This is a genomic window from Leclercia sp. W17 (assembly GCF_003336325.1).
GTDB lineage: Bacteria > Pseudomonadota > Gammaproteobacteria > Enterobacterales > Enterobacteriaceae > Enterobacter.
Genome location: NZ_CP031101.1, coordinates 4,703,270 through 4,760,717 on the forward strand (window position 1 = coordinate 4,703,270; position 57,448 = coordinate 4,760,717).

The following is a 57,448-nucleotide window of genomic DNA, read 5'->3' on the forward strand; positions in this document are numbered from 1 at the left end:
CGATTATCGAGCTGTCGATTGCCCAGAACATCAGCCTGCCGCAGCTCAGCAAGCTCAACGCCAGCGGCGTGCTGAACGACGCGCGCGAGTGGCAGCTGGCGGATGAATATGCGAAGCGGCTGCAGGTGAAAGCCTTTAGCTGGAAGCAGGCGGTGGAAACCCTCTCCGGCGGCAACCAGCAGAAAGTGGTGATCGGCAAATGGCTGGCGACCCACCCGGACGTGATCATTCTGGATGAACCGACCAAAGGGATCGATATCGGCTCCAAAGCGGCGGTGCATCAGTTTATGTCCGAGCTGGTCGGTCAGGGGCTGGCGGTGATCATGGTTTCCTCCGAACTGCCGGAAGTGATGGGCATGGCCGACAGGATCATCGTCATGCATGAAGGGTTAATGGTGGCGGAATATCAGGCGGGGGGCGCGACGGCCGAAACCATCGTCAGCGCCGCCAGCGGTGCCAGACAGGAGGCTGCATAATGGTGCAACAACTGCTTAAACACCGCGAGGCGCTGCTGGCGGCGGTGATCGTGCTGATGGTGATCGCCATCGGCACCCGCGTCCCGTCGTTTATCGCGCCGGGCAACCTGGTGGAGATGTTTAACGACACCTCGATTCTGATCATCCTCGCCCTCGGCCAGATGATGGTGCTGCTCACCAAAGGCATCGACCTGTCGATGGCGGCCAACCTGGCGCTGACCGGGATGATTGTCGCCCTGATTAACTTTAATTATCCCGAGGTGCCGGTCTGGGTGCTGCTGATCCTGGCGACGGCCCTGGGCCTGCTGATGGGCGTTATCAACGGTTTGCTGGTGTGGAAGATGGGCATCCCGGCGATTGTGGTGACGCTCGGCACCATGAGCATCTACCGCGGGATTATCTTCTTGCTCTCCGGCGGCGGCTGGGTCAACTCCAACCAGATGGGTGCCGATTTCCTCGGCCTGCCGCGTGCGTCGGTGCTGGGTTTGCCGGTGCTGAGCTGGTGCGCCATCGCCGCCCTGCTGCTGGTGGGCTATTTCCTGCGCTACAGCCGCACCGGGCGGGCGCTCTACACTGCAGGCGGTAACGCCACGGCAGCGTACTACACCGGCATCAACGCCGGCAAAATGCAGTTTGTCAGCTTCTTCCTCTCCGGGGCGCTGGCTGGCTTCTGCGGCTATCTGTGGATCTCGCGCTTCGCGGTGGCCTATGTCGATGTGGCGAACGGCTTTGAGCTTCAGGTGGTGGCGGCCTGCGTGATCGGCGGCATCAGCACCATGGGCGGCACTGGCCGGGTGTTAGGTTGCCTGTGCGGGGCGCTGTTCCTCGGGGTTATCAACAATGCCCTGCCGGTGATCGGCGTGTCGCCGTTCTGGCAGATGGCGATTTCCGGGACGGTGATTGTGATTGCGGTGCTGCTCAATGAACGCGGCAACAAACGCAAAGGACGGCTGATCCTGCGCGATGCGGCGCTGGCACGTCAGAAACAGGCGGTAAGATCATGAGTAAAGTGATGACCTCTGAAGAGATGAAAAATACCCCGGCCCCGGCGGGCATTTTCCAGCGCCTGCTGTGCTGGGAGGGCTTTCTGCTGGCGGTCACCCTGGCGGTGTTCGTGGGCAATGCCCTGGCCTCCCCGTACTTCCTGAATATCTGGAACCTGTCGGATGCGACGTTCAACTTCACTGAAAAAGCGATCATCGTGCTGCCGATGGCGATGCTGATTATCGCCCGGGAGATTGACCTGTCGGTGGCCTCCACTATCGCCCTGAGCTCGACGGTGATGGGCTTCTGCGCGGCGGCGGGGCTGGATACACCGTGGCTGGTCTGCGTGGGGTTAGGGGTTGGCCTGCTGTGCGGGCTGTTCAATGGCCTGCTGGTGACCCGCTTTAACCTGTCGTCGATTGTGATCACCATCGGCACTATGAGCCTTTACCGCGGCATCACCTACATTCTGCTGGGTGACCAGGCGCTTAATACCTGGCCGGAGAGCTTCGCCTGGTTCGGCCAGGGGTATGTCTGGGGTGCACTGTCGTTTGAGTTCGCGCTGTTTATGGTGCTGGCGGTGGTGTTTGCCTTCGTGCTGCACAAAACCAACTTCGGGCGTCGCACCTACGCCATCGGCAATAACCCCACCGGGGCATGGTATTCCGGCATCAACGTCAAGCGTCACAACCTGATCCTCTTCGCCCTGGTGGGGCTGATGGCCGGGCTGGCCTCGGTGCTGCTCACCTCGCGTCTGGGCAGTACCCGCCCGACCATCGCGATGGGCTGGGAGCTGGCGGTGGTGACCATGGCGGTGCTTGGCGGAGTCAATATTCTTGGCGGGTCCGGCAGCATGGTGGGCGTGATTATCGCCGCCTTCCTGATGGGGCTGGTCACCTTCGGCCTGAGCCTGCTCAACGTGCCAGGCATCGTGATGTCGGTGATTATCGGCGCGATGCTGATTGTGGTGATCTCCCTGCCGATCATCACCCGCCGCGTGATGCAGCGAAGACGGATCTAGTGCCGGGTGGCGCTGCGTGCAAGCGCAGCGCCGCCGGGCATAAAAATCACCGTAATTAAGGAGAATTATCATGAGCTTTATGTTGGCGCTGCCGAAAATCAGCCTGCACGGCGCAGGCGCAATCGGCGATATGGTTAAGCTGGTGGCGAACAAACAGTGGGGCACCGCGCTGATTGTCACCGACGGTCAGCTGGTGAAAATGGGCCTGCTCGACAGCCTGTTTTCCGCCCTCGACGCAGAGCAGATGTCGTATCATCTGTTTGACGCGGTCTTCCCGAACCCGACGGAAGAACTGGTGCAGCAGGGCTTTGCCGCTTTCCAGGATGCGCAGTGCGATTACATCATTGCCTTCGGCGGCGGCAGCCCGATCGACACCGCCAAAGCGATTAAAATTCTTACCGCCAATCCTGGCCCGTCTACCGCTTATTCCGGCGTCGGCAAAGTGCTCAACCCCGGCGTGCCGCTGGTGGCCATCAACACCACCGCAGGTACGGCGGCAGAGATGACCAGCAATGCGGTGATCATCGACTCGGCGCGTCAGGTCAAAGAGGTGATTATCGATCCGAACATCATCCCGGATATCGCCGTGGATGATGCCAGCGTAATGCTCGACATTCCGGCCTCCGTTACCGCCGCCACCGGGATGGATGCCCTGACCCACGCCATCGAAGCCTATGTCTCTGTCGGCGCTCACCCCCTCACCGATGCTAACGCGCTGGAAGCCATTCGCCTGATTACCCACTGGCTACCGGAGGCGGTCGACAACGGACATAACCTGGAGGCGCGCGAGCAGATGGCCTACGGCCAGTATCTGGCAGGTATGGCCTTTAACAGCGCCGGGCTGGGGCTGGTACATGCCCTGGCCCACCAGCCGGGGGCCACGCACAACCTGCCGCACGGCGTGTGCAACGCCATCCTGCTGCCGATCATCGAAAACTTTAACCGCCCGAACGCCGTGGAACGCTTTGCCCGCGTGGCCCAGGCGATGGGTGTGGACACCCGCGAGATGAGCGACGAAGCGGCCAGCATGGCGGCGATCAACGCCATCCGCGCCCTGAGCAGTCGCGTCGGTATTCCGTCCGGCTTCAGCAAGCTGGGCGTCACCAAAGCCGACATCGAAGGCTGGCTCGACAAAGCCCTCGCCGACCCGTGCGCACCCTGCAACCCGCGCAGCGCCAGCCGCGACGAGGTGCGCGAACTCTATCTGGAGGCATTATGATCCGCAAAGCCTTTGTGATGCAGGTAAACCCTGACGCACACGAGGAGTATGAACGTCGCCACAACCCGATCTGGCCCGAGCTGGAAGCGGTGCTGAAAGACCACGGCGCCCACCACTACGCCATTTATCTCGATAAAGAACGTCACCTGCTGTTTGCCACGGTGGAGATCGAATCGGAAGAGCGATGGAATGCGGTGGCGAACACCGATGTCTGCCAGCGCTGGTGGAAATATATGGGCGAGGTGATGCCCGCTAACCCGGACAACAGCCCGGTGAGCACCGGGCTGAAAGAGGTGTTTTACCTGGCCTGATGTGTTAACGCTGCCGCGTTCGCGGCAGCGATCTCCCGCTTACTGCTCAACGTAAACGCCGACAATACCGTCACCGCCAGCACAAAACAGCCCAGCATCAGGTAGGTATCCTGGAAGCCGATCCGGTCATACATATTCCCGGCGAAGGCGGAGAGAAAAATCGCCGCCAGCTGTTTGGCGAAGTTGAAGCCAATCAGGTAGATGGTTGCGGACAGCCGGGTATCGAACACCCCCGTGATGTACTTGAACGCCCCCACCAGCAGGAACGGCACTTCCAGCGCGTGGAGCATCTTCAGGGCCACCACTTCGACGGCGGTGGTGGCAAATGACGAACCGATAATACGCGTCGCCATAATCACCCCGGCAATCAGCAGCGTATTTTTCGCGCCAATGCGGTTTATGATCCACGGCGAGCAGAACATGATGATGGCGTTGCAAATCTCTCCGGCAGTGGTCGCAAAACCGAACGCACGCGTGCCCTCCTCCGGCGTGGCGAAGAAGGTTTTAAAGAAGGTGGCGAACTGCTGATCGAAGACGTCATAGACGCAGGCCACGCCAATCACGTACAAAATAAACATCCACATTTTGCGCTGGCGGAACAGGTTGATGACGGTTTTGACGGTGATCTGCGGCTGGTTTGCGCCAAGGGCGTTCATCACCTGCGCGGTCTGGTTAGGTTTTGGTTTTGCCACTACCAGCAGCAGCATCAGGACCAGCGCCGCGGCGGAGCCCATCCAGAAGACATACGACGGATCGATGCCAAACAGGATGCCGCCCGTCGAGGCGCACAGCCCCCAGCCGAGGCAGCCAAACATGCGCGCCTTGCCATACTCAAAGAAGCTGTTGCGGCTTACGCGCTCAATATAGGCCTCTATCGCGCCCGACCCTGCCGAGAAGACAAAGCCGATATAGACCCCACCGCTCAGCGCCCCGAGCCAGATGTTGGTCTTCAGCAGCGGGGCGAAGACGTAAAGGAAAAAGGGCGCGAAGAGAAACAGCAGGACCGCGATGATCCACAGCAGGTGTTTTTTCAGCCCCAGCTTGTCCGACACCACTCCCAGCACCGGCTGGAATGAGATGGCAAACAGCGAGATGCAGGAGAAGACGATCCCGGTATGGGTTTTATTCAGACCGATGATATCCGACAGCCAGATCGGCAGGAACGGAAAGCAGGTGGCCATGATGAAAAAGTAGAGAAAGAAGAACGACCCGAAGATCCAGAAGTTCGGATTGTCTTTATGGGTACAGGCAGTCGTGTTCATTATTTTTATCCTCAACTCAGGGCCGGTTGCCCGGCCCGTTACCCTTATACGCGTTCAACGCCAATCAGAATGGCGGTTTCCGGATCCAGAACCGGCAGGGCCAGCCCCGCCTGCATCAACCATTCGCCGCTCACCGTTTGCGGCGTCTCCATCCAGGCTGGCAGCTTGCGCATGGTGTGCCCACCCTCTCCGGTCAGGCGGATATTGGGGTGATCGAGCAGCGTGATGCGGTACCGGGCGTTGGCCGCCAGCCCCGGCATACGCAGCGGCATCATCAGGGTGTAGTCCGGCATCGCCATCTGGCTGACAATAAACAGCCCCTGACGCTGATCCGCGCTCACAATTCCCTGCGCCAGGGTGGTGCTGTCCGGCATATCCACCCGCCACTGGGTGCCGTGGTGGATCACCTCGCGCCACTGCTTATGCAGGGCCGCATAGTGCCGGTAGCCTTCGCGCTCCTGCTCATCCACGGCGAGGGGATCCAGCTCCAGCCCCATATGGCCGAACAGCGCCGTCAGGCCCCGGAAGGCGATGCTGTGCTGGCGGAAGGTGGCATGGCATTTATGATGACCGATATGCGCGCCCATCACCTCCGGCGGGAAGAAGTAGCTCATGCCACGCTGGATAGTATTACGTTCCAGCGCATCGTTGTTATCCGAGGCCCAGAAGCGATGGCAGCGGGTCAGCACTTCATAGTCAATACGCCCGCCGCCGGAGGAGCAGGATTCAAACTCCACGTGCGGGAAGCGCTCGCCCAGGGTATCCAGCAGGCGGTAGAACTGGCGGGTCTGGGCATCGGCCGCGGCCTTACCGTTATGGCCCGGCTGCACCAGCTCGCGGTTCATATCCCACTTCACATAGTCAACCTGATGCTCACCCAGCAGCCAGCTCATGCGCTCCAGCAGGTAGTCGAAAGCGGCAGGAATGTTGAGGTTCAACACCCACTGATGGCGGCCGGTGGCCTGTTCATACCCCGGCAGGGCCAGCACCCAGTCCGGGTGGGCGCGACAGAGATCGGAGTTCGGGTTAATCATCTCCGGCTCAACCCAGATGCCAAACTCCATGCCGAGACGTTTGACGTGGTTGATCACCGGCGTTAAGCCGTTGGGGTATTTTTGCTCGTCGAGATACCAGTCCCCCAGCGCGGCATGGTCGTCGTTGCGGCCTTTGAACCAGCCGTCGTCAATGATAAAGCGCTCCACCCCCAGCGAGGCCGCTTCATCCGCCATCCGCATGATGTATTCCGGATCGTGGTTAAAGTAGATCCCCTCCCAGGTGTTGAGATGCACCGGGCGCGGTTTGTTCTCCGGGAAGCGGATGATGTTGGCGCGCAGATAGCGGTGGAACTGCTGGCTCATGCCGTTCAGCCCGTGCGCGGAGTAGCTGGCGTAAAGGCGTGGGGTCCACAGGGTTTCCCCCTCCTCCACCGCCATTTCACCCGGCAGGTAGAGCGCTTCGGCCTGCAGATAACGGCGGCCATCGGTTTTGGCCTCCGCGCGCAGGCGATGATTGCCGCTCCAGCCCAGATGCACGCCCCAGACGTCACCCTGCATTTCGCTAAAGCCCGGCGTGCCGCCGATCAGCGCCGGGAAATGCTCATGGGAGCTGCGGCCCCGGCGGTTCTCAATCACAAAGCTGTCGTGCTCCAGCAGCAGGCGATGCGGCTGAAACTCGCGGATCCAGCGGCCATGAAAGGCCATCACTTCGCGGGCCCGTTCCGCCAGCGGCAGGGTGACGGCCAGGCGATCCACCTGCCACGGCTGGCTTTTAAGGTTGGTCAGGCCGTGGCGAACCGCCAGCACGCCGCTGTCATCAAGCGCAATCTCGCTGGTCAGACGCAGGCTGGCCTGTTCATCTTCGGCGGTTACGGTAAGGGTTTGCCCCTGCTGTGCGACTGCCACGGTCCGAAACTGCGGCGAGCCATCCAGCCCCTGACGGTGGCCCTCAATGCCCGGCGCGCCAAACAGGCCGTGGGCGAGCTCCGCCATCAGCGTCACCGGCGAGTCAACGTCCAGTCTGCCGTTAGCAATCGGGCGGGAAAGCGTAGCCGCATCCTGCGGTGAAAAGTGGCGAAGGTGTGGCCCCCAGTAAAGAATTTCGGCGAACGGCTGGGTTTTGATCACCACATCAACCGTTTCGCTCGCGAGTCGTAAAATAGCCTCTTGCATCGGACATCTCCTGTCATCGGGATATCCTGAGTGTTGATCCGAAACGTTTCGGATACAAACCAAAACGTTTCGGATTTGTGATCGGGTTTAGAAATTAGGGAGAATTATGCCGTCTGGCCCGGAGAGAATTCCGGTTGCCATAGCACCTGAAGCTGGCTGATTTCGCTGCCATTAATCAGTTGCAGCACCATATCGGCGATCTGCTTACCCACGCCCTGACGGGTGGACTGGATCACCGCCGCCACGTCGATATCAACAATGCTGTCCTGCGGCAGGCCGTCATACACCACCAGCGACACGGCATTCTCGCCGGTTAAGCGTCCCATCTGGGCCAGCGCCATCGCCGCACCGTCACCGTGGGTGTTGCAGTCGGTGACGATCGCCGTCGGGGGCGCATCCAGCGCCAGCAGTTGTTGGGTAGTGGTAAAGCCCGCGCGGCGTGAAGGCGGCATGGTGCGCAGCCATTCGCTGGAGAGTCCGGCCTCTTTCAGGGCGTCGAGATAGCCCTGACGGCGCTGAGTAATAAAAGCCTGATTGTGGCTTTCGCCCAGATACGCGATGCGTTGATGTCCGCGCGCAATCAGGTGCTGGGTGGCGGTATGTGTGCCCGCATAGTTATCAAAGTCGAACCAGGCATAGGGCTTTGGCAGGTGGCTGCGCCCGAGCGCCAGGAAAGGGAACCCGGCGGTCTGGAGCTGCTCCAGACGCGGATCGTTATCCAGGGTATGGGCCACAATCAGCGCATCCACGCGACGGCTCTGCACCATACGCATATAGCTGTGTTTATCAGCCAGATCGTCATCAGCAATGAGCAATAAGTCGATTTCATGTCGCGCTAATTGGTGGCTAATTTCGCCGACCATGTCCATAAAGACGCTGTTATTGAGCGGAACAGGATGCACCGGAAAGACCAGCCCCACGGCGTCGATTTTGCCCATCTTCAGACGACGGGCGAAGGTATTCGGCCGATAGCCGCGGCGCTGCGCTTCAGCCTCCACGCGGGCCCGCGTCTCGCTGGAAACGTCATAATAGCCGTTGAGGGCGCGGCTTACCGTCGTTACCGACAGTCCCAGTTCTTTAGCAATGGCTTTAAGCGACATGATTATCCGTGTCTTTGGGTTAGTTTTGTTCCGCCACCATGAGCGCATAGGTATCGGGCTCAAGGGCTTTGAAGAGATGCGGCTGGTCGGCAGGATAGCAAATATAGTCCCCTGGCCCCAGCTCCTCGGGCGATTCGGTCAGACCAATCAGCGCCCGCCCCTTCATCACAATAATATGCTCAACCGAACCCGGCGGGTGCGGGTGGGAGATACGGTCCGCGCCGGGCTGGGCCATCAAAATATAGATATCACGTCGGGCGCCCGGCGGGCATGCCGCCAGTAAAATGGCCTCATAGTTTGCCTGTTCCGCAATCACTTTTGTGCCTTCACCGAGGCGGATCACCTGGGTGGCAGGCTGCTGCGGTTCAAGCAGGCGGGCAAACGGAATATCCAGCGCCACGCAGAGCGACCATAACGTTTCGAGGCTGGGGTTGCCGTTGCCGGACTCCAGCTGGGAGAGCGTGGATTTGGCGATCCCGGCACGGCGGGCGATCTCCGCCAGTGAAAGCCCGGTCCGCGTGCGTTCTCGCACCAGACTTTTGGCGATCACGCTAATTGGCTGCGTCATAAAACGATCTCATACACTGTTAAAACGAACGAATCGTTCATCTTGATAAACGATCTTATTGCGTTCATTATAATGGATACTCGTTCGATATGGCTAAATTTGTATGAAGCACACTTTTTCTTGCCTGCAAGGCGACACGGTTAAAGCCATCATCCTGGTCTGTCTGGCGGTGGGCGTCGTGGGGATGTCCTACGGCTCGCTGGCGATGGCGTACGGTTTTCCGCTGTGGGTGCCGTTTGTTCTCTCCATTTCAGTGCTGGCGGGCGCCTCGGAATTTATGTTTATCGGCATTGTCGCCAGCGGCGGTAACCCCCTTGCCGCAGCGGCGGCCGGGCTGCTGGTCAATGCCCGCCACGTGCCGTTTGGCGTAACGGTGCGTGAGCTGGTGGGCAAGCGCGGCGCCAGCTTGCTGGGCTGTCACATTATGAATGACGAAAGCGTGGTCTTTGGCCTGTCGCAAAAAACGCCGGAACAGCGTAAAGCCGCCTACTGGCTCTGCGGCCTGGGGGTGGCTATCATCTGGCCGCTGGGCACCCTGCTGGGAGCGATGGTCGGCAAACTGCTGCCGGAGCCGGAGACCATCGGGCTGGATGCGGTTTTCCCGGCCATTTTGCTGGCCTTAGTCGTGCCCGCCTTTAAGAACCGCACCACGCTGATTCGAGCCTGTAGCGGGGCGGCGTTGTCCCTGGCCGCGGTGCCGTTTGCGCCGGTGGGCCTGCCGGTGCTGCTCTCCCTGCTTGGTCTCGCGGCGAGGAAGAAATAATGGAAAATATGACCGTTTTTATTCTCGGCATCGCCCTGCTTTCCGCAGGCACCTACCTGATGCGTCTCGGCGGAGCGAAACTGGGCAGCCGGTTAGCGCTGTCTGAACGTTCTCAGGCGCTGCTCTCGGATGCGGCAACGGTGTTGCTCTTTTCGGTGGCGCTGGCGACCACCTTCTATGAAGGAGAACATTTCGCCGGGATGGCGCGGGTGCTGGGTGTGGCCTTTGCGGTGTTCCTCGCCTGGCGCAAGGTACCGTTGATTTTCGTGATTGTCGCGGCGGCGGTGGTTACGGCACTATTACGTCTGGCGGGCATAAACTAAAAAAGCGCCCCGGGGGCGCTCTTTCGACAGATGCTGTGTGCTTATTTGTTCAGTTCAGCGGTCATGTGTACACGGTTACCGGAGAAAGCCTGGGTAATGGTGTAAGAGGAGGCGCCCGCCTGCTCAGCCTGAGCGGCAATTTTCGCTTCTGCGCCATCAATGGTGCTGGCAGATGCCGTTACAGACTGGGCAGCGAAAGAACCGAAAGAAGTAGCCAGAGCGATTACTGCGACAAAAGTTTTGATGCTTTTCATGATAGTGACCCTTTCAATAAGTTGTTGGTGTAAGGCGTCGTGCCTTGATGTGATAAATAATAGGCCTCATCACCGACAACTGATAGCGGAAGGATTTGCTTACTTCATTCAAAATTACTGATCAACAATCAACCGCTGCGGATGGGTATAGACCGTGGCTCTTCCCGGCTTGCAGAACCCCACCAGCGTCAGGTTGCAACGCTCGGCCACCTCAACCGCCAGGGTGGTGGCGGCGGATACCGCAAAGAGGATCTCCACCCCGCACATCGCCGCTTTTTGCACCATCTCGTAGCTGGCCCGGCTGGAGACCAGCGCGGCCCCCTGCTGCCATGCAGCGCTTTCTCCCGCCCGGCGGCCCAGCAGTTTATCCAGCGCCACATGGCGTCCGACATCTTCATGCCCGCCAGCAATCTCACCCGACGGCAGGACCCAGGCGGCGGCGTGCGTACATCCACTCAGACTGCCCACCGGCTGTACCGAGTTGAGATTTTGCAGCGCGATATCGAGGTTCGCCAGGGTGAAGGTCTGGCTGAAGGGCAGCGGCGTGATGGGCTTACCGATGTCGTTCAGCTGCTCCACGCCGCATACGCCGCAGCCGGTGCGCCCGGCCAGCGCACGGCGGCGCTCCTTAAGAGCCATAAAGCGTCGGCTGGAGAGTTCAATCTGCACTTCGAGACCATTGCAAACAGATATCACCTCCATGCCGTAGATCTCACGCGGGTGCTCAATGATGCCTTCAGACAGCGAAAAGCCGATGGCAAACAGCGCCAGATCTTTGGGGGAGGCCATCATCACCACATGGGAGATACCATTATAAACCAGCGCGACGGGCACCTCTTCCGCCAGAAAATCGGGAGTCGGGAGGCTAATCTGTGGGGGTCTGTGTACCCGGCGTTCTGCCACACCGGCAGGCAGTGACGTAAAGCAGGTATCACCATTTTGTTTCAACACGACGAATTTCCTGAGCAACCACGTGGGGAGGCCTGCTATTGCATCATACTTTTCCGGCCTGGCGCATAGTATGGATCAATTTTTACCGCCCTGTCCGCGCAACTTTACCTGAGGGACAAACCCGACGCATAAACAGGTTTGTAACAGCTCGGGGGCATCATGTGATCAATATCACATTTTATAATCATCACCGTGATAATACGTTCACTTTGTTTTAACGCCGTTGGAACAAGCGTACCGACATTGTGGTATTCTGATATACCCCTCGTGGAAATGAGGGTTTAACGCAAATTTTCAACTTTGCGGTCAAAAAATCAGCCGTGAAGTAAAACAATAATGACCCCAAATAATTCGCGCGGGCGCGAAGAATGAAGGGTAGCAATGTCGAAACAAGGAGTGACCATGCAGGTCAGCAGAAGGCAGTTCTTTAAGATCTGCGCTGGCGGTATGGCAGGCACCACGGCAGCAGCACTGGGCTTTGCGCCCGGCGTCGCGCTGGCGGAAACGCGGCAGTATAAACTGCTGCGCACCCGCGAAACCCGTAATACCTGTACGTACTGCTCCGTCGGCTGTGGGCTGTTGATGTATAGCCTCGGCGACGGCGCGAAAAACGCCAAAGCATCTATTTTCCATATCGAAGGTGACCCGGATCATCCGGTAAACCGCGGCGCGCTTTGCCCGAAAGGAGCAGGTCTGGTGGATTTCATCCACTCAGAAAGCCGCCTGAAATTCCCGGAATATCGCGCGCCAGGTTCAGATAAATGGCAGCAAATAAGCTGGGAAGAGGCATTTGACCGCATCGCCACACTGATTAAAAAAGATCGCGATGCTAACTTTATTGCCCAGAATGCAGATGGCGTAACGGTAAACCGCTGGCTCTCCACCGGCATGCTGTGCGCCTCGGCCTCCAGCAACGAAACCGGCTATTTAACCCAGAAATTTACGCGCGCACTCGGTATGCTCGCGGTCGACAACCAGGCGCGTGTCTGACACGGACCAACGGTAGCAAGTCTTGCTCCAACATTTGGTCGCGGTGCGATGACCAACCACTGGGTCGACATCAAGAACGCCAACCTTATTGTGGTGATGGGCGGTAACGCCGCTGAAGCGCACCCTGTCGGGTTCCGCTGGGCGATGGAAGCCAAAATCCACAACGGTGCGAAACTGATTGTGATCGATCCCCGCTTTACGCGTACTGCGTCAGTGGCGGATTTCTACACCCCTATTCGTTCAGGTACTGACATCACTTTCCTGTCAGGCGTACTGCTGTACCTGATGACTAACGAAAAATATAACCGCGAATACACCGAAGCCTATACCAACGCCAGCCTGATCGTGCGTGAGGATTACCACTTCGAAGATGGTCTGTTCAGCGGTTATGACGCCGAAAAACGCAAGTACGACAAAACCAGCTGGAACTACGAGCTGGACGAGAACGGCTTTGCGAAACGCGACGCCACCCTGCAACACCCGCGCTGCGTGTGGAACCTGCTGAAAGAGCACGTTTCCCGCTATACGCCGGAGGTGGTGGAAAACATCTGCGGGACGCCGAAAGCGGACTTCCTGAAGGTGTGCGAGATGATCGCTGAAACCAGCGTTCATGATAAAACCGCGTCGTTCCTCTATGCCCTCGGCTGGACGCAACACTCCATCGGCGCGCAGAACATCCGTACCATGGCGATGGTTCAGCTGCTGCTCGGCAACATGGGGATGGCAGGCGGCGGCGTGAACGCCCTGCGCGGCCACTCCAACATTCAGGGTCTGACCGACCTCGGCCTGCTGTCACAAAGCCTGACAGGTTATATGAACCTGCCAAGCGAGAAACAGACCGACCTGCAAACCTACCTGACGGCCAGCACGCCAAAACCGCTGCTCGAAGGCCAGGTGAACTACTGGGGCAACTATCCGAAGTTCTTCGTCTCGATGATGAAAGCCTTCTTCGGCGACAAAGCGACGGCGGAAAACAGCTGGGGCTTTGACTGGCTGCCGAAGTGGGACAAAGGCTACGACGTTCTGCAGTACTTCGAGATGATGCACCAGGGCCAGGTTAACGGCTATATCTGCCAGGGCTTTAACCCGGTTGCCTCGTTCCCGAACAAGAATAAGGTTGTGGCATCCCTGTCAAAACTGAAGTTCCTGGTCACCATTGACCCGCTCAATACCGAGACCTCGACCTTCTGGCAGAACCACGGCGAATCGAACGACGTCGATCCGTCGACGATTCAGACCGAAGTGTTCCGTCTACCATCCACCTGCTTCGCGGAAGAGAACGGCTCTATCGTTAACTCCGGTCGCTGGCTGCAGTGGCACTGGAAGGGTGCAGACGCCCCGGGCATCGCCATGAACGACGGCGAGATCCTGGCCGGTATCTTCTTACGCCTGCGTAAGATGTACGCGGCTGAAGGCGGCGCGAACCCGGAACCGGTGCTGAACATGACCTGGAACTACTCGACGCCGGAGAACCCATCCCCGGAAGAGGTGGCGATGGAGAGCAACGGTAAGGCGCTGGCAGACGTTATCGACCCGGCCACCGGGGCGGTGCTGGCGAAGAAAGGCGATCAGCTGAGTACCTTTGCCCATCTGCGCGACGACGGCACCACCTCCAGCGGCTGCTGGATCTTTGCCGGTAGCTGGACGCCGAAAGGCAACCAGATGGCTAACCGCGATAACGCCGACCCGTCGGGCCTCGGCAATACGCTGGGCTGGGCATGGTCGTGGCCGCTGAACCGCCGCATTCTCTATAACCGTGCCTCTGCTGACCCGCAGGGCAACCCGTGGGATCCGAAGCGTCAGCTGCTGAAGTGGGACGGCGCGAAGTGGGGCGGCGTGGATATTCCGGACTACAGCACCGCGCCTCCGGGCAGCGATGTCGGGCCGTTTATCATGCAGCCTGAAGGGATGGGACGCCTGTTTGCTATCGATAAGATGGCGGAAGGGCCGTTCCCGGAACACTACGAGCCGTTTGAGACGCCGCTGGGCACCAACCCGCTGCACCCGAACGTGGTCTCTAACCCGGCCGCCCGTATCTTTAAGAGCGATTTCGAGGCGCTGGGCAAAAAAGACAAGTTCCCGTATGTGGGCACCACTTACCGTCTGACCGAGCACTTCCACTACTGGACCAAGCACGCGCTGCTGAACGCCATCGCGCAGCCGGAGCAGTTTGTGGAGATCGGCGAGAAGCTGGCGAACAAGCTCGGCATCGCCCATGGCGACACCGTGAAGGTCTCCTCTAACCGCGGCTACATCAAGGCCAAGGCGGTGGTGACCAAGCGTATTCGCACGCTGAACGTTCACGGTCAGCAGGTGGATACCATCGGTATTCCGATTCACTGGGGTTATGAGGGCGTGGCGAAGAAAGGGTTTATTGCCAACACCCTGACGCCGTTCGTCGGCGATGCGAACACGCAGACGCCGGAGTTTAAGGCCTTCCTCGTGAACGTGGAAAAGGTGTAACGGAGACGACTTATGGCTTATCAATCGCAAGACATCATTCGTCGTTCCGCGACTAACGGGTTCACCCCCGCGCCCCAGGCGCGGGACCACCAGCAGGAAGTGGCGAAGCTTATCGACGTAACCACCTGTATCGGCTGTAAAGCCTGTCAGGTGGCCTGTTCAGAGTGGAACGACATCCGTGACGAAGTGGGTCACAACGTCGGGGTTTATGATAACCCCGCCGACCTGACCGCCAAGTCCTGGACGGTAATGCGCTTCTCGGAAGTGGAGCAGAACGACAAACTGGAATGGCTGATCCGCAAAGATGGCTGTATGCACTGTGCGGATCCGGGCTGCCTGAAGGCGTGTCCGTCGGAAGGGGCGATCATTCAGTATGCTAACGGCATCGTCGACTTCCAGTCTGAGCAGTGCATCGGCTGCGGCTACTGCATCGCGGGCTGCCCGTTCGACGTGCCGCGCATGAACCCGGAAGACAACCGCGTCTACAAATGCACGCTGTGCGTCGACCGCGTTAACGTCGGCCAGGAGCCGGCATGCGTGAAGACCTGCCCGACCGGCGCGATCCACTTTGGCTCCAAAGAGGATATGAAAACCCTGGCGGGCGAGCGTGTGGCCGAACTGAAAACCCGAGGTTACGACAACGCAGGTCTGTACGATCCGGCCGGTGTTGGCGGTACGCACGTGATGTACGTGCTGCACCACGCCGACAAGCCGAATCTGTACCACGGCCTGCCGGAGAACCCGGAGATCAGCGCGACCGTGAAGTTCTGGAAAGGTATCTGGAAGCCGCTGGCCGCGGTGGGCTTTGCTGCCACCTTCGCCGCGAGTATCTTCCACTACGTGGGTGTCGGTCCGAACCGTGCGGAAGAGGAAGAGGACAACCTGCATGAAGAGAAAGACGAGGTGCGCAAATGAAAAGACGTGACACCATCGTGCGCTACACGGCGCCGGAACGTATCAACCACTGGGTCACCGCCTTCTGCTTCATGCTGGCGGCGATAAGCGGACTGGGGTTCTTCTTCCCCTCCTTCAACTGGCTGATGCAGATCCTGGGTACGCCGCAGCTGGCGCGCATCCTGCACCCGTTCGTGGGTGTGGTGATGTTTGCCTCGTTCATCATCATGTTTTTCCGTTACTGGCACCATAACCTAATCAATCGGGATGATATCTTTTGGGCGAAGAATATTCGTAAGATCGTCGTCAACGAGGAAGTAGGTGATACCGGGCGTTATAACTTCGGCCAGAAATGCGTATTCTGGGCGGCGATTATCTTCCTGGTCCTGTTGCTGGTCAGCGGCGTGATCATCTGGCGTCCGTACTTTGCGCCTGCTTTCTCAATCCCGGTGATCCGATTTGCGTTAATGCTGCATTCATTTGCCGCAGTAGCGTTAATTGTGGTTATCATGGTGCATATCTACGCCGCCCTCTGGGTGAAAGGCACCATTACCGCGATGGTGGAAGGCTGGGTTACCAAAACGTGGGCGAAGAAACATCACCCGCGCTGGTACCGCGAAGTCCGCCAGAAACAGGAAAAGTCATCTGAATGAGTATTCGCATAATCCCGCAAGATGAGCTGGGTTCGAGCGAGAAACGCACGGCGGAAGTGATTCCGCCGTTACTGTTCCCCAGACTAAAAAACCTCTACAACCGCCGCGCGGAACGCCTGCGTGAGCTGGCAGAGAACAACCCGCTTGGCGACTATCTGCGCTTTGCGGCGCTGATCGCCCACGCCCAGGAAGTGGTGCTGTACGACCATCCGCTGCAGATGGACCTGACCGCGCGCATCAAAGAGGCGAGCGAGCAGGGCAAACCACCGCTGGATATCCACGTTCTGCCGCGCGATAAGCACTGGCATAAGCTGCTGCACTCCCTGATTGCCGAGCTGAAGCCTGAGATGAGCGGCCCGGCGCTGGCGGTGATCGAGAATCTTGAGAAAGCCTCCGAGCAGGAGCTGGAGCAGATGGCGAGCGCGCTGTTTGCCTCTGATTTTGCCTCGGTCAGCAGCGATAAAGCCCCGTTCATCTGGGCTGCCCTGTCGCTCTACTGGGCGCAAATGGCGAGCCTCATCCCGGGTAAAGCCCGCGCTGAATATGGTGAAGCCCGCCAGTTCTGTCCGGTGTGCGGTTCAATGCCGGTCTCCAGCATGGTGCAAATCGGTACCACTCAGGGGCTGCGCTACCTGCACTGCAACCTGTGTGAAACCGAGTGGCACGTGGTGCGCGTGAAATGCAGCAACTGTGAACAGACCCGCGATCTGCACTACTGGTCGCTGGAAAATGAACAGTCCGCGGTGAAAGCCGAGAGCTGCGGCGACTGCGGCACCTACCTGAAGATTTTGTATCAGGAAAAAGACCCGAAAGTGGAGGCCGTCGCCGACGATCTTGCCACGCTGATACTGGACGCCAAAATGGAGCAGGAGGGCTTTGCCCGCAGCTCTATTAACCCGTTCCTGTTCCCGGGTGAAGGGGAGTAATCTCCTGTGAGAGTGCCGGGCGGCGCAAGCTTGCCCGGCCTACAGTTGATAGGGCGAAACCACCCCTGCTATACCTGCAAAGTCTTTGGTATTGCGTGAAATTAACGGGCAGTTTCTGTTCTGAGCTGTGGCCAGAATAATGGCATCAGGAAGTTTCATCCCATGCTTCTCGCGGAGCAATACACTTCTTTCAGCAATCTCACGCGTAATATCGATAATCTCGAAAGCGCCCATAACTGCCGCCGTTTTCGCCTCATGACCGTGCCTGCGAGCCCCTACCATGACTTCCATCCAGGTGATGAGGCTAATAGTCCGGTGCGACGCAGCACTTTCAATTGCATTTGCAGCTTCAATCCGGTTATTAAAGAGATCGATGAGAATATTGGTATCAAACACCGCCATGTGTTCCACTTTTACCACTCCTCACGTAGCTTACGTTCGTAGTCAAGCCCGTCTTCTTGCTGGTTACCCCATAGACCCAGCGCATCACGAATGACCGAGACACTCTGTTGATCGAGATACTGCTCTATTGCTTCCCGTAATAATTCAGCGCGCGGCTGGTTCCGCAGCTGCTTCAGATTATCGAGCCGCTGAATAACGTCATCCGACAAATCGATCAGTATTCTGCCCATATCAATATTCACCGATAAACTCATATATCACTCCAGTATATCATCTATGGTTAATTTTCAGGCAAAATACACCTTATTAATTTATGGTTAAAGTAAATTGCGATAACGGAAAACGCATTTGCGAGCCGCTTTCCAGATTCTTATCCTCATCACAATCCTCTGTTTTCATCTGCATAAAACCAGGCTATAACGCTGTGTATCCATACAGGAAAAGGGAGGCATCTATGGCAATGGAAAAAGGTATTAATAGACTGGTTCAGGAATTTATCGCCGCAGGGCGACCTTCTTCTCGTCGCCAGAATATTGATGACCGGAGAGCGGGTTACGTTGCCAGTACGGTGCTTGCCGGAGAGAAAGAAACCTGTGTACAGGTAGCAACGCTTGAACTCGACGGAATTATTTTTCGCATATTCTCACCGCTCAATGCACCCGCAACGCTGGTCTGGCGTGATCCACGGCTTCTTTCAACTGGGTGGGATTAGCCAGGCTGCCCGGGATGTTACTCAGGATATAGCCTGGCGAGCGAGTACCGCAGCAGGGTCTCTGCATGGTGAGCAGACAAAGAAAACGAATTAAGAAAACCGATACTAACAATAAAGCAATTATGGTTTGCAGCCTCAAAATCTGAACAGCAAAATTAATCGCCAAAACAATGTGATAAAGAATAAATAATCATCACATTCACTTCGTACTATCACTATTAAATATCTCACTTCTTTGATTAATGGATTATATCAATGAATAAATTTTCTCTGGCGGTTTTACTGACAGCCTCTCTGACCAGCAGTCTGGCCGTTGCAAATAATCACACATTTTCTGTTGGCTTTGCGCACAGCGAGGCAACCGATTTTGACAATCTGAACGGCGTAAACGTCCAGTATCGGTATGAATTCAATTCACCTGTCAGCCTTCTGGGATCTTTCTCCTGGATGAAAGCGAACACAAAGCAGGATTATTTAGTGGCCCGCGATGTAGTTCATAATGATATAGACGTAAATTACTATTCTTTGCTGGCTGGACCGGCGTACCGCATCAATGACTATATTTCACTTTATGCCATTGGCGGCGCGGCATGGGTGAAGGCATCCGGGAATACCCGCTGGGTGAATTATGGTAATAATGAAGTCAATCACGACGGTATTTCCGAGAAATCTGCGTCTTTCGCCTGGGGAGTGGGAATGGTGATGAATCCTTCCGACACCCTTTCGGTTAATATTGGTTATGAAGGCACAAAAGCCAGTATGGATCGCGACTATTCGATTAATGGCTTTAACGTGGGCATAGGCTATCGTTTTTAAGCCATCAAACTGATGATGTGAAAATGAGAGTTACCCCTTTTACTACGGGTAACTCTCGAACCCGGACACTACTCCTCCTCGTTCCCCCCCTCCTCGTACGCGCCATACGGCTTCGCAGGAAGAACGATATAGGTCCCTTCAAACACCGCGCCCGGCGTTTCATCGCCGAACAGTTCGACCTGCATCTGCACACGTGCCTTGCGGCCTCGCGCCAGGCGGTCGAGATCGCCACCCAGGGCCCCCAGGTCGGCGACTGCGCTCGGCTTGCCGCTGATTGGCGCGCTGTAGCGGATATGGGCGTCGGCCAGAATAATGGTGCCGCCCAGATGGCGCTCGCGCAGCATGAGCCAGATAAGCCCCCAGCCGGTGAGCGTCGCCAGCGAGAAGAGGCTGCCGGCAAACAGAGTGTGGTGCGGGTTCTGGTTGCCGATCTCCGGCATGGTGGTGATAAATTTTTGCCCGGTGTACTGCTGAATGCGCACCCCCATCTTTTCGCTCAGGGGGATGTGCTGATACCAGGCCTGCTGTAGCTGACCACACCAGTCGGCGCGGTGCAGAATATCATCCAGCGAGGCGATGGGTTTGATCATCAAAAAATGACGAATCGGGGTGGTTTGCGGGGTGGTGATTTCGCCCTGGTTTATAAAACCCAGCTTGGCAAAAAACTCTACCGCGTCTTCGCGCGCGCTACAGGTGACGCGCTTAACACCCTCCTGGCGGGCTACGGACTCCAGAGTCATCGCCATTAATGTGCCCAGACCTTTATCCTGCACGGAAGGATGCACCGCCATAAAGCGGATAGAGGCTTCATTATCGGCATTGATATAGAGTCGCCCCACCGCGACAAGATTGCCCTCTTCATCCATCACCATCTGGTGATGCGCCATCGCGTCCCAGGCGTCGCGTTCCGACCCTTTCGGCTGATGTAATGGCTTACGTAACATCTCCCAGCGGAACTGGTAGTAAAGCGCTAACTCTTCTTCTGTCTGCGGTACTCGAAGGTGATACATAGCTGTACTCTCTCTGGTTACCCGCGGCCATACCGTCAGCTCACTCATATCTGGAGCCAGAAAGTGACAGGGCCATCATTTACCAGCGAAACCTGCATATCCGCAGCGAATCGTCCGGTCTGTGTATGCATCTCTTGCTGGCGGCAACGCTCAACAAAGTATTCATAGAGCGCTTCTGCCCGATCCGGCGCCGCCCCTTTAGAAAAGCTGGGGCGCATGCCGCGCTCGGTATCAGCTGCCAGCGTAAATTGTGACACCACCAGCACGCTGCCACCCGCCTGCTGGACGTTAAGGTTCATCTTGCCATCCGCATCGCTGAAGATGCGGTAACCCAACACGCGCTCGCATAAGCGGTTGGCTTTTTGCTCGTCGTCATCCCTTTCGACACCTAACAGGACTAAAAGTCCCGGACCAATTTCACCCGTCACTTCCCCCTCCACGGTGACGCTGGCACGGGTTACGCGCTGAATCAATGCAATCATGGTTGGTCTGCTTCTCGTTGTTTTTCGGCTTCTGCTGCTTTTTTTAGCTCGCGGTATACCCCGAGAGTGACAGTAATTTCTGCGCCAAGCAAGACGATACACCACGTCCAGTAAACCCAGAGGAACAAAATCGGGATCACCGCCAGCACGCCATAAATCAGTTGATAGGAGGGGAACATGGTGATGTAAAGCGCGAATCCTTTCTTGCCCAGTTCAAACAGCAGAGCGGCAACCAGCGCGCCCACCATCGCATCCCGGTTAGGCACGCGCGTCGTCGGCACAATACTGTATAGCAGCCAGAAAGCGAGCCAGGAGAGGAACAGCGGAAAGATCCGCAGCACATCGTCAATCACGCTGTTGAGATCGCTGGCCCAACGCAAAGAGAGCAGATAGGAACTGATCGCCAGACTGGCTCCAGCCAGTAATGGCCCCAGGGTCAGGATCATCCAGTAGACCGCAAACGAGTAAACTTTAGGCCGTGCGCGGGTACTGCGCCAGATAGTATTCAGGGCACTATCAATGGCATACATCAGCAACAGCGCGGTGACAATAAGGCCCACCGCCCCGACCGCCGTCATCTTGCTGGAGTTAGCAACAAACTGCTCAATATAGTTCTGGATGACATCCCCGGTTGCCGGCATAAAGTTGGCAAAGACAAAATGCCGCAGCTGCAGGCTGACATCCGAAAACATCGGAAAGGCGGCGAAAAGCGCAAAGATGACCGCCACCAGCGGCACCAGAGATAGCAACGACACGTAGGCAAGGTTGCCTGCCAGCGTGGTCATGTTGTCCTCATCGATGCGGTGCCAGAGGAGTTTTAGCCACGCACGTAGCGGCCTGGTATGGTGGCTGGCTTTTTGATGAACGTTTTTTAGCATAACTGCTTCGCAAAGTAGTCGGGTATCGTCTGCTTTCCGGTCACCAGAATTGACGTGATACCTGCCTGGTTAGCTCCCTCTATATTATCGACGTTATCGTCAAAAAAGACGGCATCGGCGGCAGAGAATCCTTCCGCCTGCAGAACGGCCTGATAGATGCGCGCCTCCGGCTTACGCATTCCCATCTCCTGAGAGAGATAGATCTTGTCCGCAGCCGCTTTCACTTCGGGATACTCTTCCGGCCAGAAGGTGGTGTGCAGTCGATTGGTGTTGGAAAGCACCACCACCCGATGCCCCTGCTCGCGCAGTTTGTGCATGATGGCAATCACTTCAGGGCGGATACCGACAAAGACCGCCTGCCATCCATGGGAAAATTGCTCGTAACTGAGGGGGAGGGCCATCTCATGGCAGAGCTTTTCGGCAAAAACTTCATCCGAAATCTCGCCGCGCTCATGCTGATGAAAAGCCTCGCCCATCGTAAAACTTTGTTTAAGCGTCGCCAGCGGCACGCGACTGAAATTACTCCAGGCGCCCAGCACGCGATTGAAGTCGATATCGACAATTACGTTTCCTAAATCAAAGATATAGAGCATTTATCTCTCCTTGTTTGCCGTGAAAAGTAACTGTAGCGGGAATGGAGATGTTTGGCTATGCGCCAGCTTCAGCTTAAAGAAAGGAACGGCCCAACGATCACCGTCGGACCGGGAGAGGGTTAACCCGCCTGCTGTTCGTCGTTTGAATTGACTTCAATAACTTCAACTTTGCTCGATTTAAGGTGCGTTTGCAGCGCGGAGCCGGGTAGCTCGTCGGTAAAGAGCGCCGTCGTCTGCGCGACGTTACCAATTTCAACCGCAGCAGAGGCGTGATATTTCGTATGATCGGCCGCCAATAAGATGTGCCGGGCGTGGGCCATCATGGTTTTCACCACGCTGGCTTCATTGACATCGAACTCCATCATCGCGCCGTCTTGCTCAATCGCGCCGACGCTGGTCACCAGATAATCTGCGCGAAAGCCAGAGACGAACGCCGTGGCGGCAGGCCCGATAATGCCTCCATTGTGTGGGCGCAGCGTGCCGCCGGGGACCATCACCTCAAAGCGCGGGTTCTTATAAAGAATGTGCGCCACCCGCAGGCTGTTGGTGATGATGCGCAGATGATTATGGTTGAGCAGCGCCCGGGCAACGTGCTCTACCGTCGTGCCAATGGTAATAAAAATGGTCGAGCCATCGGGAATGTAGTCGGCAATGGCTTCGGCTATCGCCCGCTTCTCTTCGGTCATGGAGACTTCGCGCTGCTCGAAGGCGGTGTTAACCACGCTGGATGCCCTGCCCGCGCCGCCATGATGACGCGTGATCAGCCCCTGCTGACTCAGCTTGCGAATATCCCGGCGCACCGTTTGCGTGGAGACATCCAGCAGTTGCGCCAGTTCATCAATGTTCATATAGCCACGGTCGGCAATCAGCGTTAGCAGCTGATCGTGACGCGGGTTGCCGGTCAGTTCGGTAAGGCTCATGGGCTGTCCTCTGAAAACCATCACGCCCCGCATTTTATACAAAAAGTGACAAAAAAGAGCGGGTTTGATCACAGTCGGGTATACCAGCCCTCCCGCCAGGCTTCGTGCATTTCAGTGCTGCAACAGCGCTGGCGAAGCGTACCGCTTCCGACGGGGATCGCTTTTGCCCCAGGCGGACCGCCAGCGCACCGTGGAAAACATCCCCCGCCCCGGTGGTATCAACCACCTCTACCTCAAAGCCAGGCTGATGACATAGCGCGCCGTTCTCCAGCCAGAAGCAACCGTCTCGCCCCTGCGTGACATACACATGTCCATTTGTGAGCGTTTGTGCTTTTTTCAGCGCCTCTTCGACTTCATCCCGCTGCGTTAAACGCCGCAGACCCGGCGCAGAGAAGGCTGCGTGATCGCTTAAGGTAATCAGCTCCGCGATATCCTGCGGGGTGACATCCGCATCAAGCAGGGTCGGCACGCCCTGCTGGCGGGCAAGGGTAAACGCCTCTCTGGCCCCCTCATGCCAGCGCACGTCTGCTAATACGACATCCCACTGAGATAAGTCGATTTCGTGCAGCCAGTCTGCCGAAGCAGGGAGATCCGGGCTGGGATAGTTGGCAATAACGCGTTCCCCGCCTGCATCCACCAGCACGGCGGACTGGGACGAGCGGGCACCTTTCACGACGCGCGTATAGCGGGTATTCACCCCCAGGGATTCCAGCTCCGTGAGCAATCTTGTCCCGGTATCGTCGTCCCCCACCCGGCCAATAAAATCCACTTCCGCGCCCAGTTTTGCCGCCGCCACCGCCGCGGTTGCTGCCGGGCCGCCGCCCACTTCCGTATAATTTTTTGCGACATATTTCCCACCTTCCTTTGGTAAATCATCGAGATACCAGATGCGATCCAGCACGGTGATGCCGACACAAACGATGCGAGTCATGGTGATTCCTTCTGCGTTTTCTGTTGCTCTCATTTTAATTTCACCAAATGTTTAAAAAGTGACCCATGTCTATTTTTTGACTATAAATTACAAATACGATCAAAAACAGACAACATTAACGCGCAGAAATTGACACGATATGACAGGAGAGAGGCATGTCAGCAATCGCATTTATCGGTTTAGGGCAGATGGGCGCGCCAATGGCGAAGAATCTGTTGAAGCAAGGCCACCAGCTTCAGGTCTTTGATGTGAACCCGCAGGCGGTTCAGACGCTGGTTGCAAGCGGTGCCCAGGCGGCGGCAACGCCCGCGCAGGCCGCAACGGATGCCGAATTCGTTATCACCATGCTGCCCAACGGTGACCTGGTACGCAGCGTACTGTTCGGCGAGCACGGCGTGTGCGAAGGGTTATCCCGCGACGCGCTGGTGATCGATATGTCCACCATTCATCCCCTGCAAACCGACGCCCTGATCCGTGACATGGCTGAACGCGGCTTCAGCCTGATGGATGTGCCCGTCGGGCGCACGTCAGACCATGCCATCGCCGGCACGCTGCTCCTGCTGGCAGGCGGTACGGCGCAGCAGGTTGAGCGCGCCACGCCCGTCTTAATGGCGATGGGCAATGAGCTGATTAACGCCGGCGGGCCGGGCATGGGCATCCGCGTGAAGCTCATCAATAACTACATGAGTATCGCCCTGAACGCCCTCTCCGCCGAGGCGGCCGTGCTGTGTGAAGCGCTCGGCCTCTCCTTTGACGTGGCGCTGAAGGTGATGAGCGGCACCCCTGCGGGCAAAGGCCACTTCACCACCTCCTGGCCGAACAAGGTGCTGAAAGGGGATCTATCCCCTGCCTTCATGATCGACCTTGCACATAAAGATCTGGGGATCGCCCTGGACGTGGCTAACCAGCTCCACGTCCCGATGCCGCTGGGCGCCGCCTCCCGCGAAGTTTACAACCAGGCACGCGCCGCCGGGCGCGGGCGCGAAGACTGGACAGCCATTCTCGAACAGGTTCGCGCATCCGCCGGGCTGAAAAAATCACACTGATACGAAAGGACTGAGGAATGACGATGTACACCCTGAAAGATATCACCCGACCTTCCGGCGGTTTTGCCATGCTGGCCGTCGATCAGCGCGAAGCGATGCGCCTGATGTTTGCCGCGTCAGGCGCGCCGGTGCCGGTAACTGACCAGCACCTCACGGATTTTAAAGTCAACGCGGCGAAAATTCTGTCGCCATACGCCTCTGCGATCCTCGTCGACCAGCAGTTCTGCTATCGCCAGATCGTGGAGCAGCAGGCGGTTGCGAAAAGCTGCGCGATGATTGTGGCCGCCGACGAGTTTATTCCGGGGAACGGTATTCCTGTCGACAGCGTGGTGATCGACAAGAACGTCGACGCGCAGGCGGTCAAACGCGATGGCGGCAAGGCGCTGAAGCTGCTGGTGCTGTGGCGCAGCGACGAAGATCCGCAGCAGCGTCTGGAGATGGTGAAGGCGTTCAACACGCTGTGTCACGACAACGGTCTGTTGAGCATTATCGAGCCGGTGGTGCGTCCGCCGCGCCGCGGTGACGCGTTTAACCGCGAGCAGGCGATTATCGACGCGGCCAAAGAGCTGGGAGACAGCGGTGCCGATCTCTACAAAGTGGAGATGCCGCTGTTTGGCAAAGGCACGCAGCAGGCGCTGCTGGCGGCCTCGCAGAAGCTCAACGAACAGATCAACATGCCCTGGGTGATCCTCTCCTCCGGCGTGGACGACAAGCTCTTCCCGCGCGCCGTAAGCGTGGCGATGCAGGCGGGGGCATCGGGCTTTTTAGCCGGTCGCGCCGTCTGGTCATCGGTAATTGGCCTGCCGGACACCGAGCTGATGCTCCGCGATATTTCTGTACCGAAACTGCAGCGTCTGGGCGAGATCGTCGACGAAATGATGGCCCGCCGCTAAGAGAGGATCCGAATATGAAATGGTTTAACACTCTGAGCCATAACCGCTGGCTCGAACAAGAGACCGACCGCATTCTCGACTTCGGCAAAAACGCCGCCGTCCCCACCGGCTTTGGCTGGCTGGGCAATAACGGCCAGGTTCGCAGCGATATGGGCACCCATCTGTGGATCACCGCCCGTATGCTGCACGTCTACGCGGTGGCGGCCAACATGGGGCGCCCGGGTGCATACGCCCTGGTTGAGCACGGCATCAATGCCCTGAACGGTCCGCTGCGCGACAAACAGCACGGCGGCTGGTACGCCTGCGTTAACGATGAAGGGGTGATAGATGCCTCCAAGCAGGGCTATCAGCACTTCTTCGTGCTGCTCGGCGCAGCGAGTGCCGTTACTACCGGACACCCGCAGGCACGCAAGCTGCTGGACGACGCCATTGAGGTGATTGAGCGCTACTTCTGGAGCGAACAGGAACAGATGTGTCTGGAATCCTGGGACGAAGCCTTCAGCAAAACGGAAGATTACCGTGGCGGCAACGCCAACATGCACGCAGTGGAAGCCTTCCTCATCGTCTATGACGTCACCCACGATCGCAAATGGCTCGATCGCGCCCTGCGCATCGCCTCGGTGATTATTCACGACGTGGCGCGCAAGGGTGAGTATCGCGTTAACGAGCATTTTGACACCAACTGGAACCCGATCCGCGACTACAACATCGATAATCCCGCCCACCGTTTTCGCGCCTACGGCGGTACGCCGGGACACTGGATTGAGTGGGGCCGTCTGATGCTGCATCTGCGCGCCGCGCTGGAAGCCCGCTTTGAAACCCCGCCGGCGTGGCTGCTAGAAGATGCAAAAGGACTGTTCCACGCCACCATCCGCGATGCCTGGGCGCCGGAAGGGGCCGACGGCTTCGTCTACTCCGTCGGCTGGGACGGCAAGCCTATCGTGCGCGAACGCGTGCGCTGGCCGATCGTCGAGGCGATGGGCACGGCCTATGCCCTCTATACCGTGACCGGCGAGGCACAGTACGAAGCCTGGTATCAGAAATGGTGGGATTACTGCAGCAAATACCTGATGGATTACGAGAACGGTTCCTGGTGGCAGGAGCTGGATGCCAATAACGAAGTGACCACTAAGGTCTGGGACGGCAAGCAGGATATTTACCATCTGCTGCACTGCCTGGTGATCCCGCGCTTACCGCTGGCGCCAGGGTTAGCCCCAGCCGTTGCCGCCGGCTTACTGGATAGCCAGGCCAAATAATAAAAACGGAGATCTTATGCGTACCCTACACGATATTGATTTGAAAACTCACGATCGCGGTTTCACCCTGCACTGGCAGGATCGCCTGATTTTATCCCATTCGCCCGACGCCCCCTGCCTGTGGATCGGCGCAGGCGTTGCCGATATTGAGATGTTCCGCGGCAATTTCAGCATTCAGGATAAGCTCAACGAAAAGATTGCCCTTACCGACGCGACCGTCACGCAGCAAAAGGCGGGCTGGGCGATCCGCTTCACCCGTGGCGATGCGGTAAGCGCCACGCTGCTGGTGGATCTTGATACGGAAGGCCGCCTGACGTTAAAGCTCAAAAATGATGCCACCAGCCATAATCGTATCTGGCTGCGGCTGGCGGCACAGCCTGAAGATCATATCTACGGCTGCGGGGAGCAGTTCTCCTACTTCGACCTGCGCGGCAAGCCGTTCCCGCTGTGGACCAGCGAACAGGGCGTGGGCCGCAATAAGCAGACTTACGTGACCTGGCAGGCCGACTGCAAAGAGAACGCGGGCGGGGATTACTACTGGACCTTCTTCCCGCAACCCACCTTTGTGAGCACCCAGAAGTACTACTGCCACGTGGATAACAGCTGCTACATGAACTTCGACTTCAGCGCGCCGGACTTCCACGAACTGGCGTTCTGGGAAGATAACGCCACGCTGCGCTTCGAATGTGCGGAAAGCTACGTCGATCTGCTGGAAAAGCTCACCGGCCTGCTGGGGCGTCAGCCGGAGCTGCCGGACTGGGTTTACGACGGGGTGACGCTGGGTATTCAGGGCGGCACCGACGTATGCCAGCAGAAGCTCGACCTCATGCGCCAGGGCGGCGTGAAGGTGAACGGCATCTGGGCGCAGGACTGGTCCGGCATCCGCATGACCTCCTTCGGCAAACGCGTGATGTGGAACTGGAAGTGGAACAGCGAGCTCTATCCGCAGCTTGATGAGCGTATTGCGCAGTGGAAACAGGAAGGGGTGCAGTTCCTCTCCTATATCAACCCCTACGTCGCCAGCGATAAAGACCTCTGCGAAGAGGCGGCAAAACGCGGCTATCTGACCAAAGACGCCGACGGCAAGGATTACCACGTCGAGTTCGGCGAGTTCTACGCGGGCGTTATCGACCTGACCAACCCGGAAGCCTACGGCTGGTACAAAGAGGTGATTAAAAAGAACCTGATCGAGCTGGGTTGCGGCGGCTGGATGGCCGATTTCGGGGAATATCTGCCAACCGATACTTTCCTGCACAACGGCGTCAGCGCGGAGATCATGCATAACGCCTGGCCTGCCCTGTGGGCGAAATGTAACTACGAGGCGCTGGAAGAGACCGGCAAGCTCGGCGAGATCCTGTTCTTTATGCGCGCAGGTTACACCGGCAGCCAGAAACACTCGGTGATGATGTGGGCGGGAGATCAGAACGTCGACTGGAGCCTGGACGACGGTCTGGCGTCCGTCGTACCTGCTGCGCTCTCGCTGGCGATGACCGGCCACGGCCTGCATCACAGCGACATCGGCGGCTATACCACCCTGTTCGAGATGAAACGCAGCAAAGAGCTGCTGCTGCGCTGGTGCGATTTCAGCGCCTTTACGCCGATGATGCGTACCCACGAAGGCAACCGCCCTGGCGATAACTGGCAGTTCGATGGCGACGCTGAAACCATCGCACACTTCGCGCGCATGACCACCGTCTTCACCACCCTGAAGCCCTATATCAAAGCCGCCGTCGCGCAGAATGCGAAAAGCGGCCTGCCGGTGATGCGTCCGCTGTTCCTGCACTACGAGGACGACGCACGCGCCTACACGCTGAAATACCAGTATCTGTTTGGCCGCGATCTGCTGGTGGCGCCCGTGTATGAAGAGGGGCGCCATGACTGGTCGCTCTATCTGCCGCAGGACAGCTGGGTGAATGCGTGGACGGGTGAAACCTGCCAGGGCGGTGACATAACCGTTGATGCCCCGCTCGGCAAACCGCCGGTCTTCTATCGCCAGCAAAGCGAATGGGCAGATCTGTTTAGCACCTTACGTCATATCTGATAAGGCTCGCCCGCGGGGAAACCTGCGGGCAGACGGAGAACAATAATGAGTCAACATACTTCTGATCCGGCAACCCTGCGCCTGCCGTTTAAAGAAAAACTCGCCTACGGGATGGGCGATCTCGGCTCTAACATCCTGCTGGATATCGGCACGCTCTATCTGCTGAAGTTCTACACCGATGTGCTGGGCCTGCCGGGGACCTACGGCGGGATCATCTTCCTGATTGCCAAGTTCTTTACCGCCTTCACCGACATGGGCACCGGGATCATGCTCGACGCCCGGCGCAAGATCGGCCCGAAAGGAAAATTCCGCCCGTTCGTACTGTATGCCGCCTTCCCGGTGACGCTGCTGGCGATTGCCAACTTCGTCGGTACGCCGTTTGAAATCACCGGCAAAACGGTGATGGCAACGGTGCTGTTCATGCTGTACGGCCTGTTCTTCAGCATGATGAACTGCTCTTACGGCGCGATGGTGCCCGCCATTACCAAAAACCCGGACGAGCGCGCCTCGCTGGCCGCCTGGCGTCAGGGTGGTGCCACGCTTGGCCTGCTGCTCTGTACCGTGGGCTTTGTCCCGGTAATGAACCTGATTGAGGGCAATGACCAACTTGGCTATATCTTTGCCGCCACCCTTTTCTCGCTGTTCGGGCTGTTCTTTATGTGGTGGTGCTATAAGGGCGTGACCGAGCGTTACGTCGAGACGCAGCCTGCTAATCCGGCGCAAAAACCGGGACTGTTGCAGTCGTTTCGCGCCATTGCCGGGAACCGTCCGCTGTTTATTCTCTGCATCGCCAACCTGTGCACGCTGGGTGCCTTTAACGTCAAGCTCGCCATTCAGGTCTACTACACGCAGTACGTGCTGAACGACCCGATCCTGCTGTCGTACATGGGCTTCTTCAGTATGGGCTGTATTTTTATCGGCGTCTTTATGATGCCCGGCGCGGTGCGGCGCTTCGGCAAGAAAAAGGTCTATATCACCGGGCTGATGATTTGGGTGGCGGGCGATCTGCTCAACTACTTCTTCGGCGGCGGCTCCGTGAGCTTTGTGGCGTTCTCCTGTCTGGCCTTCTTTGGCTCCGCGTTTGTGAACAGCCTGAACTGGGCGCTGGTGTCCGATACCGTGGAATACGGCGAGTGGCGCACCGGCGTGCGCTCCGAGGGGACGGTCTACACCGGCTTTACCTTCTTCAGGAAGGTTTCCCAGGCACTGGCGGGCTTCTTCCCGGGGATCATGCTCACGCAGATCGGCTATGTGCCCAACGTGGTGCAATCCGCCGGGACCGTTGAAGGGCTGCGGCAGCTGATATTTATCTACCCCAGCCTGCTGGCGGTCATCACCATTGTGGCGATGGGTTGCTTCTACAACCTCAACGAGAAGATGTATGTGCGCATCGTGGAAGAGATCGAGCTGCGCAAACGTACGGCATAACTGACTTGAGCGAGCGCCCTGCGGGGCGCTATGAGGATCGACCATGACACACACTCCTGATCCGTTAACCCTGAAGTTGAGCCTGCGCGAGAAGTGCGCCTACGGGATGGGCGATTTTGGCTCTAACCTGATGCTGTGTATCGGCACGCTCTATCTGCTGAAGTTTTACACCGACGAACTGGGCATGCCCGCGTTCTATGGCGGCATTATTTTTTTGGTGGCGAAGTTCTTTACCGCCTTTACCGACATGCTGACCGGCGTGCTGCTGGACTCCCGGCGAAATATCGGTGCCCGGGGAAAATTCCGGCCCTTTATTCTCTATGCTTCGGTACCCGTCGCGCTGGTTGCCGCGGCGCAGTTTATGGCTAACGACTTTAGCCTGACGGTGAAGACGGCTATCGCCACCGTGCTCTTCATGATGTTCGGCCTCTGCTATAGCCTGATGAACTGTGCCTACGGTGCGATGGTGCCTGCCATCACCAAAAACCCGAACGAACGCGCGCAGCTTGCGGCGTGGCGCCAGGGCGGCGCAACGGTGGGGTTGTTGCTCTGCACCGTCGGTTTTATGCCCATTCAGGCGCTGTTCGTCAGCCAGCCCTCCCTCGGCTATCTGGTTGCCGCTCTGGTGTTTGTCACCGGCGGGCTGTTCTGCATGTGGTGGTGCTACAGCGGCGTGAAAGAGCGCTACGTGGAGGTCACGCCCGATCACCATAAACCCGGCATTCTGAAAATCGTTCTGCGCGATTTTCCGCAACCCGCCGCTGTTGGTCTTATGCATCGCCAACCTCTGTACCCTTGCCGCCTTTAACATCAAGCTGGCGATTCAGGTCTATTACACCCAGTACGTACTGAACGATCTGCACCTGCTGTCGTGGATGGGCTTTTTCAGCATGGGCTGCATTCTGGTCGGCGTGTTTCTGGTGCCCGGCGCGGTTAAGCGTTTCGGCAAAAAACCGGTTTACCTGGGCGGGTTGACGCTATGGGCGGTGGGCGACGTGCTGAACTTCTTCTGGGGGAGCAACTCCCTGCTGTTTGTGCTCTTTTCCTGTATGGCCTTTTTCGGCACCGCTTTCGTCAACAGCCTGAACTGGGCCCTGGTGCCGGATACCGTTGATTATGGCGAGTGGAAAACCGGCATTCGCGCCGAAGGGTCGGTTTATACCGGCTACACCTTCTCGCGCAAAATCTCCGCGGCCCTCGCCGGTTTCTTGCCTGGCATTATGCTGACCCAGATCGGTTACGTGCCCCATGCGGTGCAGAGCGCAAGCACGCTGCTGGGGCTGCGCCAGCTTATTTTTCTCTGGCCCTGCGGCCTGGCGATTATCGCCGCCATCACGATGGGACTCTTTTATAAACTCAACGAAGCGCGCTTCGCCTTTATTATTGAGGAGATTGCCAAACGAAAAAAACCATCAGCGAATACCCCTGAGATAACCACCAACGATAAAGCGTCAGCAGTCACTTTATAACAATAAATCTGGCCATGAATCCCTTCCCATTCAACGGGAGGGGTGGCCTTTCTTTATCTGATACATGGATAAGTTATGAAAAGAATCATTACTGTACTGATTGTGTCGTCTGTCTCCTGCCCGGTATTTGCCGGGGCGTATGTCGAAACACGAGAAGCATACAATACGGCCTCCGAGCTACATGAGGTGATCCTGCGAGCTGGCTATAACTTCGATATGGGCGCGGGGCTGATGTTCACCAACGCTTATAACGTGGGGAGATGGGATGAGCTTAAGCATAGCTATAACGAAATAGAGGGGTGGTATCCGCTCTTTAAACCCACCGACAAACTCACCTTCCAGCCGGGCGGTTTAATTAACGACAGCAGCGCAGGGTCGGGCGGCGCTGTTTATTTAGATACCAACTACAAATTTACGGATGGGTTCAACCTGACGTTCCGCTATCGCTATAACCACAACAATTACGATACGCCGGACTATAACGGGCAGATGGATAAGAACGACACGCACGAGTTTGCTAACTACTGGAATTTTAAAGTGACGGATGCGTTTTTCTACACCTTTGAGCCGCACTTTTTCCAGCGGGTCAATGATTACCATAGTAAGAATGGCAAAGATCACCACTGGGAAATAACGAACAAGTTCAGCTATAAAATCGACAGAAACTGGCTGCCGTACCTCGAACTCCAGTGGCTGGACAGATGGAATGATTACAACCGCGAGCAGTACCGAATCCGTCTGGGCGTGCGGTACGCGTTCTAATAAAAAAGCCGCTGATCGCTCAGCGGCTTTTTACCTGCCGGGTGGCGCATGCGCTTACCCGGCCTACAGACTGACTGTATTAATCTTCTTTTGAACCGCGCATTGCACGTTTACGGTCGTTTTCAGTCAGGTGACGTTTACGGATACGGATAGACTGTGGTGTTACTTCTACCAGTTCGTCGTCATCGATGAATTCCAGAGCCTGCTCCAGCGTCATCTTAACCGGTGGAACCAGAACCGTTGCTTCGTCAGTACCGGACGCACGCATGTTGGTCAGTTTCTTACCGGTCAGGCAGTTTACCGTCAGGTCGTTAGAACGGCTGTGAATACCGATGATCTGGCCTTCGTAAACTTCTGCACCGTGACCCAGGAACAGCTTACCGCGATCCTGCAGGCTGAACAGGGCGAACGCAACCGCTTTACCCTGACCGTTGGAGATCAGTACGCCGTTGTTACGCTGGCCCACTTCGCCCGGACGAACGTCGTCGTAGTGGCTGAAGGTGGAGTACAGCAGACCGGTACCAGAGGTCATGGTCATGAACTCAGAACGGAAGCCGATCAGGCCACGGCTTGGGATCACGTAGTCGAGACGTACGCGGCCTTTGCCATCTGGATTCATGTTTTTCAGGTCGCCTTTACGCTCACCCAGAGCCTGCATTACAGAACCCTGATGCTGCTCTTCAACGTCCAGCGTCACGTTCTCGAATGGCTCTTGTTTACGGCCATCGATTTCACGGAAGATAACTTTCGGACGGGAAACCGCCATTTCGAAACCTTCACGACGCATGTTTTCGATCAGAACAGACAGGTGCAGCTCACCACGACCAGAAACGCGGAATGCATCAGCGTCTTCGGTTTCTTCAACGCGCAGCGCAACGTTGTGCACCAGCTCTTTGTTCAGGCGGTCAAGGATCTGACGGGAGGTAACGAACTTACCTTCTTTACCACAGAACGGAGAGGTGTTGACGTTGAAGAACATGGTTACGGTCGGTTCATCAACAGACAGCGCTGGCAGCGCTTCCACATTCTGCGGGTCGCAGATAGTGTCAGAGATGTTCAGCTCGCCCAGACCGGTGATAGCGATGATGTCGCCAGCTTCCGCAATGTCGCTCTCGATACGCTCAAGGCCCAGGTGAGTCAGCACTTTACCGACTTTACCGTTACGGGTTTTACCTTCGCTATCGATGATAGTGACCTGCTGGTTTGGCTTCACTTTACCGCGCTTGATACGACCAATGCCGATTACACCAACGTAGTTGTTGTAGTCCAGCTGAGAGATCTGCATCTGCAGGGTACCGTCGAGATCGACGTTTGGTGCCGGAACATGGTCAACAATCGCCTGGTACAGCGGGGTCATGTCTTCAGCCATGTCTTCGTGGTCCAGACCAGCGATACCGTTCAGCGCAGACGCATAAACGATCGGGAAGTCCAGCTGTTCGTCGGTCGCATCCAGGTTAACGAACAGGTCGAAGACCTGATCAACAACCCAGTCAGGACGCGCGCCAGGACGGTCAACTTTGTTGATTACCACGATTGGCTTCAGGCCATGGGCGAATGCTTTTTTGGTTACGAAGCGCGTCTGCGGCATTGGGCCGTCAAATGCGTCAACCACCAGCAGCACGGAATCCACCATGGACATCACGCGCTCAACTTCACCACCGAAGTCGGCGTGCCCTGGGGTATCAACGATGTTGATACGGTAGTCATTCCATTTGATCGCGGTGTTTTTAGCGAGGATGGTAATCCCACGCTCTTTCTCCAAATCGTTGGAGTCCATCACGCGTTCTTGAGTTTCGGCACGCGCATCGAACGTACCGGATTGCTGCAGCAGCTTATCAACCAGGGTAGTTTTACCATGGTCAACGTGCGCGATGATGGCGATATTACGCAGATTTTCGATCACAACTTTGCCTCAGGCATTAGAAATAGCGCGTTATTGTACACGGATTAATCGCACTACAAAACAGGATCACAAACATCCCCCGCAAACAAGTATTGCAGAGATGCTTTGTGATCGCTTTCACGGAGCGGTAAAAGGGCACTTTAACGTAAATTGCACCAATATGGTGCTCAATGTTCACATTGAAGCACTATAATGGTGCAACAAAACCACCGTGGTGCAGCCCTTTTGCACTACGGTGCGCATGATAGCGCCTTTTTGGGGTGTTTTAAAAGTTGGCACAGATTTCGCTTTATAAAAAATACGGCAACAAAAGGCACCACCGCCTGCCTTATACAGAATTTGAAGACCTCGTTACCACGACGACAATGACCAATCTGGAGAGTTAAGTATGTCCGCTGAACACGTTTTGACGATGCTGAACGAACATGAAGTGAAGTTTGTTGATCTGCGCTTCACCGATACCAAAGGTAAAGAACAGCACGTCACTATTCCTGCTCATCAGGTGAATGCCGAATTCTTTGAAGAAGGCAAAATGTTTGACGGCTCCTCGATTGGTGGCTGGAAAGGTATCAACGAATCCGACATGGTTCTGATGCCTGACGCATCTACTGCCCTCATTGACCCGTTCTTCGAAGAGTCTACCCTGATCATCCGTTGCGATATCCTCGAGCCAGGCACCCTGCAGGGCTACGACCGCGACCCACGCTCTATCGCTAAACGCGCTGAAGAGTACCTGCGCTCCACCGGCATCGCAGACACTGTTCTGTTCGGGCCAGAGCCAGAGTTCTTCCTGTTCGACGACATCCGTTTTGGTGCGACTACTTCCGGTTCCCACGTTGCTATCGATGATATCGAAGGCGCATGGAACTCCTCCACCAAATACGAAGGCGGTAACAAAGGTCACCGTCCTGCTGTTAAAGGCGGTTACTTCCCGGTTCCACCGGTCGACTCTTCACAGGACATCCGTTCTACCATGTGTCTGATCATGGAAGAGATGGGCCTGGTTGTTGAAGCCCATCACCATGAAGTTGCAACTGCTGGCCAGAACGAAATCGCCACCCGTTTCAACACCATGACCAAGAAAGCGGACGAAATTCAGATCTACAAATACGTTGTTCACAACGTTGCGCACCGCTTCGGTAAAACCGCGACCTTCATGCCAAAACCAATGTTTGGCGACAACGGTTCCGGTATGCACTGCCACATGTCCCTGTCCAAGAACGGGACTAACCTGTTCGCTGGCGACAAGTATGCGGGTCTGTCCGAGCAGGCACTGCACTACATCGGTGGTGTGATCAAACACGCTAAAGCGATCAACGCCCTGGCGAACCCAACCACTAACTCCTACAAGCGTCTGGTCCCAGGCTACGAAGCGCCAGTAATGCTGGCCTACTCTGCCCGTAACCGTTCTGCTTCTATCCGTATTCCGGTGGTAGCTTCTCCGAAAGCACGTCGTATCGAAGTGCGCTTCCCGGACCCGGCTGCTAACCCATACCTGTGCTTCGCAGCACTGCTGATGGCGGGTCTGGACGGTATCAAGAACAAGATCCACCCGGGCGAAGCGATGGACAAAAACCTGTACGACCTGCCGCCAGAAGAAGCGAAAGAGATCCCACAGGTTGCCGGTTCTCTGGAAGAAGCACTGAACGCACTGGACGCAGACCGCGAGTTCCTGACTGCGGGCGGCGTGTTCACTGACGAAGCGATCGATGCTTACATCGCACTGCGTATGGAAGAGAACGACCGCGTTCGCATGACTCCGCACCCGGTTGAGTTCGAACTGTACTACAGCGTCTAATCTTCAATCCCTGTCGCGCGGCCTTTTCCGCGCGAGATTGATAGCCGTTTTTTTTGTTGCCGTGGAAACTTTTCAGCCCATCTTCGGATGGGCTTTTTTCACCGCCAACAAGCTGATCTGACGCGTTTTTCGCCGTAAAAACGCTATACTGCACTAAAATAGTGCAAACAACTCCAGGAGACTGCTGAATGGCAACTGGCACGCTGCCCGATGCTGGGCAGATCCTCAATTCTCTTATCAACAGCATTTTACTGGTCGATGACGATCTGGCGGTGCATTACGCCAATCCCGCGGCCCAGCAGTTACTGGCGCAAAGTTCACGCAAACTGTTTGGCGCGCCGCTGCCCGAGCTGTTGAGTTATTTTTCCCTGAATATCGGCCTGATGCAGGAGAGCCTGCAGGCGGGGCAAGGCTTTACCGATAACGAAGTGACGCTGGTGATAGACGGACGTTCGCATATTCTGTCGCTGACCGCACAGCGGCTGCCGGAAGGGCTCATTCTGCTGGAGATGGCGCCGATGGATAACCAGCGTCGACTCAGTCAGGAGCAGCTCCAGCATGCTCAGCAGATTGCCGCCCGCGATCTGGTGCGCGGCCTCGCCCATGAGATCAAAAATCCGCTTGGCGGCCTGCGCGGCGCGGCACAGCTGCTCACCAAAGCCTTGCCCGACCCGGCGCTGGCGGAATACACCAACGTCATCATTGAACAGGCCGACCGCCTGCGTAATCTGGTCGACCGCCTGCTGGGACCGCAGCAACCCGGGATGCATGTCACCGAAAGCATTCACAAAGTGGCGGAGCGCGTCGTCAAGCTGGTGTCGATGGAGCTGCCGGATAACGTCAGGTTAATTCGGGATTACGATCCCAGCCTGCCGGAACTGCCGCACGATCCCGACCAGATTGAACAGGTTTTACTGAATATCGTGCGCAACGCCCTGCAGGCATTAGGGGCGGAAGGCGGAGAAATTATTCTGCGTACCCGCACCGCCTTTCAGCTCACGCTGCACGGTACGCGCTACCGTCTGGCGGCCCGCATTGATGTGGAAGATAACGGCCCGGGCATTCCTTCCCATTTACAGGACACGCTGTTTTACCCGATGGTCAGCGGCCGTGAAGGCGGGACCGGGCTTGGCTTATCGATTGCCCGTAATTTGATAGATCAGCATTCCGGCAAAATTGAATTTACCAGTTGGCCGGGTCATACCGAGTTTTCGGTTTACCTGCCAATCAGGAAATAGAGGGTTAGGTTATGCAACGAGGGATAGTCTGGGTAGTTGATGACGATAGCTCCATCCGCTGGGTGCTTGAACGGGCGCTTACCGGAGCAGGTTTAAGCTGTACCGCTTTTGAGAGTGGGGCCGATGTGCTTGATGCACTCACCACCAAAACCCCGGATGTGCTGCTGTCCGATATCCGTATGCCGGGAATGGACGGGCTCGCGCTGTTAAAACAGATCAAGCAGCGTCATCCGATGCTTCCGGTCATCATAATGACCGCCCACTCCGATCTGGATGCTGCCGTCAGCGCCTACCAGCAGGGGGCGTTCGATTATCTGCCAAAACCGTTCGATATTGACGAAGCGGTGGCGCTGGTTGAACGCGCCATTAGCCACTATCAGGAACAGCAGCAGCCGCGCAATGCCCCGGTTTTCGGCCCTACCACCGATATCATTGGTGAAGCCCCGGCGATGCAGGATGTGTTTCGCATCATTGGTCGCCTGTCACGCTCCTCCATCAGCGTACTGATTAACGGCGAGTCTGGCACCGGGAAAGAGCTGGTCGCGCATGCCCTGCATCGCCACAGCCCGCGCGTCAAAGCCCCGTTTATCGCCCTGAATATGGCGGCGATCCCCAAGGATTTGATTGAGTCCGAGCTGTTCGGCCATGAAAAAGGGGCCTTTACCGGCGCTAACACCATCCGTCAGGGCCGCTTTGAGCAGGCGGACGGCGGGACGCTGTTCCTGGATGAGATCGGCGATATGCCTCTCGACGTTCAGACACGTCTGCTGCGCGTGCTGGCGGACGGCCAGTTTTACCGCGTGGGCGGCTACGCCCCGGTCAAAGTGGATGTGCGTATTATCGCCGCCACCCACCAGAACCTGGAGCTGCGCGTCCAGGAGGGCAAATTCCGTGAAGACCTGTTCCACCGTCTGAACGTCATTCGCGTACACCTGCCGCCGCTGCGTGAGCGCCGGGAAGATATCCCGCGCCTGGCGCGTCATTTCCTGCAGGATGCCGCCCGGGAACTGGGTGTGGAAGCCAAGCTGCTGCACCCGGAAACCGAAGCGGCGCTGACGCGTCTGGCCTGGCCGGGCAACGTGCGTCAGCTGGAAAATACCTGCCGCTGGCTTACGGTCATGGCCGCCGGCCAGGAAGTGTTGATTCAGGATCTGCCGCCCGAGCTTTTCGAAACCCATGTTCCGGAAAGCAGCACTGGCCAGAGCCTGCCCGACAGCTGGGCGACACTGCTGGCGCAATGGGCCGATCGCGCCCTGCGCTCCGGTCATCAGGACCTGCTCTCCGAGGCGCAGCCCGAAATGGAGCGCACGCTGCTGACCACCGCGCTGCGCCATACCCAGGGCCACAAGCAGGAGGCGGCACGCCTGCTCGGCTGGGGGCGCAATACCCTGACGCGTAAGTTAAAAGAACTGGGGATGGAGTGATCGCCTCCCCCCTGTGTAAAGAGAGTTAATTAAGCGCAAAGTGATGCTATTTTGCGCTTTACTGTACTGATGAGTTGAGTATGATCTTGCCCGGAAAAATGGGGGGTCATCATGCTGGAATCAATCGTGAATTTGTTGACTAGCGGAGCAGTCGAAAGCCATACGCCGCAAACGGCAGTTGCAGCTGTGCTGTGTGCGGCGCTGGTGGGGTTGTTTAGCTAGCACTTCGCTTACCCGGCCTACAAAGCGCGAAATGTAGGCCGGGTAAGGCGAAGCCGCCACCCGGCAATGCGGCTTAAATCACCCGCGAGAACTGCTGCATACGGGCTTTCTGCCGCAGATAGGCATCGAAGCACATACAGATATTACGAATCAACAAACGCCCTTTCGGCGTAACTTCAATCGCACTCTCCGTCACCTCCACCAGCCCATCTTTCGCCAGCGGCGCCAGCAGCTTCATGTCTTCCACAAAGTAGTCTTTAAAAACGAGATCCCACTGCGCTTCCACCGCGCTGAAGTCGAGACGGAAGTTGCAGATCAGCGCCTTGATCACGTCCCGGCGAATACAGTCGTCGCGGGTTAACGCGATGCCGCGCCACAGCGCGTTGCCGGTCTCATCCACCTGCTGATAGTAGAGCTTCAGCTCTTTCTGGTTCTGCGCATAGCAGTCGCCAATCATGCTGATGGCCGACACGCCCATCCCCAGCAGATCCGTATCGCCCTGGGTGGTGTAGCCCTGGAAGTTACGATGCAGAACACCCTCGCGCTGGGCAATCGCCAGCTCGTCATCCGGGCGGGCAAAGTGATCCATGCCGATGAACTGGTAGCCGGTCTGGGTCAACGACGTGATGGTTTCCTGCAGGATATCCAGTTTTTGCTGCGCGGAAGGCAGATCGGCATCTTTGATTTTGCGTTGGGCAGCAAACAGCGTCGGCAGATGCGCATAGTTGAAGACGCTCAGGCGGTCCGGGTTGAGTTCCGCCACGCGCTTCAACGTGTAGGCGAAACTGTCTGGCGTCTGCTTCGGCAGGCCATAAATCAGATCGATGTTGGTGGAGGTGAAGCCAATCTCCCGGGCATGGTTTAACAGAGCAAAGATGAACTCTTCATCCTGCTCACGGTTGACCAGCCGCTGGACCTCTTTATTAAAGTCCTGCACGCCCATACTCAGGCGGTTAAACCCTTCGGCACGCAGATGATCGAGCACATCCAGCTCGATTTCCCGCGGGTCTACTTCGATAGAGATTTCAGCATCGCCATTGAAGCGGAAGTTATTCCGCAGCAGGGACATCAGACGGCTGATTTGCGCTTTATTCAGATAGGTCGGCGTACCGCCGCCCCAGTGGAGCTGGCTGACGTGACGACCGGCAAACTGCGGCGCGCGATGCAGGATCTCCTGCTCAAGCGCATCCAGATACTGATCCGCTTTATGCTGCTGGCGGGTCACAATTTTGTTGCAGCCACAGAAATAGCAGAGCTTGTGGCAGAACGGGATATGAACATACAGAGAGAGCGGGCGGTCAGGGTAACGCGCCACCGCCTGCTGGAATTGGCTATCACCAAAAGCGTCGGAAAACTCCAGCGCAGTGGGATACGAGGTATAACGCGGCCCGGAATAGTTATATTTCTGGATCAGGGCCAGATCCCAGTCGATGGTTGCTACAGACATGCTCACTCCTTCCGTTGGTGTCGCGTTCGTATACGGCGGCCCGTTCTGCCCCCTGTGCGGGCCATGAATCGGGTGCGCAGCCACTTCTGTCGCCGCGACAACCGCCGTAGTTTAACGAATAACCACACCAGATAACATATAACCGGAAGGGTTATTAGCAGGACGATAGAACCTGCCGGGTGCAAATGTTAGTTTCCACCTTTCAACAGGCGCATCATATCTTCCTGTTTCTCTTCTTCTTCCTCTTCTTCTTCATCATCGTAAGAGAGGCCAAGCTTCTGCATCAGTTCATCGATGCGATCCAGTTTGGCATCCACCCATGACTGCTCTTCGGCATTCAGGGTTTCACCCTCTTCAAGACGTTCCAGCAGCGCGTCCAGGCGCTCATCATTCTCCAGCAAATCCAGCTCAGCCTGCGGTGAAAGCATAGGTTTCTCGCTCTTCGGTTTGTGCTGCCTGGTGACCGGGGCATCGGTCACGCCTAATGGAACCGGTTTTTTACTGCCGATACGCGGGTCTTTCTGCTGCTTGTTATTCGCAGACGCGCCCGAAGTACCGCCACTCGCGCGGCTACCCGCAGCATGACCACGATGTTTTTTCTCGCGTTTGCGATCGCGCGCTTCCTGATTCAGTTCTTCGCGCGTTTTGCGGCGTGCTTTAGCAGGACGTTTAGCGCCTGCAGCGGAGGTCGGTTTTTTCATGGTGTTTTGTCTTTAAGTCGTTTTCTTGAGTATAGAATTGCGGCGAAATCTAGCAGAAAGCAAGCAAAGAAAAAAGGCGACAGAGCAATCTGTCGCCTTTTTTCCTGACTCACAACCCGTTACGGGTCTGACAATCCTTGTTTGCTTACGACTAACCCTGTCTATCCCTTAGCAGGTACCGTCCTTGATAGGTTCCATTTCCCTTTTTAACGCCTCCAAGGCGTTCGTCTTCCTGACTTTCCTGTGTCTTCGCCTCCTGGCGCTCCTGACCCTTGTCCTTAAGTCCGGTTCCTGTCGGCATCCTCGCCGTTGAACGCTACTTTACCGTTTCAGGCTGAACTCACAAGCCACAAACGGCCATTTCCCGCGTCTTTCAGACTAAGACTAACCGTTAATAGTTTGATTTTAATCGTTTTGATTTTTTAAAGCGCTGCGATTTTTCTTAAATATCCCATAGTTAAAATGGCAGATCTCTCACAAAGCCCAGGGTTTTTACTTACAGCCGGGTTGCCGATGGGAAAAGCCTTTTCTCTCTGTTCAGGTATAATCCCCCCAACGTTACGAATTTCTGGAGACAACCACGTGACCAACCTGAATTATCACCAGACGCATTTTCTTCTCAGTGCGCCTGATATTCGCCATTTACCCGCCGATACGGGTCTTGAAGTGGCATTTGCTGGCCGGTCCAACGCGGGGAAATCCAGCGCTCTGAATACCCTGACCAATCAGAAAAGCCTGGCGCGTACCTCTAAAACGCCTGGCCGCACCCAGCTGATTAACCTGTTCGAAGTCGCACCGGGCAAGCGCCTGGTTGACCTGCCAGGCTATGGCTATGCAGAAGTTCCGGAAGAGATGAAACTCAAGTGGCAGCGCGCGCTGGGGGAATACCTGGAAAAACGCCTGTGTCTGAAAGGCCTGGTCGTCCTGATGGATATTCGCCATCCGCTTAAAGATCTCGATCAGCAGATGATCCACTGGGCCGTAGAGAGCGGGATCCAGGTATTGGTACTGCTCACCAAAGCCGACAAGCTGGCCAGCGGCGCGCGTAAAGCGCAGGTGAATATGGTGCGTGAAGCTGTGCTTGCGTTTAACGGCGACATCCAGGTAGAGGCGTTTTCTTCGCTGAAGAAGCAAGGCGTGGACAAACTGCGTGAGAAACTTGATATCTGGTACAGCGAGCTGGAACCCGCGTCAGAAGTGGATGAGTAATGATGAGCGCGGCGATGTCCGCGCTTTTTTTTGCGCTGAACTTTTGTTTGCCGCAATAAAAAACGCCCCAGTCATTACTGACTGGGGCGGCTAAAATATTCAGCCAAATCCGATTACGTGAAGTAAAAGGTCTGAAAGATAGAACATCTTACCTCTGTACCCTACGCGAATAACTGTACCCTTTTTTAGACTATAGACAAAGCACTTTTTGTAGTTTTTTTTCATTCTTTACATAGGGAATTCTAATGATCATCACAAAACGTTCATAGATATGTTGCTTACTTACAGAAAGTGTTCATATCCCAGAAAGAGTTAGTGAGCCTGATCCCAGTTTTCTCCCTGGCCGACTTCCACCTGCAACGGCACATCCAGTTTGACGCTGTTCTCCATCAATTCATGGATCTTTTTCGAGACCGGTTCCAGATCGTCTTTATGCACCTCAAACACCAGTTCATCGTGCACCTGCATGATCATCCGCACCCGCGGCTGCTCTTTCTCCAGCCAGGCGTCAACGGCGATCATTGCACGTTTAATGATATCTGCCGCCGTCCCCTGCATCGGGGCGTTGATTGCCGCACGCTCGGCACCGGCACGGCGGGCCGCATTGCTGGATTTGATGTCCGGCAGATAGAGGCGACGCCCTTCCAGGGTTTCGACATAGCCTTTTTCTTTCGCCTGGGCGCGCGTGTTCTCCATATATTGCAGCACGCCAGGATAGCGTTCGAAATAGAGATCCATATACTTCTGCGACTCTTTACGCGGAATATTGAGCTGGCGGGAGAGGCCAAAGGCGCTCATGCCGTAGATAAGGCCAAAGTTGATCGCCTTCGCGCTGCGGCGCTGTTCCCCGGTGACGCTCTCCAGCGGCATACCAAACACTTCGGCTGCCGTGGCCCGGTGAATATCCTGCCCTTCCGCAAAGGCGGTCAACAGCCCTTTATCCCGGGAGAGGTGCGCCATGATACGCAGCTCAATCTGTGAATAGTCAGCAGAGACAATGACGTAATCCTCTGGCGCAATAAACGCCTGACGGATACGGCGCCCTTCTTCATTACGCACCGGAATGTTTTGCAGGTTAGGATCGGTTGAGGAGAGTCGCCCGGTAGCCGCTACCGCCTGATGGTAAGAGGTGTGTACGCGGCCCGTTTTTGGGTTAATCATCAACGGCAGCTTATCGGTGTAGGTTGATTTCAGCTTTGCCAGCCCACGATACTGAAGGATCACTTTTGGCAGAGGATAGTCCAGCGCCAGCTCCTCAAGCACCTCTTCAGAGGTGGACGGCGCCCCGCCCGGTGTTTTCTTCAACGGCTTGATACCCTGCTTTTCAAACAGGATGGTCTGTAGCTGTTTAGTGGACGAGAGATTAAACGGCTCGCCAGCGATCTCATGCGCTTTTTGTTCCAGCTCATGCAGGCGCAGGGCGATCTCTTCTGAGTGCTTGTGCAACACAGCCGGATCGATTTTCACGCCGTTGCGCTCGATGCGGGACAGAACCGGCACCAGCGGCATCTCAATATTCTGGAACACGTTCAGCGGCCCGGCGTGTTTTTGCAGCTTCGGCCACATCTTTAAATGCAGTTGCAGCGTGACGTCAGCATCTTCTGCGGCATAGTGTCCCGCCTCTTCCAGGGCGATCTGGTTAAAGGTCAGCTGATTCTTGCCCTTACCGGCGATCTGCTCAAAGGTGACGGTTTTATGCTTCAGCCAGCGGTCGGAGAGCGAATCCATATCGTGACGACCGGCGACGCTGTCGAGGATATAGGACTCTAGCATGGTATCGAACGCAATGCCGCGCAGCTCAATACCATAGTTCTGCAGGATACCGCGATCGAACTTCAGGTTTTGCCCCACCTTCAGCGCTTTTTCATCTTCAAGGATCGGTTTGAGGAGCTCAAGAACGCGCTCGCGGGCGATCTGTTCAGGCGCGTCCAGATAGTCGTGGGCAACCGGCACATAGGCGGCAACGCCCGGCTCTGTGGCAAAGGAGAGACCCACCATATTGGCGGAGACATTATCGAGGCTGTCGGTTTCGGTATCGAAAGCGAATACCGGTGCCTGCTGGAGCTTTTCAATCCAGCGTTGCAGCTGCGCTTCATCGAGGATGGTTTCGTAATGCTCAGAAGAGAGCACGCTGGCTTCTTCTTCCGGCTCCTCTTCTGCATCGATCACCAGGGTCTCCTTTGGCTTAGCCGCCGGTTTAGCCCCTTTCGCCTGCAGCCATTTCCCCGCTTCGACATCGGTTATCCAGCGTTTGAACTCGTACTGCTTAAACAGGCCTAGCAGCTCTTCAACGGCTGGTTGCTGCACTTCAAGCTGTTCACAGGTTAGATCCAGTTCGACGTCTGTTTTGATGGTTGCCAGCTGATAAGAGAGGTAGGCCACCTCTTTGTTTTGCTCAAGCTTAGCAGCCATGGTTTTGGCACCGCGGAAGGTCAACCCGGCGATTTTATCCTGCTCGCTATACAGCGTATCCAGTCCGCCCAGACCTTGCAGCAGCGCCTGGGCCGTCTTTTCGCCCACGCCCGGTACGCCAGGAATGTTATCGGAGGAGTCGCCCATCAGCGCGAGGAAGTCGATGATCAGTTCCGGCGGCACGCCATACTTAGCGACGACCTCTTCCGGCCCAAGAATGGTATTGGTCATGGTGTTAATCAGGGTGATCCCCGGCGTGACCAGCTGAGCCATGTCTTTATCGCCGGTGCTAATCAGGACCGGGCGGCCCATTTTCTCAGCTTCACGCGCCAGCGTACCGATAACATCGTCCGCTTCTACGCCCGAGACGGCCATCAAAGGCAGCCCCATCGCTTTTACCATCTTATGCAGAGGCTCAATCTGGGCGCGCAGATCGTCCGGCATCGGCGGACGATGGGATTTGTAATGTTCGAACAGCTCATCCCGGAAAGTTTTGCCTTTCGCATCGAAGACCACGGCGGCATGGCTTGGCTGATACTGCATGATCAAGCTACGCAGCATGTTCAGCACACCATACATTGCGCCCGTAGGCTCTCCCGCACTGTTAGTCAGCGGAGGAAAGGCGTGATATGCCCGATAGAGGTAAGACGAGCCGTCGACGAGAATAAGCGGATTTTCGGGGATCTGAACCATAATGTCCGTGCCTTTAAGTAATTTATGAATAAAGGATGCCACAGAAGGATGAAAACATCAGTTTTTCACCGCCAATACAGCCAAAGATTTTGCGATCCTGAGGATCGCTCGCAAATTAAAACTGTGGATAAGTTTGTGAATATTTTCTGTAACCTGGATTAAATGTGCTTAATGAGGATCGATGAGATAATTATTAACATTAATAATCAATGAGTTGTGATTTGATCACGATCTCATATTTTCGATTGATGACAATTTACTCCATGTGGATATAAGCCACGCAGGATCGGCATAACAGGATTTTTCTCCACAGCGCATACAAATCAGCTTTCCCGCCAAGTTAAAGCGCCATCCTTTAACCGTTTTCTGGTAAAATCAGCGCCCTGCGTCTGTTTATTAGGCGCCATTCATAGCTAACCACCTGAAAAAATTCATCATGTCTAGACTCCTGGCTGCGATCACCCTCTTCTTAAGTATCGCATTAACTATTCTGGTCACCATCGCCTGTTCTGTGCCGATCATTATCGCCGGAATAATTAAACTGCTATTACCGATCCCCGTTGTCTGGCGTGCCGTATCTGCATTCTGTAACGTTATGATGTACTGCTGGTGTGAAGGTCTGGCGGTGCTTCTGCGTCTTAATCCACATCTGAAATGGGATGTTCAGGGTCTGGAAGGGCTTAACAAGAAAAACTGGTATTTGCTTATCTGCAACCACCATAGCTGGGCCGATATCGTGGTGTTATGCGTACTGTTCCGCAAACACATTCCGATGAATAAGTACTTCCTTAAACAGCAGCTCGCCTGGGTACCCTTTATTGGGCTGGCCTGTTGGGCGCTGGATATGCCGTTTATGAAGCGCTATTCCCGTAGTTATCTGATCCGCCACCCTGAACGCCGCGGCAAAGATGTCGAAACGACACGCCGCTCCTGCGAGAAGTTTCGCGCGCACCCCACCACCATCGTCAATTTTGTGGAAGGCTCTCGCTTTACCGAAGAGAAAAAGCAGCAAACCCGCTCACCGTACAGCAACCTGCTGCCGCCAAAAGCGGCGGGGATCGCCATGGCGCTTAACGTACTGGGCCAACAGTTCGACAAATTACTGGACGTGACGCTCTGTTATCCGGAGAACGACAAGACACCGTTTTACGATATGCTCAGCGGCAAGTTAACCCGGATTGTGGTGCGAATAGACCTGGTGCCTGTGGCAGAAGAGTTACATGGGGACTATGTTAACGATAAGAACTTTAAGCGACGTTTCCAGCTCTGGCTGAATACGCTGTGGACGGAAAAAGACGTGCTAATCGACAGGATTAAAGCCCAATACAACAACGCCGGTCATTGACCGGCGTTTTCTTTATTACTTCTTCTCAACCAGATACTTCACGGTGTCGGCATACTGCTGCACGAAGATGTCCATGCTGCTGGTATCCATCCCCTGCATATTCAGCTGGTACTTACCGTTAACATACATGGCTGGAACGCCACGCAGTTGCAGATCGGCGGCCGCTTTTTCCTGCTGTGCCACGAGAGATTTCACGACAAAGCTGTTCCAGGCTGCATCGTATTCTTCGCCCTTAACGCCTGCATCGACGAATACCTTACGGATATCGGCAGTGGTCTGTACAGACTGGGTTTTCTGCACGGCTTCAAACATCGGTGCAGTGATTTTGTCTTCCACGCCCAGGGCCATAGCGACTGCCCACGCCTGCGTTAAGTCTTTGCCCAGCGGGCCAAGGAACTCAACGTGATACTTGGTCATTTTGGTGCCTTCAGGCAGCTTCTTCTTCACGTTTTCGGAAACATGCAGAACCTGCTCGAACTCATAGCAGTGCGGGCAATAGAATGAGAAGAACTCCAGTACCTGAGGTTCTCCGGCTACAGGTTTGTCGAGGGTAATATACTGTTTACCATCGGTGAACTGTGCAGCCGAAGCGCTAAATGCCAGAATCATACCTGCCAGCACCAGCCATATTTTTTTCATGATCAACTCTCTCCTGGATGTGTTCGATTAATACATTGGCGTTAATTGCAAAGGGGGTTCCTGCAGAACCTTTACCTGTTCAATAAATGTGGATATCTGGTTACGCCAGTAATCTTCTCCGGTAAGCCACGGGAAGTTTCTGGGGAAAGCGGGGTCGTCCCAACGCCTGATTAACCATGCAAGATAATAAACAAAACGCATGGCGCGTAAAGGTTCGATTAATGCAATTTCGTCTGAATTAAAAGGGGTGAACTCTTCATAGGCTTCGATAATCGTCTCAAGCTGCATCCGCTGCTCAGCCTTATCGCCATTCAGCAGCATCCAGAGATCCTGAATCGCTGGTCCCATTCTCGCATCGTCGAGATCGACAAATAATGGCCCGTCGCGCCAGAGGATATTTCCGGCATGGCAATCACCGTGCAGGCGCAGCGTTTTAACGTTGTTATCCCAGCGCGCTGTGACAGCGTTAATTAAATTATCCGTTGCGGCCAGAAATTCAGCTTTCAGCCCTGAGGGGATGAGCGTGGATGTTTCAAATACCTGACGCGGTTCGAGCAGATATTCCGCAATGCCGATTGTGGGACGCGAAGAAAAGACGCTTTTCTTTCCCGTCTGATGAATGCGCCCTAAATAACGGGCAACCCATTCCATCTGATCGATATTATCGGCTTCAAATTGCCGGCCACCGAGGCTTGGGAAAACGGCAAAATAAAAACCCTGATGCGACAGCAGCGTCTGACCATTGAATTGCAGAGGTGCGGCAACGGGAACGTCATCGGCTACCAAGCCGAGGGCGAACTGATGCTCTTCCTCAATCTGATCGGCTGACCAGCGCTGCGGACGATAAAATTTCACGACGAAGCGCTGACGATCCTCATCCTGAAACTGGTAGACGCGGTTTTCATAGCTGTTTAATGGGGTCAGACCTGAGTCCACCCGGATGCCCTGCTCAAACAGAGCATCCATAATGGTATCCGGGTGTAAGGTCTGGAAAGTAAAGGCCTGGTCGTTCATCCGATCATCCGGAAATTATACGAATGATTGAGGATATCATTTAACGGCGATTACGGTGGTGCCTCTTACAAGCTTTTACTCTTTAATTACGCCACGTGCACGCAGCAGGGCTGTTTTGAAATCCTCTTCGTAATCTTTCTGAATACCAGGGATGACAGCATCTTTACCGGAATCGCGCATTTTCAGGTGATAGATCAGGATGTCATCGGAAAGGTCGGCCAGTTCGCCTTCATAACCTGACTCCTTCGCCAGTTTCTGTAAGAATTGCACGAGGTTAAGCTCTGGCTCTTTCTGCCAGGCTGGCTGGAGAAGTTCAATAACTTCATTCAGACGTTTACATTTCATGGTAATACTCCTTTCATTGAGAGTGACACGTTAGCAGGGTCAAACCCACAATAAAAGAGGCGATATTGTTGAGCCAGATAAGCACGATCACGGGTGTGGTGTTAGCCGGCGGCAAGGCATCCCGCATGGGGGGAGTCGATAAGGGCCTGCAGACGTTGAACGGCACAGCGTTATGGCAGCACGTGGCACACACGCTGAGTAAACAAGTGAGTACGCTAGCCATTAGTGCTAACAAAAACCTCGCCGTTTATCGGGAAAGTGGACACCCCGTCTATCCCGACTCGCTGGCTGATTACCCGGGGCCGCTGGCGGGGATGCTTTCTGTTATGCAGCAGTGCGATGCCGAGTGGTTTCTGTTTTGCCCCTGCGATACACCGTTTATCCCCGATTGTCTGGCTGAGCGCTTTGTTAAACACAGGGAAACGTCAGCGGTTGTCTGGGCGCATGACGGCGAACGCGATCATCCAACCATTGCGCTAATGCACCGTCAGCTGATGCCGGAATTAAAGAACTACCTGGCGGCGGGAGAGCGTCGGGTGATGGTCTTTATGCGACAAGCTGGCGGACATTCTGTCGATTTTAGCGATATGAAACAGGCGTTTATTAACATCAATACTCTCGAACAGATAGACACTATGCAGAGGCACAAATGATACCTGTTTTAGCGATCGCCGCCTGGAGCGGTACGGGGAAAACCACCCTGTTAAAAGCCATCATTCCGGCACTTTGTGCGAGGGGCGTGCGCCCCGGGCTTATCAAACACACACATCACAATATGGATGTCGATATTCCCGGCAAGGACAGCTATGAACTGCGCAAAGCTGGCGCGGCACAAACCATTGTTGCCAGCAACCAGCGTTGGGCCTTAATGACCGAGACACCGGACGAGAAGGACCTTGATCTGCCTTACCTCATCAGTCGGATGGATCATTCGACGCTGGATCTGGTCCTGGTAGAGGGCTTTAAATATGAACCGGTGGCAAAGATCCTGCTGTTCCGCAGTGATACCGGACATGGGATTAATGAATTAACGCTTGATGAACATGTTATCGCGGTGGCCAGTGATATTTCACTGTCGCTTCAGGTACCGGTCCTGGATATCAATAATGCGGAGGAGATCGTCGGGTTCATTCAACAATGGATGAGGTCGTAGTAGGCCGGGTAAGGCGAAGCCGCCACCCGGCTTTTTTAACGCCCAACGCAAAAAGCCCGTCCTTGCGGACGGGCTTTCGGCTTGTTTGATGCCTGGCAGTTCCCTACTCTCGCATGGGGAGGCCCCACACTACCATCGGCGCTACGGCGTTTCACTTCTGAGTTCGGCATGGGGTCAGGTGGGACCACCGCGCTACAGCCGCCAGGCAAATTCTGTAATCTGTATCAGCTGAAAATCTCTCAAACCCACCGAAACAGCTTCGGCGTTGTAAGGTTAAGCCTCACGGTTCATTAGTACCGGTTAGCTCAACGCATCGCTGCGCTTACACACCCGGCCTATCAACGTCGTCGTCTTCAACGTTCCTTCAGGACTCTCAAGGAGTCAGGGAGAACTCATCTCGGGGCAAGTTTCGTGCTTAGATGCTTTCAGCACTTATCTCTTCCGCATTTAGCTACCGGGCAGTGCCATTGGCATGACAACCCGAACACCAGTGATGCGTCCACTCCGGTCCTCTCGTACTAGGAGCAGCCCCCCTCAATTCTCCAGCGCCCACGGCAGATAGGGACCGAACTGTCTCACGACGTTCTAAACCCAGCTCGCGTACCACTTTAAATGGCGAACAGCCATACCCTTGGGACCTACTTCAGCCCCAGGATGTGATGAGCCGACATCGAGGTGCCAAACACCGCCGTCGATATGAACTCTTGGGCGGTATCAGCCTGTTATCCCGGAGTACCTTTTATCCGTTGAGCGATGGCCCTTCCATTCAGAACCACCGGATCACTATGACCTGCTTTCGCACCTGCTCGAGCCGTCACTCTCGCAGTCAAGCCAGCTTATGCCATTGCACTAACCTCCTGATGTCCGACCAGGATTAGCTGACCTTCGTGCTCCTCCGTTACTCTTTAGGAGGAGACCGCCCCAGTCAAACTACCCACCAGACACTGTCCGCAACCCGGATTACGGGTCCACGTTAGAACACCAGCCATTAAAGGGTGGTATTTCAAGGACGGCTCCATGCAGACTGGCGTCCACACTTCAAAGCCTCCCACCTATCCTACACATCAAGGACCAGTGTTCAGTGTCAAGCTATAGTAAAGGTTCACGGGGTCTTTCCGTCTTGCCGCGGGTACACTGCATCTTCACAGCGATTTCAATTTCACTGAGTCTCGGGTGGAGACAGCCTGGCCATCATTACGCCATTCGTGCAGGTCGGAACTTACCCGACAAGGAATTTCGCTACCTTAGGACCGTTATAGTTACGGCCGCCGTTTACCGGGGCTTCGATCAAGAGCTTCGCGTTGCCGCTAACCCCATCAATTAACCTTCCGGCACCGGGCAGGCGTCACACCGTATACGTCCACTTTCGTGTTTGCACAGTGCTGTGTTTTTAATAAACAGTTGCAGCCAGCTGGTATCTTCGACTGATTTCAGCTCCACCCGCAGGGGCTTCACCTACATATCAGCGTGCCTTCTCCCGAAGTTACGGCACCATTTTGCCTAGTTCCTTCACCCGAGTTCTCTCAAGCGCCTTGGTATTCTCTACCTGACCACCTGTGTCGGTTTGGGGTACGATTTGATGTTACCTGATGCTTAGAGGCTTTTCCTGGAAGCAGGGCATTTGTTGCTTCAGCACCGTAGTGCCTCGTCATCACACCTCAGCGTTAAAAGGTACCGGATTTACCTGGAACCTCCGCCTACATGCTTAAACCGGGACAACCGTCGCCCGGCCAACATAGCCTTCTCCGTCCCCCTTCGCAGTAACACCGAGTACAGGAATATTAACCTGTTTCCCATCGACTACGCCTTTCGGCCTCGCCTTAGGGGTCGACTCACCCTGCCCCGATTAACGTTGGACAGGAACCCTTGGTCTTCCGGCGAGCGGGCTTTTCACCCGCTTTATCGTTACTTATGTCAGCATTCGCACTTCTGATACCTCCAGCATGCCTCACGGCACACCTTCGCAGGCTTACAGAACGCTCCCCTACCCAACAACACATAGTGTCGCTGCCGCAGCTTCGGTGCATGGTTTAGCCCCGTTACATCTTCCGCGCAGGCCGACTCGACCAGTGAGCTATTACGCTTTCTTTAAATGATGGCTGCTTCTAAGCCAACATCCTGGCTGTCTGTGCCTTCCCACATCGTTTCCCACTTAACCATGACTTTGGGACCTTAGCTGGCGGTCTGGGTTGTTTCCCTCTTCACGACGGACGTTAGCACCCGCCGTGTGTCTCCCGTGATAACATTCTCCGGTATTCGCAGTTTGCATCGGGTTGGTAAGCCGGGATGGCCCCCTAGCCGAAACAGTGCTCTACCCCGGAGATGAATTCACGAGGCGCTACCTAAATAGCTTTCGGGAGAACCAGCTATCTCCCGGTTTGATTGGCCTTTCACCCCAGCCACAGGTCATCCGCTAATTTTTCAACATTAGTCGGTTCGGTCCTCCAGTTAGTGTTACCCAACCTTCAACCTGCCCATGGCTAGATCACCGGGTTTCGGGTCTATACCCTGCAACTTAACGCCCAGTTAAGACTCGGTTTCCCTTCGGCTCCCCTATACGGTTAACCTTGCTACAGAATATAAGTCGCTGACCCATTATACAAAAGGTACGCAGTCACACCCGAAGGTGCTCCCACTGCTTGTACGTACACGGTTTCAGGTTCTTTTTCACTCCCCTCGCCGGGGTTCTTTTCGCCTTTCCCTCACGGTACTGGTTCACTATCGGTCAGTCAGGAGTATTTAGCCTTGGAGGATGGTCCCCCCATATTCAGACAGGATACCACGTGTCCCGCCCTACTCTTCGAGTTCACAGCAAGTGTGCTTTCGTGTACGGGAGTATCACCCTGTACCCTGCGACTTTCCAGACGCTTCCACTAACACACAAGCTGATTCAGACTCCGGGCTGCTCCCCGTTCGCTCGCCGCTACTGGGGGAATCTCGGTTGATTTCTTTTCCTCGGGGTACTTAGATGTTTCAGTTCCCCGGTTCGCCTCGTTAACCTATGTATTCAGCTAACGATAGTGTGACGAATCACACTGGGTTTCCCCATTCGGACATCGCCGGGTCAAGGGTTCATATCACCTCGCCGGCGCTTTTCGCAGATTAGCACGTCCTTCATCGCCTCTGACTGCCAGGGCATCCACCGTGTACGCTTAGTCGCTTAACCTCACAACCCGAAGCTGTTTCACTTCGCGTTGTGAAAATTTGAGAGACTCGAACACACCGCATTTCTGTTCCTATTACGGAGAACAGACACAGTGTGTCGTTTCAATTTTCAGCTTGATCCAGATTTTTAAAGAGCAAAACTTCGCAGCGCACCCTTGCAGGTACACTCTGAAGTTTTCAGGTTGTGCAGTAAAGATGGTGGAGCTATGCGGGATCGAACCGCAGACCTCCTGCGTGCAAGGCAGGCGCTCTCCCAGCTGAGCTATAGCCCCATCGTGGCAAATCTCTTCAAATTTGCATCGCAAATTTGGTAGGCCTGAGTGGACTTGAACCACCGACCTCACCCTTATCAGGGGTGCGCTCTAACCACCTGAGCTACAAGCCTGCAGAGATTTTTTACTGCTAATTTTCATCAGACAATCTGTGTGAGCACTACAAAGGCAGGTTCTTTAAGGTAAGGAGGTGATCCAACCGCAGGTTCCCCTACGGTTACCTTGTTACGACTTCACCCCAGTCATGAATCACAAAGTGGTAAGCGCCCTCCCGAAGGTTAAGCTACCTACTTCTTTTGCAACCCACTCCCATGGTGTGACGGGCGGTGTGTACAAGGCCCGGGAACGTATTCACCGTAGCATTCTGATCTACGATTACTAGCGATTCCGACTTCATGGAGTCGAGTTGCAGACTCCAATCCGGACTACGACGCACTTTATGAGGTCCGCTTGCTCTCGCGAGGTCGCTTCTCTTTGTATGCGCCATTGTAGCACGTGTGTAGCCCTACTCGTAAGGGCCATGATGACTTGACGTCATCCCCACCTTCCTCCAGTTTATCACTGGCAGTCTCCTTTGAGTTCCCGGCCGGACCGCTGGCAACAAAGGATAAGGGTTGCGCTCGTTGCGGGACTTAACCCAACATTTCACAACACGAGCTGACGACAGCCATGCAGCACCTGTCTCAGAGTTCCCGAAGGCACCAAGCCATCTCTGGCAAGTTCTCTGGATGTCAAGAGTAGGTAAGGTTCTTCGCGTTGCATCGAATTAAACCACATGCTCCACCGCTTGTGCGGGCCCCCGTCAATTCATTTGAGTTTTAACCTTGCGGCCGTACTCCCCAGGCGGTCGACTTAACGCGTTAGCTCCGGAAGCCACGCCTCAAGGGCACAACCTCCAAGTCGACATCGTTTACGGCGTGGACTACCAGGGTATCTAATCCTGTTTGCTCCCACGCTTTCGCACCTGAGCGTCAGTCTTTGTCCAGGGGGCCGCCTTCGCCACCGGTATTCCTCCAGATCTCTACGCATTTCACCGCTACACCTGGAATTCTACCCCCCTCTACAAGACTCAAGCCTGCCAGTTTCAAATGCAGTTCCCAGGTTGAGCCCGGGGATTTCACATCTGACTTAACAGACCGCCTGCGTGCGCTTTACGCCCAGTAATTCCGATTAACGCTTGCACCCTCCGTATTACCGCGGCTGCTGGCACGGAGTTAGCCGGTGCTTCTTCTGCGAGTAACGTCAATCACTGTGGTTATTAACCACAATGCCTTCCTCCTCGCTGAAAGTACTTTACAACCCGAAGGCCTTCTTCATACACGCGGCATGGCTGCATCAGGCTTGCGCCCATTGTGCAATATTCCCCACTGCTGCCTCCCGTAGGAGTCTGGACCGTGTCTCAGTTCCAGTGTGGCTGGTCATCCTCTCAGACCAGCTAGGGATCGTCGCCTAGGTGAGCCATTACCCCACCTACTAGCTAATCCCATCTGGGCACATCCGATGGCAAGAGGCCCGAAGGTCCCCCTCTTTGGTCTTGCGACGTTATGCGGTATTAGCTACCGTTTCCAGTAGTTATCCCCCTCCATCAGGCAGTTTCCCAGACATTACTCACCCGTCCGCCACTCGTCACCCGAGAGCAAGCTCTCTGTGCTACCGTTCGACTTGCATGTGTTAGGCCTGCCGCCAGCGTTCAATCTGAGCCATGATCAAACTCTTCAATTTAAGTTTGATGCTCGTGAATTAAACTTCGTAATGAATTACGTGTTCACTCAGAGACTTGGTATTCATTTATTGTCCGAGGACATTAAGAATCCATGTCACTTTGAGTGCCCACACAGATTGTCTGATAAATTGTTAAAGAGCAGTGCAACGCGGCTTTCGCTCACCGTTGCGAGGTCCCGTATATTACGTTTTCCTCATTCAGAGTCAAGCGATTATTTCGCGCTTTTCTCTGCCGGGTATTCATCGCTGAACCCCGCTGACCCGGCGGCTTGCATGCCGTTGTTCCGTGTCAGTGGAGGCGCATTATAGGGAGTTCTTCGGCGCTGACAAGCGTAAAATTAAAAAAATCTATCAACCGTGTTTTTTTTCGCCAAAAGCCTCATCTTTTAGCCAGAAACGGCGCTAATTGCTGTTTTCGCCACCACAAGCTGCCTACAGGTGGCATACTTACTGGCATCAAGATTTAAGGAATATGCTTTATGCCTTTAAGCGCGCAACAGCTGGCGGCACAAAAAAACCTTTCCTATGTGCTGGCAGAAAAACTGGCACAGCGGATCCTGGCAGGTGTTTACACGCCTGGCAGCATCCTGCCGGGTGAACTGGAACTGGGAGAACAGTTTGGCGTGAGCCGAACGGCCGTTCGTGAAGCCGTGAAAACGTTAACCGCGAAAGGGATGGTATTGCCCCGTCCGCGCATCGGTACGCGCGTGATGCCCCAGGGCAACTGGAACTTCCTCGATCAGGAGCTGCTCTCCTGGTGGATGACGGAAGATAACTTCCAGCAGGTTATTGATCACTTCCTTGTCATGCGCAGTAGCCTGGAGCCGCAAGCCTGCCTGCTGGCCGCAACGATCGGAACGGCAGAGCAAAAAGCGCGGTTAAATACTCTGATGGATGAAATGGTGCATCTGAAAAAGCACTTTAACCGGGAACGCTGGATAGATGTGGATATGGCCTGGCACGAGCATATCTATGAGATGAGCGGTAATCCGTTCCTGACCTCTTTTGCCTCGCTCTTTCACTCTGTCTATCACACCTACTTTACCTCTATTACCCAGGATGAAGTGGTTAAGCTGGATTTACACCAGGCCATTGTCGATGCCATTCAGGACAGTGACGGGCCACGCGCCATGGCAGCCAGCCAGGCGCTGCTTGCCCCACCAGCACGGTAGCCATAACAACAGGAACTCGAATGACAGTAAAAAAAGCACGCAGTATGGCGGGCCTGCCGTGGATAGCGGCAATGGCCTTCTTTATGCAGGCCCTGGATGCGACCATCCTCAATACTGCCCTTCCCGCAATAGCCCAAAGCCTGAACCGTTCTCCGCTGGCCATGCAGTCGGCCATCATCAGTTATACCCTGACCGTTGCAATGCTGATCCCGGTGAGCGGCTGGCTGGCCGATCGCTTCGGCACCCGCCGTGTCTTTATGCTGGCGGTAACGTTATTTACGCTGGGCTCGCTGGCCTGCGCACTCTCCAGTTCTCTGGGAGAGCTGGTTGTCTTCCGGGTAATCCAGGGGATAGGCGGCGCGATGATGATGCCGGTTGCGCGCCTGGCACTGTTACGGGCCTATCCGCGCAGCGAACTGTTGCCGGTGCTTAACTTTGTCACCATGCCGGGCCTGGTCGGGCCGATCCTCGGCCCGGTGCTGGGTGGCGTGCTGGTCACCTGGGCCAGCTGGCACTGGATATTCCTCATTAATATCCCGATTGGGATCGCCGGGCTTTTCTATGCCCGTAAATTTATGCCGAACTTCACCACCCCACGGCGCAAATTCG

General features: G+C 55.8%; 49 protein-coding genes, 2 tRNA genes, 3 rRNA genes and 2 pseudogenes (2 of these 56 cut by a window edge). 30 read left to right on the forward strand and 26 right to left on the reverse strand.

The window, feature by feature from the left end:
• The 5 genes from DVA44_RS23245 to rhaM form a co-directional block, all read left to right on the forward strand.
• On the forward strand, positions 1 to 476 hold the 3' portion of the coding sequence (locus DVA44_RS23245) for a sugar ABC transporter ATP-binding protein (protein WP_114388308.1). 1,027 nt of this gene lie to the left of the window's left edge; the window shows 476 of its 1,503 coding nt (coding positions 1,028–1,503); its start codon lies off the left edge, out of view; its stop codon occupies positions 474 to 476.
• Positions 476 to 1,480 carry an ABC transporter permease gene (locus tag DVA44_RS23250; protein WP_114388309.1) on the forward strand — a complete coding sequence of 335 codons (1,005 nt, stop codon included), beginning with the start codon at positions 476 to 478 and terminating at the stop codon, positions 1,478 to 1,480. Before DVA44_RS23245 ends, DVA44_RS23250 begins: the two co-directional genes overlap by 1 nt.
• Positions 1,477 to 2,481: an ABC transporter permease gene (locus tag DVA44_RS23255; protein WP_103177534.1), complete on the forward strand. Its 1,005-nt coding sequence runs from the start codon at positions 1,477 to 1,479 to the stop codon at positions 2,479 to 2,481. The genes DVA44_RS23250 and DVA44_RS23255 overlap by 4 nt, the downstream gene beginning before the upstream one ends.
• Positions 2,482 to 2,551: 70 nt before the next feature.
• On the forward strand, positions 2,552 to 3,700 hold the full coding sequence (fucO, locus tag DVA44_RS23260; protein WP_114388310.1) for a lactaldehyde reductase: 1,149 nt from the start codon (positions 2,552 to 2,554) through the stop codon (positions 3,698 to 3,700).
• On the forward strand, positions 3,697 to 4,011 hold the full coding sequence (gene rhaM, locus DVA44_RS23265) for an L-rhamnose mutarotase (protein WP_103177536.1): 315 nt from the start codon (positions 3,697 to 3,699) through the stop codon (positions 4,009 to 4,011). Before fucO ends, rhaM begins: the two co-directional genes overlap by 4 nt.
• Here the strand turns inward: rhaM and DVA44_RS23270 are convergent.
• From DVA44_RS23270 to DVA44_RS23285, 4 genes are all read right to left on the reverse strand, one after another.
• On the reverse strand, positions 3,999 to 5,273 hold the full coding sequence (locus DVA44_RS23270; protein WP_114388311.1) for an MFS transporter: 1,275 nt from the start codon (positions 5,271 to 5,273) through the stop codon (positions 3,999 to 4,001). The two genes, rhaM and DVA44_RS23270, sit on opposite strands and share 13 nt — an antisense overlap.
• 44 nt (positions 5,274 to 5,317) lie before the next feature.
• Positions 5,318 to 7,441 (reverse strand): alpha-galactosidase, encoded by a 2,124-nt coding sequence (locus DVA44_RS23275; protein WP_114388312.1) that lies wholly within the window; start codon positions 7,439 to 7,441, stop codon positions 5,318 to 5,320.
• 104 nt (positions 7,442 to 7,545) lie between these two features.
• Positions 7,546 to 8,541 (reverse strand): LacI family DNA-binding transcriptional regulator, encoded by a 996-nt coding sequence (locus DVA44_RS23280; protein ID WP_114388313.1) that lies wholly within the window; start codon positions 8,539 to 8,541, stop codon positions 7,546 to 7,548.
• A 19-nt stretch (positions 8,542 to 8,560) separates the two neighbouring features.
• Positions 8,561 to 9,109, reverse strand: coding sequence for a helix-turn-helix domain-containing protein (locus tag DVA44_RS23285; RefSeq protein WP_114316362.1), 549 nt, complete (start codon positions 9,107 to 9,109; stop codon positions 8,561 to 8,563).
• A gap of 103 nt (positions 9,110 to 9,212) precedes the next feature.
• On the opposite strand from DVA44_RS23285, the gene DVA44_RS23290 reads away from it, so the two are divergent.
• Together DVA44_RS23290 and DVA44_RS23295 are read left to right on the forward strand one after the other, a co-directional pair.
• Complete coding sequence (locus tag DVA44_RS23290) at positions 9,213 to 9,872, forward strand: AzlC family ABC transporter permease (RefSeq protein ID WP_114388314.1); 660 nt, start codon at positions 9,213 to 9,215, stop codon at positions 9,870 to 9,872.
• On the forward strand, positions 9,872 to 10,195 hold the full coding sequence (locus DVA44_RS23295) for an AzlD domain-containing protein (protein ID WP_103825275.1): 324 nt from the start codon (positions 9,872 to 9,874) through the stop codon (positions 10,193 to 10,195). Before DVA44_RS23290 ends, DVA44_RS23295 begins: the two co-directional genes overlap by 1 nt.
• A 41-nt stretch (positions 10,196 to 10,236) precedes the next feature.
• On the opposite strand, the gene DVA44_RS23300 is transcribed toward DVA44_RS23295, so the two are convergent.
• Together DVA44_RS23300 and fdhD are read right to left on the reverse strand one after the other, a co-directional pair.
• Positions 10,237 to 10,449 (reverse strand): DUF1471 domain-containing protein, encoded by a 213-nt coding sequence (locus tag DVA44_RS23300; RefSeq protein ID WP_103177552.1) that lies wholly within the window; start codon positions 10,447 to 10,449, stop codon positions 10,237 to 10,239.
• Between the two features lie 114 nt (positions 10,450 to 10,563).
• Positions 10,564 to 11,364, reverse strand: coding sequence for a formate dehydrogenase accessory sulfurtransferase FdhD (fdhD, locus tag DVA44_RS23305; RefSeq protein WP_371413876.1), 801 nt, complete (start codon positions 11,362 to 11,364; stop codon positions 10,564 to 10,566).
• Positions 11,365 to 11,802: 438 nt separating this feature from the next.
• On the opposite strand from fdhD, the gene fdnG reads away from it, so the two are divergent.
• From fdnG to fdhE, 4 genes are read left to right on the forward strand one after another with little or no spacing between them, the layout of a single operon-like run.
• On the forward strand, positions 11,803 to 14,853 hold the full coding sequence (gene fdnG / locus DVA44_RS23315; RefSeq protein WP_139157126.1) for a formate dehydrogenase-N subunit alpha: 3,051 nt from the start codon (positions 11,803 to 11,805) through the stop codon (positions 14,851 to 14,853).
• A gap of 12 nt (positions 14,854 to 14,865) precedes the next feature.
• On the forward strand, positions 14,866 to 15,768 hold the full coding sequence (gene fdxH / locus DVA44_RS23320; RefSeq protein ID WP_103825279.1) for a formate dehydrogenase subunit beta: 903 nt from the start codon (positions 14,866 to 14,868) through the stop codon (positions 15,766 to 15,768).
• Positions 15,765 to 16,400, forward strand: a complete 636-nt coding sequence (gene fdoI / locus DVA44_RS23325; RefSeq protein WP_032615363.1) for a formate dehydrogenase cytochrome b556 subunit — start codon at positions 15,765 to 15,767, stop codon at positions 16,398 to 16,400. The genes fdxH and fdoI overlap by 4 nt, the downstream gene beginning before the upstream one ends.
• Complete coding sequence (fdhE, locus tag DVA44_RS23330; protein ID WP_114388318.1) at positions 16,397 to 17,326, forward strand: formate dehydrogenase accessory protein FdhE; 930 nt, start codon at positions 16,397 to 16,399, stop codon at positions 17,324 to 17,326. Before fdoI ends, fdhE begins: the two co-directional genes overlap by 4 nt.
• A gap of 39 nt (positions 17,327 to 17,365) precedes the next feature.
• Here fdhE and DVA44_RS23335 read toward each other — a convergent pair whose 3' ends face one another.
• Complete coding sequence (locus tag DVA44_RS23335; protein ID WP_114388319.1) at positions 17,366 to 17,737, reverse strand: PIN domain-containing protein; 372 nt, start codon at positions 17,735 to 17,737, stop codon at positions 17,366 to 17,368.
• 2 nt (positions 17,738 to 17,739) lie between these two features.
• Positions 17,740 to 17,982 carry a CopG family transcriptional regulator gene (locus tag DVA44_RS23340; RefSeq protein WP_114388320.1) on the reverse strand — a complete coding sequence of 81 codons (243 nt, stop codon included), beginning with the start codon at positions 17,980 to 17,982 and terminating at the stop codon, positions 17,740 to 17,742.
• A gap of 200 nt (positions 17,983 to 18,182) precedes the next feature.
• Here DVA44_RS23340 and DVA44_RS23345 point away from each other — a divergent pair.
• Together DVA44_RS23345 and DVA44_RS23350 are read left to right on the forward strand one after the other, a co-directional pair.
• Positions 18,183 to 18,398: pseudogene (locus tag DVA44_RS23345) on the forward strand (alpha/beta hydrolase); the annotation flags it as partial.
• A gap of 297 nt (positions 18,399 to 18,695) precedes the next feature.
• On the forward strand, positions 18,696 to 19,256 hold the full coding sequence (locus tag DVA44_RS23350; RefSeq protein WP_114388321.1) for an Ail/Lom family outer membrane beta-barrel protein: 561 nt from the start codon (positions 18,696 to 18,698) through the stop codon (positions 19,254 to 19,256).
• A 68-nt stretch (positions 19,257 to 19,324) separates the two neighbouring features.
• Here the strand turns inward: DVA44_RS23350 and fabY are convergent, their stop codons facing one another.
• The 6 genes from fabY to DVA44_RS23380 form a co-directional block, all read right to left on the reverse strand.
• Positions 19,325 to 20,266 (reverse strand): fatty acid biosynthesis protein FabY, encoded by a 942-nt coding sequence (fabY, locus tag DVA44_RS23355; protein ID WP_032615389.1) that lies wholly within the window; start codon positions 20,264 to 20,266, stop codon positions 19,325 to 19,327.
• 44 nt (positions 20,267 to 20,310) lie between these two features.
• The gene (gene dtd, locus DVA44_RS23360; RefSeq protein WP_103177564.1) at positions 20,311 to 20,748 is read right to left on the reverse strand and encodes a D-aminoacyl-tRNA deacylase; all 438 of its coding nucleotides are present in this window, start codon (positions 20,746 to 20,748) and stop codon (positions 20,311 to 20,313) included.
• Entirely contained in the window at positions 20,745 to 21,626 is an 882-nt protein-coding gene (locus DVA44_RS23365) for a virulence factor BrkB family protein (protein WP_114316354.1), read from the reverse strand. The genes dtd and DVA44_RS23365 overlap by 4 nt, the downstream gene beginning before the upstream one ends.
• Complete coding sequence (gene yihX / locus DVA44_RS23370) at positions 21,620 to 22,219, reverse strand: glucose-1-phosphatase (RefSeq protein WP_114388322.1); 600 nt, start codon at positions 22,217 to 22,219, stop codon at positions 21,620 to 21,622. Before yihX ends, DVA44_RS23365 begins: the two co-directional genes overlap by 7 nt.
• Positions 22,220 to 22,338: 119 nt before the next feature.
• On the reverse strand, positions 22,339 to 23,139 hold the full coding sequence (locus DVA44_RS23375; protein WP_103825285.1) for a DeoR/GlpR family DNA-binding transcription regulator: 801 nt from the start codon (positions 23,137 to 23,139) through the stop codon (positions 22,339 to 22,341).
• Between the two features lie 34 nt (positions 23,140 to 23,173).
• Positions 23,174 to 24,070: a sugar kinase gene (locus DVA44_RS23380; protein ID WP_114388323.1), complete on the reverse strand. Its 897-nt coding sequence runs from the start codon at positions 24,068 to 24,070 to the stop codon at positions 23,174 to 23,176.
• A gap of 155 nt (positions 24,071 to 24,225) precedes the next feature.
• Here DVA44_RS23380 and yihU point away from each other — a divergent pair, with 155 nt between their 5' ends.
• From yihU to ompL, 7 genes and pseudogenes are all read left to right on the forward strand, one after another.
• A complete protein-coding gene (gene yihU / locus DVA44_RS23385; protein ID WP_103825287.1) occupies positions 24,226 to 25,116 on the forward strand; it encodes a sulfolactaldehyde 3-reductase in 891 nt (296 codons plus the stop codon).
• Between the two features lie 17 nt (positions 25,117 to 25,133).
• Positions 25,134 to 26,009: a sulfofructosephosphate aldolase gene (gene yihT, locus DVA44_RS23390; protein WP_114316351.1), complete on the forward strand. Its 876-nt coding sequence runs from the start codon at positions 25,134 to 25,136 to the stop codon at positions 26,007 to 26,009.
• A gap of 14 nt (positions 26,010 to 26,023) precedes the next feature.
• The gene (gene yihS, locus DVA44_RS23395; protein WP_114388324.1) at positions 26,024 to 27,265 is read left to right on the forward strand and encodes a sulfoquinovose isomerase; all 1,242 of its coding nucleotides are present in this window, start codon (positions 26,024 to 26,026) and stop codon (positions 27,263 to 27,265) included.
• 16 nt (positions 27,266 to 27,281) lie between these two features.
• Positions 27,282 to 29,306 (forward strand): alpha-glucosidase, encoded by a 2,025-nt coding sequence (locus tag DVA44_RS23400; protein WP_114388325.1) that lies wholly within the window; start codon positions 27,282 to 27,284, stop codon positions 29,304 to 29,306.
• Between the two features lie 45 nt (positions 29,307 to 29,351).
• The gene (locus tag DVA44_RS23405) at positions 29,352 to 30,734 is read left to right on the forward strand and encodes an MFS transporter (RefSeq protein WP_114316348.1); all 1,383 of its coding nucleotides are present in this window, start codon (positions 29,352 to 29,354) and stop codon (positions 30,732 to 30,734) included.
• Positions 30,735 to 30,777: 43 nt separating this feature from the next.
• A pseudogene (locus DVA44_RS23410) lies at positions 30,778 to 32,203 on the forward strand (MFS transporter).
• A gap of 75 nt (positions 32,204 to 32,278) precedes the next feature.
• Entirely contained in the window at positions 32,279 to 32,965 is a 687-nt protein-coding gene (gene ompL / locus DVA44_RS23415) for a porin OmpL (protein ID WP_114388326.1), read from the forward strand.
• 79 nt (positions 32,966 to 33,044) lie between these two features.
• Here ompL and typA read toward each other — a convergent pair whose 3' ends face one another.
• Positions 33,045 to 34,868, reverse strand: a complete 1,824-nt coding sequence (typA, locus tag DVA44_RS23420; RefSeq protein WP_103177576.1) for a ribosome-dependent GTPase TypA — start codon at positions 34,866 to 34,868, stop codon at positions 33,045 to 33,047.
• Positions 34,869 to 35,256: 388 nt separating this feature from the next.
• On the opposite strand from typA, the gene glnA reads away from it, so the two are divergent.
• From glnA to DVA44_RS23445, 4 genes are all read left to right on the forward strand, one after another.
• On the forward strand, positions 35,257 to 36,666 hold the full coding sequence (gene glnA, locus DVA44_RS23430) for a glutamate--ammonia ligase (RefSeq protein ID WP_103825293.1): 1,410 nt from the start codon (positions 35,257 to 35,259) through the stop codon (positions 36,664 to 36,666).
• Positions 36,667 to 36,854: 188 nt separating this feature from the next.
• The gene (gene glnL / locus DVA44_RS23435) at positions 36,855 to 37,904 is read left to right on the forward strand and encodes a nitrogen regulation protein NR(II) (protein WP_103177578.1); all 1,050 of its coding nucleotides are present in this window, start codon (positions 36,855 to 36,857) and stop codon (positions 37,902 to 37,904) included.
• An 11-nt stretch (positions 37,905 to 37,915) separates the two neighbouring features.
• On the forward strand, positions 37,916 to 39,328 hold the full coding sequence (glnG, locus tag DVA44_RS23440; RefSeq protein ID WP_103177579.1) for a nitrogen regulation protein NR(I): 1,413 nt from the start codon (positions 37,916 to 37,918) through the stop codon (positions 39,326 to 39,328).
• Between the two features lie 111 nt (positions 39,329 to 39,439).
• Positions 39,440 to 39,550, forward strand: coding sequence for a YshB family small membrane protein (locus DVA44_RS23445; protein WP_103825295.1), 111 nt, complete (start codon positions 39,440 to 39,442; stop codon positions 39,548 to 39,550).
• 73 nt (positions 39,551 to 39,623) lie between these two features.
• Here the strand turns inward: DVA44_RS23445 and hemN are convergent, their stop codons facing one another.
• Positions 39,624 to 40,997, reverse strand: coding sequence for an oxygen-independent coproporphyrinogen III oxidase (gene hemN / locus DVA44_RS23450; protein WP_114388327.1), 1,374 nt, complete (start codon positions 40,995 to 40,997; stop codon positions 39,624 to 39,626).
• A gap of 188 nt (positions 40,998 to 41,185) precedes the next feature.
• Complete coding sequence (yihI, locus tag DVA44_RS23460) at positions 41,186 to 41,698, reverse strand: Der GTPase-activating protein YihI (RefSeq protein WP_114388328.1); 513 nt, start codon at positions 41,696 to 41,698, stop codon at positions 41,186 to 41,188.
• A 582-nt stretch (positions 41,699 to 42,280) separates the two neighbouring features.
• On the opposite strand from yihI, the gene yihA reads away from it, so the two are divergent.
• Positions 42,281 to 42,907, forward strand: a complete 627-nt coding sequence (yihA, locus tag DVA44_RS23465) for a ribosome biogenesis GTP-binding protein YihA/YsxC (RefSeq protein WP_114388329.1) — start codon at positions 42,281 to 42,283, stop codon at positions 42,905 to 42,907.
• Between the two features lie 312 nt (positions 42,908 to 43,219).
• Here yihA and polA read toward each other — a convergent pair whose 3' ends face one another.
• Positions 43,220 to 46,012 (reverse strand): DNA polymerase I, encoded by a 2,793-nt coding sequence (polA, locus tag DVA44_RS23470; protein ID WP_114388330.1) that lies wholly within the window; start codon positions 46,010 to 46,012, stop codon positions 43,220 to 43,222.
• Between the two features lie 436 nt (positions 46,013 to 46,448).
• On the opposite strand from polA, the gene DVA44_RS23475 reads away from it, so the two are divergent.
• On the forward strand, positions 46,449 to 47,357 hold the full coding sequence (locus tag DVA44_RS23475; RefSeq protein ID WP_114388331.1) for an acyltransferase: 909 nt from the start codon (positions 46,449 to 46,451) through the stop codon (positions 47,355 to 47,357).
• A gap of 15 nt (positions 47,358 to 47,372) precedes the next feature.
• Here DVA44_RS23475 and dsbA read toward each other — a convergent pair whose 3' ends face one another.
• The 3 genes from dsbA to DVA44_RS23490 form a co-directional block, all read right to left on the reverse strand.
• Complete coding sequence (gene dsbA, locus DVA44_RS23480) at positions 47,373 to 47,996, reverse strand: thiol:disulfide interchange protein DsbA (RefSeq protein WP_114388332.1); 624 nt, start codon at positions 47,994 to 47,996, stop codon at positions 47,373 to 47,375.
• 27 nt (positions 47,997 to 48,023) lie between these two features.
• Positions 48,024 to 49,010: a serine/threonine protein kinase gene (locus DVA44_RS23485; RefSeq protein WP_114388333.1), complete on the reverse strand. Its 987-nt coding sequence runs from the start codon at positions 49,008 to 49,010 to the stop codon at positions 48,024 to 48,026.
• Between the two features lie 75 nt (positions 49,011 to 49,085).
• Complete coding sequence (locus DVA44_RS23490; RefSeq protein ID WP_114388334.1) at positions 49,086 to 49,355, reverse strand: YihD family protein; 270 nt, start codon at positions 49,353 to 49,355, stop codon at positions 49,086 to 49,088.
• Between the two features lie 68 nt (positions 49,356 to 49,423).
• On the opposite strand from DVA44_RS23490, the gene mobA reads away from it, so the two are divergent.
• On the forward strand, positions 49,424 to 50,008 hold the full coding sequence (gene mobA, locus DVA44_RS23495) for a molybdenum cofactor guanylyltransferase MobA (protein ID WP_114388469.1): 585 nt from the start codon (positions 49,424 to 49,426) through the stop codon (positions 50,006 to 50,008).
• Entirely contained in the window at positions 50,005 to 50,508 is a 504-nt protein-coding gene (mobB, locus tag DVA44_RS23500) for a molybdopterin-guanine dinucleotide biosynthesis protein MobB (protein ID WP_114388335.1), read from the forward strand. Before mobA ends, mobB begins: the two co-directional genes overlap by 4 nt.
• A gap of 90 nt (positions 50,509 to 50,598) precedes the next feature.
• On the opposite strand, the gene rrf is transcribed toward mobB, so the two are convergent.
• From rrf to DVA44_RS23525, 5 genes are all read right to left on the reverse strand, one after another.
• A 5S ribosomal RNA gene (gene rrf / locus DVA44_RS23505) occupies positions 50,599 to 50,714 on the reverse strand.
• A 63-nt stretch (positions 50,715 to 50,777) separates the two neighbouring features.
• A 23S ribosomal RNA gene (locus DVA44_RS23510) occupies positions 50,778 to 53,674 on the reverse strand.
• 195 nt (positions 53,675 to 53,869) lie between these two features.
• Positions 53,870 to 53,945: transfer RNA gene (locus tag DVA44_RS23515), tRNA-Ala, on the reverse strand.
• Positions 53,946 to 53,981: 36 nt separating this feature from the next.
• Positions 53,982 to 54,058 (reverse strand) — tRNA-Ile (locus DVA44_RS23520).
• A gap of 70 nt (positions 54,059 to 54,128) precedes the next feature.
• Positions 54,129 to 55,667 (reverse strand): 16S ribosomal RNA (locus DVA44_RS23525).
• The 16S, 23S and 5S rRNA genes sit together here with 2 tRNA genes alongside, the layout of an rRNA operon.
• Positions 55,668 to 56,146: 479 nt before the next feature.
• On the opposite strand from DVA44_RS23525, the gene DVA44_RS23535 reads away from it, so the two are divergent.
• Together DVA44_RS23535 and mdtD are read left to right on the forward strand one after the other, a co-directional pair.
• A complete protein-coding gene (locus DVA44_RS23535; protein ID WP_103824219.1) occupies positions 56,147 to 56,839 on the forward strand; it encodes a FadR/GntR family transcriptional regulator in 693 nt (230 codons plus the stop codon).
• A 20-nt stretch (positions 56,840 to 56,859) separates the two neighbouring features.
• Positions 56,860 to 57,448, forward strand: the 5' end (the start) of a protein-coding gene (gene mdtD / locus DVA44_RS23540; protein WP_114388337.1) for a multidrug transporter subunit MdtD. The gene runs 839 nt beyond the window's last position; 589 of the gene's 1,428 nt are visible here — the first part of the coding sequence; its start codon is at positions 56,860 to 56,862; its stop codon lies beyond the right edge, outside the window.

What these genes read in the sequence shown, in the direction of transcription:
- DVA44_RS23250 (WP_114388309.1), top strand. Translation starts at nt 476, where the DNA reads ATGGTGCAACAACTGCTTAAACACCGCGAGGCGCTGCTGGCGGCGGTG.
- DVA44_RS23255 (WP_103177534.1), top strand. Translation starts at nt 1,477, where the DNA reads ATGAGTAAAGTGATGACCTCTGAAGAGATGAAAAATACCCCGGCCCCG.
- fucO (WP_114388310.1), top strand. Translation starts at nt 2,552, where the DNA reads ATGAGCTTTATGTTGGCGCTGCCGAAAATCAGCCTGCACGGCGCAGGC.
- rhaM (WP_103177536.1), top strand. Translation starts at nt 3,697, where the DNA reads ATGATCCGCAAAGCCTTTGTGATGCAGGTAAACCCTGACGCACACGAG.
- DVA44_RS23270 (WP_114388311.1), bottom strand. Translation starts at nt 5,273, where the DNA reads ATGAACACGACTGCCTGTACCCATAAAGACAATCCGAACTTCTGGATC.
- DVA44_RS23275 (WP_114388312.1), bottom strand. Translation starts at nt 7,441, where the DNA reads ATGCAAGAGGCTATTTTACGACTCGCGAGCGAAACGGTTGATGTGGTG.
- DVA44_RS23280 (WP_114388313.1), bottom strand. Translation starts at nt 8,541, where the DNA reads ATGTCGCTTAAAGCCATTGCTAAAGAACTGGGACTGTCGGTAACGACG.
- DVA44_RS23285 (WP_114316362.1), bottom strand. Translation starts at nt 9,109, where the DNA reads ATGACGCAGCCAATTAGCGTGATCGCCAAAAGTCTGGTGCGAGAACGC.
- DVA44_RS23290 (WP_114388314.1), top strand. Translation starts at nt 9,213, where the DNA reads ATGAAGCACACTTTTTCTTGCCTGCAAGGCGACACGGTTAAAGCCATC.
- DVA44_RS23295 (WP_103825275.1), top strand. Translation starts at nt 9,872, where the DNA reads ATGGAAAATATGACCGTTTTTATTCTCGGCATCGCCCTGCTTTCCGCA.
- DVA44_RS23300 (WP_103177552.1), bottom strand. Translation starts at nt 10,449, where the DNA reads ATGAAAAGCATCAAAACTTTTGTCGCAGTAATCGCTCTGGCTACTTCT.
- fdxH (WP_103825279.1), top strand. Translation starts at nt 14,866, where the DNA reads ATGGCTTATCAATCGCAAGACATCATTCGTCGTTCCGCGACTAACGGG.
- fdoI (WP_032615363.1), top strand. Translation starts at nt 15,765, where the DNA reads ATGAAAAGACGTGACACCATCGTGCGCTACACGGCGCCGGAACGTATC.
- fdhE (WP_114388318.1), top strand. Translation starts at nt 16,397, where the DNA reads ATGAGTATTCGCATAATCCCGCAAGATGAGCTGGGTTCGAGCGAGAAA.
- DVA44_RS23340 (WP_114388320.1), bottom strand. Translation starts at nt 17,982, where the DNA reads ATGAGTTTATCGGTGAATATTGATATGGGCAGAATACTGATCGATTTG.
- DVA44_RS23350 (WP_114388321.1), top strand. Translation starts at nt 18,696, where the DNA reads ATGAATAAATTTTCTCTGGCGGTTTTACTGACAGCCTCTCTGACCAGC.
- fabY (WP_032615389.1), bottom strand. Translation starts at nt 20,266, where the DNA reads ATGTATCACCTTCGAGTACCGCAGACAGAAGAAGAGTTAGCGCTTTAC.
- dtd (WP_103177564.1), bottom strand. Translation starts at nt 20,748, where the DNA reads ATGATTGCATTGATTCAGCGCGTAACCCGTGCCAGCGTCACCGTGGAG.
- DVA44_RS23365 (WP_114316354.1), bottom strand. Translation starts at nt 21,626, where the DNA reads ATGCTAAAAAACGTTCATCAAAAAGCCAGCCACCATACCAGGCCGCTA.
- yihX (WP_114388322.1), bottom strand. Translation starts at nt 22,219, where the DNA reads ATGCTCTATATCTTTGATTTAGGAAACGTAATTGTCGATATCGACTTC.
- DVA44_RS23375 (WP_103825285.1), bottom strand. Translation starts at nt 23,139, where the DNA reads ATGAGCCTTACCGAACTGACCGGCAACCCGCGTCACGATCAGCTGCTA.
- DVA44_RS23380 (WP_114388323.1), bottom strand. Translation starts at nt 24,070, where the DNA reads ATGACTCGCATCGTTTGTGTCGGCATCACCGTGCTGGATCGCATCTGG.
- yihU (WP_103825287.1), top strand. Translation starts at nt 24,226, where the DNA reads ATGTCAGCAATCGCATTTATCGGTTTAGGGCAGATGGGCGCGCCAATG.
- yihT (WP_114316351.1), top strand. Translation starts at nt 25,134, where the DNA reads ATGACGATGTACACCCTGAAAGATATCACCCGACCTTCCGGCGGTTTT.
- yihS (WP_114388324.1), top strand. Translation starts at nt 26,024, where the DNA reads ATGAAATGGTTTAACACTCTGAGCCATAACCGCTGGCTCGAACAAGAG.
- DVA44_RS23400 (WP_114388325.1), top strand. Translation starts at nt 27,282, where the DNA reads ATGCGTACCCTACACGATATTGATTTGAAAACTCACGATCGCGGTTTC.
- DVA44_RS23405 (WP_114316348.1), top strand. Translation starts at nt 29,352, where the DNA reads ATGAGTCAACATACTTCTGATCCGGCAACCCTGCGCCTGCCGTTTAAA.
- ompL (WP_114388326.1), top strand. Translation starts at nt 32,279, where the DNA reads ATGAAAAGAATCATTACTGTACTGATTGTGTCGTCTGTCTCCTGCCCG.
- glnA (WP_103825293.1), top strand. Translation starts at nt 35,257, where the DNA reads ATGTCCGCTGAACACGTTTTGACGATGCTGAACGAACATGAAGTGAAG.
- glnL (WP_103177578.1), top strand. Translation starts at nt 36,855, where the DNA reads ATGGCAACTGGCACGCTGCCCGATGCTGGGCAGATCCTCAATTCTCTT.
- glnG (WP_103177579.1), top strand. Translation starts at nt 37,916, where the DNA reads ATGCAACGAGGGATAGTCTGGGTAGTTGATGACGATAGCTCCATCCGC.
- DVA44_RS23445 (WP_103825295.1), top strand. Translation starts at nt 39,440, where the DNA reads ATGCTGGAATCAATCGTGAATTTGTTGACTAGCGGAGCAGTCGAAAGC.
- hemN (WP_114388327.1), bottom strand. Translation starts at nt 40,997, where the DNA reads ATGTCTGTAGCAACCATCGACTGGGATCTGGCCCTGATCCAGAAATAT.
- yihI (WP_114388328.1), bottom strand. Translation starts at nt 41,698, where the DNA reads ATGAAAAAACCGACCTCCGCTGCAGGCGCTAAACGTCCTGCTAAAGCA.
- polA (WP_114388330.1), bottom strand. Translation starts at nt 46,012, where the DNA reads ATGGTTCAGATCCCCGAAAATCCGCTTATTCTCGTCGACGGCTCGTCT.
- DVA44_RS23475 (WP_114388331.1), top strand. Translation starts at nt 46,449, where the DNA reads ATGTCTAGACTCCTGGCTGCGATCACCCTCTTCTTAAGTATCGCATTA.
- dsbA (WP_114388332.1), bottom strand. Translation starts at nt 47,996, where the DNA reads ATGAAAAAAATATGGCTGGTGCTGGCAGGTATGATTCTGGCATTTAGC.
- DVA44_RS23485 (WP_114388333.1), bottom strand. Translation starts at nt 49,010, where the DNA reads ATGAACGACCAGGCCTTTACTTTCCAGACCTTACACCCGGATACCATT.
- DVA44_RS23490 (WP_114388334.1), bottom strand. Translation starts at nt 49,355, where the DNA reads ATGAAATGTAAACGTCTGAATGAAGTTATTGAACTTCTCCAGCCAGCC.
- mobB (WP_114388335.1), top strand. Translation starts at nt 50,005, where the DNA reads ATGATACCTGTTTTAGCGATCGCCGCCTGGAGCGGTACGGGGAAAACC.
- DVA44_RS23535 (WP_103824219.1), top strand. Translation starts at nt 56,147, where the DNA reads ATGCCTTTAAGCGCGCAACAGCTGGCGGCACAAAAAAACCTTTCCTAT.